We start from the raw sequence: 57,671 nt of genomic DNA, 5'->3' as shown, positions 1-57,671 counted from the left end.
CGGAAGCCCGAATTCTCTTGCACAGTAGGCAAGACTCTTTTCACATACCATGCTGGCACGTTTCTTGGTCAACTCACCTTCCTGATTATTCCGGAATTTTTTGTACAGGAAATCACTGCTGATCAGCTCCAGCACCGCATCTCCAAGAAACTCCAGGCGCTCATTGCATCCAAGCTTTCCAAGGTGTTTTTCGTTGGCATAGGAGCTGTGTGTCATTGCCTGCTCCAATAAAGATTTTGCGGTAAACTGGTATCCGATAGTCTGCTCCAGCTTTTTTAAATTATTTTCCATTTCTTCTTCCCTTCGTTACTCGGCGAAGAGTCTCCACTGCATCGCCGACAGTAACGATCTCCTCGGCTTCCTCCGGGGCGATACGAACATCAAAAGTTTCCTCCAGATCAATAAGAATCTGAAAAAAATCCAGAGAATCCACTCCCAGATCATCCACAAAGGTAGTTTTTTCTGTAATGGCATCCATATTTCTTCCCAGAGTTTTTTCGATGATGGTCTTCAGCATTTCCAGTTCCACGACTGTTCGCCTCCTGTTCTGTCTGTAATATTTCCGGCAATCCCGGTTTTATTTTTTTTCGCTTTTTTCTTCTGCCTGTGCTTTCTGCTCGGCTGCTATAAACTCCTCGATCTTTTCATTGATCTTCTCTTCCTTAAACTGCTCGCACTGAAAGATCGCATGACGGATTTCTACGCTTTTGGCACTTCCGTGGCTTTTGACCACAAGACCTTTCAGACCAAGAAGCGGTGCTCCGCCATATTCACTGGCATCAAATGATTTTAAGGTTTCCTTAAGAGCAGGTTTTACCATCAGAGCTCCCATTTTACTGCGAATGTTTGTCATCATACCTTTTTTGATCATAGATATCAGAGTAGCTCCAACACCTTCATAAAGCTTGAGGATCACATTTCCTACAAAAGCTTCACAGACTACTACATCTGCATAACCTGACGGGATATCTCTCGCCTCAATACTTCCGATGAAATTGATATCCTTACATGCTTTTAACAGAGGGAAGGTAGCCTTTACCAGCGCATTGCCCTTTTCTTCCTCAGCACCGTTATTAACGATAGCAACTCTTGGTTTCTTAATACCCACTACATTTTCCATATAGATGGAACCCATCTGCGCAAACTGTACCAGATGATCTGGTCTCGCATCTACATTGGCACCACAGTCGATCAGAAGGGAAACGCCCTTTGCCGTAGGGATCAGCGGAGCAAGAGGTGGTCTCCGGATCCCTTTGATCCTGCCTACGATCACCTGGCCTCCTACCAGTACCGCACCGGTGCTTCCGGAGGAAACAAAGGCATCGGCCTCCTGTTTTTTTACAAGATTTAATCCCACTACAATAGAGGAATCTTTCTTTTTCTGGATAGCCATGACCGGAGGTTCCGCAGTCTCGATCACCTGAGACGCATGCACCACACGGATCCTGTCCTTAGGATAATCCGGGTATTTCCGAAGCTCTGCTTCGATCACATCCTGTACTCCTGTAAGGATGACCTGGATGTTCTCTTTTTCTTTCACAGCTTCCACTGCGGCTTTTACCGGTTCCTCGGGAGCATTGTCACCACCCATTGCATCTACAACGACTTTTACCATTTCTGACATATGTTGTCCTTTCTCTGTCCGAAATCTTTTCGGAATGCATATGGTACACTGTAGTGAAAATCCTCATACACATCCGTATAAGGATTTTCATTGCAGAGTACCAAAAGTTAAGCGGATATTCGAAATCCGCATTCGCTACCTACTCATAACCGAATAACTGCTTTGCAGTTTATCCGGTTAACGTACCGTTATTTATGATACTAGAGTTTTGCCTGAGAAGTCAATATCTTTTACTCTTTCTGATTTTCAATCTGCTCTGCAAGATCATTTAAATATACCCAGCGATCCATTTTTTCGTCCAGCTTCTGCTGGATTTCCTGCTGCTCGTCGGAAAGCTCCCGGAGTTTTCCCGCATTTGTGGCATTGGCAGCCATCTCTTTGTCAATCTGCTCCAGACGTTCTTCCAATGCTGCGATGTCATCGTCAATAGTGTCAAATTCTTTCTGTTCTTTATAGGTAAATTTCAGTTTCTGTTTCCGGTTCTGTTTCCAGGTATCTGCAGCGGATTTCTTTTTCTCAGGCTCAGCTGTTTCTCCCTGTACTGTACCGCCATTCATATCTGAACGCGTTTCCAGAGACTGTCCCTTTCTTTCCTTTGCTTCCAGATAATCCGTATAACCGCCCTCATACTGGACAAGCCGGCCATCTCCCTCAAATGCCATAATACGGTTCACCACATTATCCAGGAAATAGCGGTCATGGGACACCGTGATCACGATGCCGGAAAAAGAATCCAGATAGTCCTCAAGAATGGTCATGGTGGGAATATCAAGATCATTTCCGGGCTCATCAAGAAGAAGAACATTTGGCGCCTCCATCAGAACCTTCAAAAGATACAGTCTTCGCTTCTCACCTCCGGAAAGCTTCTCCACCGGAGTGTACTGCATGGCCGGATCAAAAAGAAATCTCTCAAGCATCTGGGAAGCTGTGATCCTTCCTTCTTTTGTCGGAACATATTCCGCCACCTCACGGATATAATCGATCACCCGCTGTCTTCCATCCATATCCGGAACGTTTTGGGCAAGATACCCGATACGGATCGTTTCTCCGATCTGAATCTCTCCGGAATCCGGCAAGATCAGTCCATCTGCCATTTTAAGAAGTGTGGACTTACCGCAGCCATTTGGTCCGATGATCCCGAGACGCTGATCACGAAGAACAATATGATCAAAATCATTGATCAAAAGACGACCTTCGATGGTTTTACTTACATGATGAAACTCTATGGTTTTCTTTCCCATACGGGTCTCAATGGAATCCATTTCCACATTCTGCTCTTTCAGCGGGGTTTTTCCCGCCTTCAGTGCTTCCAAACGGTCAAGCCTTGCTCTCTGTTTTGTACTTCTGGCACGACAGCCTCTTGCTGCCCATTCCAGTTCCATCCGAAGTACACTGCGGCGCTTCCGGTCACTGGCAAGCTCCATTTCCTCTCTCTGCGCTTTCAGCTCCAGAAATCTGGAATAATCTCCTGCATAGGAATATAATTTTCCGTGGCTGATCTCCAGAATCCGGTTTGCCACACGATCCAGGAAATAACGGTCATGAGTGACCATGATCACCGTCCCACGAAAATTCCGGAGAAAATCTTCCAGCCATATGACCATTTCTCCGTCCAGATGGTTGGTAGGCTCATCCAGGATCAGAATGTCAGCCGGATTTAAAAGCATCCTTGCCAGCGCCACTCTTTTCTTTTCACCACCGGAAAGATTATCCATATTAATATTCTGATCGGTAATACCAAGTGTATTCAGCATGCGTCTGGCCTCACTTTCGGTACTCCAGTCCTTCTGCCATTTGCCTTCTGCCACATAGTCCAGAATGGTCATATGCTGCGGAAATTCCGGAGTCTGGGGAAGCCAGCTGATCCGGATCCCGTTCTGGGTGATCACCTGCCCTTCGTCCGGTTCTTCCTCTCCAGCGATCACGCGGAGCAAAGTAGTTTTACCGGTTCCGTTTACACCGATGATACCTATTTTTTCTCCCTGATCGATGCCGCAGGAGATATCATCAAATATCACCTTATCTCCAAAAATTTTGTGGATATGTTCTATATTAAGAATGTTCATGCGCATTTTCTCCGTTTTCTTCCAAAGTATATAAAAATCATTTCCATGATAGCGAATTTCCACGATTCCGTCAAGAATCACTGTTATGACAGGGGAAAGGGCTGTACCTCAAATCTGGAAGTACAGCCCTCTTGGGGGATTGTTTTTTATCTGGATCTTGGTCAACAGTTTCTGGTGTCGCCAGCTGCTGCCCTTATTTTTCGTATATCCACCGCCTTTCGTATCTTTTGACGCTATTGTAAAAAAAATATTAGGAAATGACAACAGACCTGTGACAAAATGACAGTTTCCATGAAATATGACATTTTTTATGTTAAATATCTGCTAAAAGCACGTTCATTCCTGATAATTTTCTACACAATACGTCATTTCAGGCAAAAATCCGATATTGGATATACACAAAAGTTATGATATACTATTTTTACTACTCTTTTATAAACCGGAGGTTATATTATTTTGAATATTGCAATTATTGATGACATCTCAACGGATGCAGAAGCCCTGAAGAATATCACTGTTTCCTATTTTGAGAAAAAACAGATCCGGGCAGAAATCTGTCATTTTTTCAGCGCAGAAGAATTTTTCGAAGATTATCAGCCCGGAAAATTTCAGATCCTGTTCCTGGATATTTATATGGACGGAATGACAGGTATGGAAGCTGCGCGCAGGATCCGAAGACAGTCCGATAACTGCATCCTTGTTTTTGTCACTACCAGCAGTGATTTTGCTGTGGAAAGCTATGATGTAGGAGCCTCCTATTATCTTCTGAAACCATTTCAGCCAGAAAAACTCTGTTCCATTCTGGATTCCTTTCAATCCAGGCATTTACTGGCATCCCGTTACATTGAAGTCGTTTCTGACCGGATTCCCATCCGGATCCCTCTGCGCAGTATTTTATATGCAGATACATTCCGAAATGCAGTGTGCCTTCATACCGACGCCGGTCCGGTCCGTTCTTATCTTACCTTTCACAAATTTGAGGAGCAGATCCGCAACTGTCCTAATTTTCTCTCCTGTTATCGTGGCTGTGTCGTTAATATGGATCGTATACAGGAAGCTTCTGAAGAAGGCTTTCTTCTGGACAACGGAGAGGTCGTCCAGATCCGGAAACGTGGCTCTTCTGCTATCCGTAAAGCCTATCTTCAGTATCTCTTTGCGTCAGATGAAGAAATATCTCAGCTTTGAAAATGCCATTTTCAGACTGAAAATCTGCAAACCCTCCATAACGTGCCGCAATTTCCATGATCGACGCAGTTCCGATCCCCTGTCCGGAATGCTTACCTGAAAAAAATCCTGTTTTATTTCTGCGTAAGGGATCTGTGCAGCTGTTCTCTTCTTTTATAAGAAGTTTATTATTTCTGGTACGTATCTGTACACGGACAAATCTGGAACTGCCTTTCGGACAAAGCTGTGCCGCTTCTATGGCATTTTCCAGAAGATTTCCAAAGAGACGACAAAAATCTGTATCCTGGATCCCTGTTTTTTCCGGTGCCTCTACCTGACACTGAAAAACGATCCCGTTTTTTCTGCATAGTTCTTCATAATAATGTAAGATCGCATCGGCAACCTGATTTTTACAGTAAGAATGATAGGTCAAACGTTCCTGGAATTCACGGGTATACCGGCAAAGGTATTTCTGCATTTCTCCATACTGCTCACGTTCCAGTAATGCAGACAGAACACGAAGGTGCTGACGCATATCATGACGGACACGGCTGGTTTCTTCCATCTGTTCTTTTAATCGGTCGTAATGATTTTTCTGGGCAAGGAGACGAAGTTCAGTCTGATGACTATATACCTCATAAGTCAGACGGATCTTATATGCTTCTGACAGGTCTCTCCACAGAACACAGCCAAACGCAGCTGTCAGTATCAGCCCACCTGTCTCCGGGAAACCTCCTCCCAAAATCGGCTCATAAAGATACCCTATCCGATCTGCCACAAGGGAACAGGCATAAATCGTTGTTCCCACCAAAACGATCTTTCCATATCTGCAATCTGTTTCTCCAAAAGTATTGAGCAGCATATAGATCGCTGCCACCCATTTGACTGCCTCACTGATCCAGACAACATCATAAAGAAGCCTGGCTGAAGGAAGTATATCCGCAAAAATCTCCAGAAAGAAAGCTACTACGATCCAGAGATCGATCAAAAGAAACAGATATATGCCCCTTTTTTTTCCTATAATACAATCCTCAAGCCGGATCATGCAGGAAAGGATCAGATAATAGATCATAGTTTCCAGGGCATACCAGGGCCTCGTGGGAAGAAGAAAAAAATTATGTACCAGGGAGCATAACGAATATCCTGCCACACAGAGACAGACCAGATTAAAAATAGCAAATTCTTTTGTCCTGGTTCTGACATGTACCATAAGAGTCCCAAACATGATACAGATACAGAACGCAATGGCACAGCCGCTTCCGAGTACCCGCAGTCCTCTCTGTATGCTTACACGGACCGGAGATCCCAAAACCGGAATAGCCTGGATTCCGGATCTGATATGGCTTTTGTCTGCTACTGCTATGACAATTTCTACAACCCCGGATCCCTGAAACGTAAAAACACGGTTCATGACCCGGTCCATATAGGTTTTTTCGTCAGGATCCCCCACTTCCCCGGCCAGTTCTCCATTGATATAGATTCGGTATGCGGAAAAAACCTCCGCCATAGATATCGCCCAGATTTTTTCCTCTTCGGGCAGGATCAGAAACATCCGGTATGTCCCACATCCATACGTAGAAGCCTCTTTATTCCCCAGTTCCATTTCATTACGTTCTCCGATCGAAATATAACAACTGTAATATCCTGGATCCTTTTTCAGCATCTCAGGTGTAAGCAGCTTTCCCGGAAAATATTGCCATTCCCTGGCAAGATAATGTAGCTTTGCCGCCGCATCTTTATCATCCAGACAAAGGATTCCCTGAATGGGCTGCTCGCCTTTCGCTGTATATTCATTATTTATGAGATACATCATAAAAAAAGCAGTCATAGATAACACCACAGTAAGTCCAAAGATCAGGGTCCATTGCCTACTTTTCTCCTTTATGACTGTCACCTCGCTTTCCGGATCTACTTCGGATTCCTACGATCAGCACTGTTATCATTGTTGCTGTCGTCAGGACTGCCACTGCAAAAGGATTCTCTTCTATATCATCTATTTTCCGACCTCTTACGCAGAAGATTCCTGTCTCGTCCGTGTCAACGATCAGAAGATCCTGCTTTTTATCCAGGAATGTCTTTAGTTTTCTTCCTCGGGAATCCGTAATTTCCATAGTTTCCGGATCTCCGTTGGGAAACATCTCTTTTACCGGTATCATGATCCGGCTCCCCGGAATATCCGTGATCTTCTGAGTGCCTTTATAGATCTTTATTTCATATGAATGATTGGAAACCTTTTGTACCAGTGCCTGTATTGTACCATTCTCTGCTACCTTCCAGCTTTGTGCCACAGAAGCAGGGATACGAAGACTGATTCCTTCTTTTTCAAAATTTATATCTCCCATATATTTCAGGATAAGATCCAGACGTTTTCCACTGATCACAGTCCATTTTTCAGTAACAACTTCTGTTACTTTTCTGGCCGGCTGCTGTACTTCAGGTTCAGCCCGTACAGTCCTCGTGCTATAAATCATACCGACACACAGCGCAATAACTTCAAGTATCAACCAAAAACCATATCGTATTGTTTTTTGCAGATTATACATATCTGGTCATCCCCATTACATATGTTTCATCTATCTGCATCCAGAATACCTCTTTTTCAGCTTTCAGGCAATCAAATCTATACGTAATAAATCGACATCTTTCGAACAAAACAAAGGTGCTGATCACTGCTATTGCACAGAATCAGCACCTTTTCATATATCGTTATTTCTTTTTCTGCATACCTGGAAATCGCCGAAAATAATAGATGACAAACAGTACCGCAGTAATTATCCAGGACACCGGATAACTGAGCATGATACTGTCGATCCCCGGATGAGATCTTACAAAAGCAAACAACCAGATGATACGTAAAAGACAGACTCCTCCACAGGTCAAAATCATAGGAACCAGTACTCTTCCGGCACCACGCAACGCTCCGGAAAGAATTCCGATCACAACATAAATAGCATAGGACGGAATCAGGAAACGGATCATATGCACCCCAATGTCTACAACCACCTGATCTGTTGTAAACAAATGGTAGATCGGATTTGCGAACAGAATAAGTGCTCCGCTTACAATAAACGCCGAAATGTATGCCATCACCATACAGACGCGGACACTTTTTCGCATGCGGTGGTATTTTCCGGCACCATAATTCTGTCCCACAAAGGTGGTAATTGAGATGGCAAAAGCATTGCATACCATCCAGAACACCGCATCAATCTTTCCCATAGTTCCCCAGGCTGCAACTGTGTCAGTCCCCAGTTCATTGACAAAAATCTGAATGGTGAGATTGGCAATATTATACATCACCGATTCCAGTCCTGCCGGAAGTCCAATCCTGAGAACTGCCCCCAAAGACCGGAGATCAAAACGAATCTCATGAAATTCCAGACGATAAATATCCTCTGCGCGCATCAGGAACCAGGTTACAAGGATGGCACTGACTGCCTGGCAGCTGACTGTTGCAAGTGCAACACCGAGGACTCCCATATGGAAGATCACTACAAATACAACATCCAGCAAAATATTCAACAAACAGGTAATGATCAGCACATAGAGCGGTCTTTTGGAATCCCCCACTGCTCTTAAGATACTGGATACCATATTATAGACCAGATTAAAAAATGTTCCCGCAAAATAGATATGCAGGTACAACACAGAATCCGGTATTACTTCTGCCGGTGTTTTCATCAGGTGAAGGATCGGCTCAGCCAGGATAAAACCTGCTGTTCCCACAATAATACTGGCAGCCAGGCAGAAGATCATGGATGTGTGAAGTGCTTTTTTAAGGTTTTTGTGGTCTTTCGCTCCGTAAAACTGAGAAATCACTACAGACGCACCGGAACATAAACCTACAAAAAAACCTACGATGAGATTCACGATCATACTGGATGAGCCTCCTACTGCTGCCAATGCTTCTTTTCCCACAAAGCGGCCTACTACAACTGTATCGGCAGTATTGTAGATCTGCTGGAACAGAGTTCCAAACAAGATCGGAAAAAAGAATATCAGAAGCTGCTTCCAGATCACACCCTCTGTGATCTGGTTCACGGCGGTATTTTTCTGATTTTTGTTCTGTTTCATATTTTTTTATTTCCCCCCAGAGTATAAAAAAAGCCGGTATACTTATCTCAGCATACCAGACTCTTTTCGCATCATATATTGACTGTCTAATTAAAATTAGTCCTCAACTTTGATGATTTCCTTCTTATTGTAGCTTCCGCAAGCTTTGCAAACTCTGTGTGGCATCATAAGTGCTCCACATTTGCTACATTTAACAAGGTTCATAGCGCTCATTTTCCAGTTCGCTCTTCTCTTGTCACGTCTAGCTTTGGAAGATTTGTTCTTAGGACAAATGGACATAGGTTACACCTCCTTAAATTTACTGAATATATCACTGATAGCTGCCATGCGGGGATCCTTAGGCTCCTCCTTGCATCCGCAGGGACCTTCGTTTAGGTTCTTCCCGCAGCGGCTGCAGATACCTTTACAGTCTTCTTTACATAAGACCTTTAAAGGCCAGCATATCAATACCTCAAGATAGACCAACCGGTCCACATCCAGGTTCATACCTGTGAGATAGCTGCTTTCATCCAGATCATTGACACGCTCTTCATCAGAAAGCTTCATATCAAGCTTCTTCTTAAATTCCAGCGGTATCTCGACGGCTACTGTCTCAAGACAGCGGTCACAGGGAATGCCCACTGTAATCTTACCGGTTCCTGTAAGCTCAAGAACCTTATCACCGGTATTGGTGATCGTAAGCTCTACCGGTTCCTTCGCAAGTACCGGAAAACTTCCCATCTGAAAATCAATCTTCTCCAGTTCAGGAATAACTGATTCCTGGATCGTCTTGCCATCACAGGAAGAAATGTCTAATAAATGAATCTGCATAAGTCTCTCCTATCCACACTCAATCCATTATACATATGGTCTTGTGATTTGTCAACGTTATTTTCGGGAAAATATTACATTTTTTTAATTTTTTGTTACTGTTGGCTTAATCAGAAATTCGGGGTAAATTACGGGGGTGGACCTTTAATTGTCCGCCCCCCGAATGTATACTGCTGATCCACAGTAATATATAATTCTGCCTGATTACCGATCATGCCCGAACGGTTCTGTACCGGTACTGAAACAGCTGATTATACCAGTGCTACAGTCTCACGGCAGATTGCAAGCTCCTCGTTTGTCGGGATAACTGCAACCTTAACCTTGGAGTCCGGTGTGGAGATCACGATTTCCTCGCCACGATGTCCGTTAGCATCTTTGTCAAGTGTTACGCCAAGGTATCCGAGATAGCTGACAACCTTCTCACGTACCGGGATCGCATTCTCACCGATACCTGCTGTGAAGACGATCGCGTCAACACCATTCATTGCTGCAACATATCCGCCTACGAATTTAGCGATGCTATAGCAGAGAACGTCGATGGCATTAGCTGCATCCTCGTTTCCGCCTTCAGCTGCCTCGTTGAGGTCACGGAAGTCGCTGGAAAGTCCGCCGGAAAGTCCGAGAAGACCAGATTTCTTGTTGAGTACATTCATAACGCCCTCAATGTCCAGGTTCTCTTTCTTAGCAATGAACTCCATGATAGCCGGATCGATGTTACCGGAACGAGTTCCCATAACAACACCTTCAAGTGGTGTAAGACCCATTGTTGTATCTACACATTTGCCATTTACAACTGCGCTGATGGAAGATCCGTTTCCAAGGTGGCAGACGATAACTTTGGAGTTATCTTTGTCAAGGCCAAGGAAATCAACAGCTCTCTTGGATACGAAGCTGTGGGATGTTCCGTGGAAACCATATCTTCTTACTTTATATTTCTTGTAGAAGTCAAGCGGAAGTCCATAGAGATATGCTTTAGCAGGCATTGTCTGATGGAAAGCGGTATCAAATACGCCTACCTGTGGTACGCCTGGCATAAGCTCTGCACATACACGGATACCAATGAGGTTAGCCGGGTTGTGAAGCGGTGCAAGGTCATTGCACTCTTCTACTGCTTTGATCATCTCGTCTGTGATCACTGCAGAAGAAGCAAATTTCTCGCCTCCGTGTACGACACGATGTCCAATCGCATTAACCTCTTTAAGGCTTCCGATTGCACCTGTTTTATCGTTTGTAAGAGCATCCAGTACCATCTGGATTGCTTCTTTATGTGTTGGCATAGCTGCCTCTGTGATCTCTTTGTCACATCCGGCTTTCTGATATACCAGTCTTCCGTCAATACCGATTCTCTCGCAGAGACCCTTTGCAAGTACATTCTCTGTCTCAGAATCGATTAACTGATATTTTAATGAAGAACTTCCACAGTTGATAACTAATACGTTCATGATTTAACTCTCCTGATCTTTTAATAATTATTTATCCTCTGCCTGGCACTGTACTGCTGTGATTGCTACAACACCTACGATATCATCTGCAGAGCATCCGCGAGACAGGTCGTTTACAGGTTTTGCGATACCCTGTGTAACAGGTCCGTATGCTTCTGCTTTACCAAGACGCTGAGCAAGCTTGTATCCGATGTTACCTGCATCAAGGTCAGGGAATACCAGTACATTAGCTTTACCTGCTACTTCGCTTCCCGGTGCTTTGGATGCGCCTACGCTTGGAACGATAGCTGCATCAAGCTGGAACTCTCCGTCAAGTTTAAGCTCCGGATGCTCCTCTTTGGCAATTCTTGTAGCCTCTACGACTTTATCTACGTCAGGATGCTTTGCACTTCCCTTAGTGGAGTGGGAAAGCATAGCTACGATCGGCTCCTCCTGAACAAGAAGCTTAAAGGACTCAGCAGAAGATGCTGCGATCGCAGAAAGCTCATCCGGAGTCGGGTTCTGGTTCAGGCCGGAATCAGCAAATACGAATGCACCGTTTGCACCATACTCGCAATCCGGAACAACGATCAGGAAGAATGCGGATACAAGCTTGGTTCCCGGTTTTGTCTTCAGGATCTGAAGGCATGGACGAAGTGTATCTGCTGTAGAATGGCATGCACCGGATACCATACCGTCTGCATCCCCCATCTTAACCATCATTACGCCATAGTATGGGTACTGAGTATGAAGGATCTCTTTCGCTTTCTCAGGTGTCATTCCCTTCTTTGCTCTCAGCTCTACAAATTTATCAATATATGCCTGAGTTCTGTCAGATTTCTCCGGATCTACGATCTGTGCACCGGAAATATCAAAGCCGCCCTCTGCAGCTTTCTTGTTGATCTCTTCCTCATTACCGATGAGGATGATCTTTGCAACTCCCTCTTTCAGAATCTTGTCAGTTGCCTCAAGAGTTCTCATATCCTCTGTCTCTGGCAGTACAATTGTTTTTACGCTTTCTTTTGCTCTTTTTTTAAGCAGTTCAACAAATCCCATGATTAAATGGCTCCTTTCTTGATGTAACAAAAACGCTAGTGTCTGTTCGGGCACTACACTATGTTTATTATACCCCCTTACCCTTTTCTTTTCAAGCGTTTCATTGTCAGAAAATGGCTATACTGCGTATTTTTTGAAGTGCAATTGTTACTGTTTACCGACAATGTTCTGCGATGTGTTTTTTGTGGATAAAGATCACAGATGGCCCGAGGATTTCGGCGCATAATTATAAATTTGCGTGATTTCTGTATCTCACAAAGGGTGTTGCTGGGCCCAGAGCGGACAGCAGCATTCGGGTTTATGGCAGCAAAACAGATTTCGAATGCCGCTTAACTTTTTACATTGCTTATGTTAAAATAGCACCATTATTATAATATAAGAACTTATTTCAAGATTTGAATTTTCAGAAACGGCAGGTACTTTTTTATATGAAAGTTGTTGGAATCATTGCAGAATATAACCCATTTCACAAAGGTCACGAATACCAGATCCGCTATGCCCGGGAGATCCTTGGTGCCGATTATATTGTGATCGCCATGAGCGGGGATTTTGTCCAAAGAGGGGCTCCTGCCCTTATGGAAAAACATCTCCGGGCTGAGATGGCTCTTCTCGGAAGCGCCGATCTGATCCTGGAAATGCCGGTACAGACAGCAACGGCCAGTGCGGAAGGATTTGCCGCAGGTGGCGTAAGCCTTCTTGACGGGCTTGGTGTTGTAGATGAGCTATGTTTCGGAAGTGAATGCGGAGATACAGAGACTCTTATGAATATTGCACAGATTCTTATAAAGGAACCGTTTGAATACCGCAAACTCCTTCAGCAGAATCTTCGTACCGGAATGAGTTTTCCTGCTGCAAGAAGCAGTGCTTTGATCCGTTACATGCGAGAAAAAGCCACTTCCGTGCATAACACATTCGGCGTTTCATCAGAACATATTGAACTCATTCTTTCTTCTCCCAATAACATCCTGGGAATCGAATACTGCAAAGCGCTTCTCCGTCTTAACAGCCGTATCCTTCCTCATGCACTTTTAAGAAAGGGATGTGGTTATCATGATACGGATTTTTCTCTTCTTTCCGACGAAGAATTTCCCTCTGCTTCCGGCATCCGGAGCCTTATGAAAAAATCCGAAGGAACTGTGCAGTCTGCTGATCTTTCCCGGTTGATCCCTTCTGCTTCCCTTCCCGGATTCCTGGATTCTCTCAAAAAAGGAGCATGGCTTTCTGACTCAGCACTGGATCTTCCTCTGCATTACAAACTGCTTCTGGAATCCGAAGAAACTTTAAAAATGTATCCGGAGCTTTCGGATGCACTGATCCGGCGTATCCTGAAATCCCGAAATCAATATGAAGGTTTTTCCCAGTTTGCGGATCTTTTGAAAACACGGGATATTACCCGTTCTGCTATCTGCCGCAGCCTTGTGCGGATCTTTCTTGACCAAAAAACAAAAGCACCCGGACACATTCCCTATGCCCGGGTACTTGGCTTTCAAAAAAACAGTGCTCCGCTTCTCAGCCAGATCAAGAAAAACTCCTCGATCCCGCTGATCACCAAAGCCGCCGATGCATCTGCGATCCTCGATGAAACTGCGCTTCGACTTTTTAATGAAACCTGTGCGGCTTCCAATCTTTACGAAATGCTTCTCTGCCACAAAACAGGTCAGCCTTTCATCCACGAGATGAAAAAGCCGCTACGGATCATTTAAGATCCACAGCGGCTTGAACGCTGATGAGTAATCTTTTCATGGCTTGAGATCGGATTTTGAACAACTTTCAGTTATTCAGTTTAATCCGCTTTTTCGGATCGCTTCCACTGCTTCCCGGATCTTCTCCGGCGGAAGTACCAGGGCGAAACGTACGTAGCCCTCTCCGTGGGGACCAAAGCTTGCTCCCGGAGTCACGATGACGCCGGCCTTTTCCATCAGTTCCATACAGAATGCCATGCTGTCGGTGCGGCCACCTGGGATCTTCGCCCAGACAAACATGGTGCCTTTTCCATTTGGAAGTTCCCATCCGATATCACGAAGTCCCTGGCAGAGAGCATCTCTTCTCTCCTGGTACTTCTGACACTGTTCTTTTACGCTGTCCAGCGGTCCCTGAAGTGCTGCAATAGCTGCTTTCTGAAGCGGCAGGAACATGCCGAAGTCGATCTGGCTTCTCAATTTGCGGAGCGCTGCGATCACATCCGGCCGGCCTACCAGAAAGCTAAGTCTTGCGCCTGTAACATTGAAGGATTTAGAAAGACTGAAAAATTCCACTCCAATATCTTTCGCTCCCGGAGTGGCCAAAAAACTTCCTCCAAATGCCCCGTCAAAAATAATATCGCTGTACGCATTATCATGAATGATCAGAATATCATATTTTTTCGCAAATTCCACGATTTCTTCGTAAAGTCCCGGAGTGGCAATGCTTCCTACCGGGTTGGACGGCAGGGATACTACCATATATTTAGCCTTATTCGCTATTTCTTCCGGAATTCCCTTTACATAGGGAAGAAAATCATGTTCTGCAACCAGCGGATAATAGTAAGGAACTGCTCCTGCCATCAGACTTCCTGCTGCAAATACAGGATAGCACGGATCCGGAAGAAGTACTGTATCTCCCTCATCACAAAGCGCCATGCCAAGATGCCCCATTCCTTCCTGGCTTCCATAAACAGTCATTACCATGTCCGGTGTCAGTTCCACATCAAAACGTTTCTTATAATAAATACAGACTGCATCCAGAAGCTCCGGCAGATCACGGAGACTGTATTTCCAGTTGTTGTCATCCATAGCTGCTTCCGCTACAGCTTTCTTGATATATTCCGGAGTCTTGAAATCCGGAGTTCCCACACTCATGTTATAGATCTTCATGCCCTGTGCTTCCAGCTCCATACGCCGGTTGTTCAGAGCAGCAAAAATTTCATCTCCAAATCGGTCCAGTCTTTTTGAAAACTGCATATCATTCGTCCCTCTTCCATAATAAAATCAAACGGATATTCGCAATCCGCTTCGCTACTTGCTCATAAATGAAATCACAAAGTGATTTCATTTATTTTATCACGGTAACGTGACATACTCAAGAATTTTCATAAAAAAAGAACCATCACCTGTGTAAAGCAGCTATTCATTTTCCACTTTACACATGATCGGTAACGGTTCTTCATTATTTATTCCGTTTATTCAGACAAAAGAATACGGTCATTATCCAAAGCCTTGCCCACTCCCGTTTTAAATTTCTCAAGAAGGCCATCCACGGTCATATCCTTCTTCTCTTCCCCTCCGATATCCAGCACGATATTGCCGGAGTCCATCATCAGGATACGGTTACCAAGATCAATTGCTGACTGCATATTGTGTGTGATCATCAGACAGGTCAGCTGATTTTCTTCCACGATCCGTCTAGTGAGATTAAGGACTTTCTCAGCAGTTCCCGGATCAAGGGCTGCAGTATGCTCGTCCAGAAGAAGTAATTTCGGCGGATTCATGGTTGCCATCAAAAGCGTCAGCGCCTGTCTCTGTCCACCGGAAAGAAGACCTACCGGATGGCTCATCCGCTCTTCCAGCCCAATGTCCAGCTTCTTTAATTCCTCACGAAAACGCTCTTTTTCCTGCCGGGTCGTGCGGGAAAGCCACCCACCCTTGCCGGCTGCAAGTGCAAGATTCTCTTCGATCGTCATTCCCGGTGCAGTACCACGCATCGGATCCTGATAAAGACGTCCGATCTCTTTTGCGCGTGCATGCTGCGGCATAAATGTGATATCCCTGCCATCCAGCTCGATCAAACCGGCATCTGTAAGAAAATCACCGCAGATCGCATTAAAAAGTGTTGATTTTCCTGCACCATTGGAACCGATGATCGTAGCAAAGTCGCCTTTTTTCAGTTCCAGGGAAAGATCTGTGATCGCCTTTTTTTCGTTTACGGTTCCCGGATTAAATGTTTTTGAAATATGGCTGATTTTTAACATAGATCATCTTCCCCCTTTTGTATGAGTCATTCTTCTTCGGATCTGCGGCCACTGTTTCTTAAGATACGGACCGGAAATTGCAAGAACAACGATCACAGAGGATACCAGCTTCAGCATAAATGCCGGCATATTGAACCGAAGTGCGATGGTATACACAAGGCGGAAGATAAAGGAACCAAGCACCATTCCCACCGCTCTCACAAAAATTCCTCCATGTCCGAGAAGGGTACCTCCGATCAGCAAGGATGCCAGTGCGATGGTGACCATACCCTGACCGATGTTGATATCTACGGATTTCTGTGACTGAGACAGAAGACATCCGGAAAGTGCGGTAAATGCATTTGCCACGCAAAGGCCGATGACCGTTGTAAAGACCGGATTGATGGAGGAAGATTTTACCATATCAGAATTATTTCCGGTTGCCCGGATCGCAAGACCAAGTCTTGTTTTCAGAAAGAATACCAGAAATACGATCACGAGGATCACTGCGATAGCTGCAATGAGGATATCTTCCCTGCCTTTTAACAGTGTACCTGCAAGCGCATCCTTCATCATGGTAAATACTGTGGTCGTCCGATTCATATTGATCAGGGATGACCCTCCCATGACCGCGATATTTACGGAATATAACGCAGTATTTACAATAATACCTGCAAGCAGGCTGTCTACTCCCAGCTTCGTCTGCAGGATAGCCGTTACAAATCCTGATGTAACACCTGCTGCCATGGCTGCCGCAATGGACAGAAACGGATGTCCGCTTACAGCAACTACGGCTCCTACAGCGGCCCCGAAGGTAAAGCAGCCATCTGTAGAAAGGTCGCAGACATTCAGCATGGAATAACTAAGGAACAAAGCAAGAACTGTCAGAGAACAGATCAGTCCAAGCTTCAGGGCAGTCTCCCCGAGGGAGAGCATAGTTGCAATCGTCACAGTGATTTCCTCCAATTGGATTTATTTCATAACTGCTCACAAAAGTGAGCGGTTAATTTATTTTGATTCTACTTCATCAAAGCTTTCTGCAGTTGTGATCTCATTTACCTGTGTGCAGAGAGGCTCAAATGCCTTCTTTACGGTATCGAAATCAAGTCCAAGTGCCTTGCAGGTTTCTGTATTAACTGTTGCAGTACCATTGTCAAAGGTTTCAACAGCTGTCTTAGACGGATCCGCATTATCTATCAGGATGTCAGCGATCATATCGGCTGTTTTCTGTCCCAGATTTGCATAATCAACACCATATCCTACAAAGGCACCATTTAATGCAAAGGAGTCGGCACCTGTGTAGTGCGGGATTCCTGCGTCGATGAATTTTTCATAAATAGAAAGCTCTGCTGTCATGATGGTGTTGTCCGTAGGTGTAAATACGGCATCCACACCGTCAGCGATCAGTGCATCTGCTGCGAGCTGGACTTCATCGGTAGTGGTTCCGGTACGCTCTACATATTCGATTCCCTCTTTATCCAGATAATCTTTTGCTTCCTGGATCGCTGTTGTGGAGGAATCCTGTCCAACATCATAGAGAAGACCGATCTTCTTTACATCCGGATTCTGTGCCTGGATCAGCTTCATGATAGAAGAAGTATCCAGGTAATCGCTGGTTCCTGTGATATTTGCACCAGGAGCATCCAGAGAATCTACAAGACCGGAGCCAACCGGATCAGATACTGCGGAGAAAACAACCGGTGTATCGCTTCCCTCTGTAGCGGACTGCATACGCATTGCCACCGGTGTAGCCACACCAACCATCAGGTCAACCTTATCCGCCTGAAAATCTGAAATGATCTGTTCCATAACACTGGCATCTGCATTACAGTTATCATAAGACACATCAAATGTGACACCCTTTTCTTTGCCAAGCTCCTCCAGACGGGACTGGATGTTGTCTACGATCTGGTTCAGGGAAGCATCATCTACATAATTGCAGATGCCTACTTTAAAATCCTCCGCCATAACCGGGCTTGTCATCATCATAGTTGTTGCTGCTACTGCTGCTGCGATCACTAACATTCTTTTTTTCATGGTTTTGTTCTCCCTTCTTATTTCCGCTTATGATTACCTTTTGTACACCTTGCGGTCTGCTTTTCCGGAACAACTTTCATGCGACAGAATCGCTTTTCCTGTAACACAAAAACCGTCCCAAGCTTATATCATGCTTGAGACGGTAATAAAAGTTCTTTATTATCGCGGTACCACTCAAATTGACGAATCGTCCACTTTCCGGTGTACTAACATACACTCCTCATTGGTAACGGGTTCGGTTCCCGTCGGCGCCTACTGTACAGATAAATAGTTCGGGCCGCCCTCGAAAGTCCATTCAACATCTGGTCCCCTGCGGATTTCCACCATCACCGCTCTCTGTGAAGCTTCCTGAAATGTTTACTTCTCTTTCTCACTGGTTTGTTTTTTAAGTTGTGTTTACTTTAGCACATCAACGTGAGTCTGTCAAGTCCAAAAATAAAATTAATTCTTAAAGCTGTGGATCGGTGCCGGGATCCTTCCACCTCTCTGTACAAATGCATCACAGGAGAAGGAATTTACTGGCATGATCGGAGCATAGCCAAGAAGACCTCCGAACTCAACCGTTTCGCCCACACCCTTACCGATAACCGGGATGAGACGTACTGCAGTTGTCTTCTGATTTACCATACCGATGGCAGACTCATCTGCGATGATACCTGCCAGTGTAGTCGCCTTGGTATCTCCCGGAACTGCGATCATGTCCAGACCAACAGAGCATACACAGGTCATGGCTTCCAGCTTCTCCAGAGTAAGCGCTCCCTCGTTTACCGCATCGATCATTCCCTGATCCTCGCTGACAGGAATAAAGGCACCACTTAATCCGCCCACAGCAGCTGCTGCCATAACGCCGCCTTTCTTCACCTGGTCGTTGAGAAGTGCAAGCGCTGCAGTTGTTCCAGGTGCACCGGCTCTCTCAAGGCCGATCTCTTCCAGGATCTCAGCTACGGAATCACCGATAGCCGGTGTCGGTGCAAGAGAAAGATCCACAATACCAAACGGCACGTCAAGACGCTTGGATGCCTCACGTGCAACCAGCTGTCCAACTCGTGTAACCTTGAATGCGGTACGTTTGATCATCTCGCAGAGAGTTCCGAAGTCCTCGCCACGAACCTGCTCCAGAGCTTTCTTTACAACTCCGGGGCCACTGACACCTACGTTGATGATGCAGTCCGCCTCTGTGACACCGTGGAACGCGCCTGCCATAAACGGGTTATCATCCGGTGCGTTACAGAATACTACCAGCTTGGCACATCCAAGAGAATCCTGGTCCTTAGTAGCCTCTGCTGTTGCGAGGATGATCTCGCCCATCAGCTTTACGGCATCCATGTTGATACCGGTCTTGGTGGAACCAACGTTTACAGAACTGCAGACGCGCTCTGTTTCTGCCATTGCCTGAGGAATGGAGCGGATAAGAAGCTCCTCTGCCGGAGTCATTCCTTTGCTTACCAGTGCAGAATATCCGCCGATAAAGTTAACGCCAACTTCCTTGGCACATTTATCCAGCGTTCTTGCGATGGTCACAAAATCCTCCGGTTTCTTACATGCAGCCCCGCCAACCAGAGCAATGGGTGTTACGGAAATTCGTTTATTTACAACCGGGATACCGTACTCGGTTGCGATCTCATCACCGGTAGCTACCAGATTTCTGGCCTTTGTGGTGATCTTTTCGTATATTTTCTGATTCAGTGCATCCAGGTCAGGATCGATACAGTCCAGAAGGCTGATTCCCATGGTGATGGTACGTACATCCAGATTCTCCTGCTCGATCATTTTATTTGTCTCGTTTACCTCAAAAATATTGATCATTTTATTTTCTCCCTGATGATTGATGTAAAGTAGATATCATATGCATTGGCAATCCGCATTCGCTGCTTGATCATACTCGATGCATCATGTTAAAAATATCTTCATGCTGGCAGTGGATCACAACACCGATCTCCTTGCCCAGATTCTCAAGCTCTTTTGCAAGTTCACCGCCATCCTTTTCACATTTTGCTGTGTCTGCGATCATCATCATGTTGAAGTAACCCTGAACGATGGTCTGAGAAATATCCAGAATATTAACCTGATTCTCTGCAAGATATGTACAAACCTTTGCAATAATTCCTACTGTGTCATTTCCTACTACTGTGATAATTGTCTTCTTCATCGTTTTTTCCTTTCTACACTGTGATTATTTCTGATATGTGATCCCTCTTCGCTACCTGGATCTTAAAATCCCTGGAACGGTACGGGTTGTCACCAAGTGTCACCTCCGAGCACACAGTCTCGTAGGCAAGTTCTTCATAGTTGTTTTCTCTGCTTAAATGGCCAAGAAAAACCGCCTTCAAATTATCATGGAGGATCCGACAGAGCAGACGTCCTGCATTCTCATTGGAGAGATGCCCACGGTCTCCCAAAATCCTCTGTTTGAGATAATAAGGGTATTTTCCAACCTGAAGCATGCGGATGTCATGATTTGCTTCCAAAAGCACCGCATCCAGATTCTCCAGATTTTTTACAATGTAATCATTATATTTTCCAAGGTCCGTGGCAATGCCCACAGAATGCTCTCCACATTCCAGGCGGTAACCCACCGGCTGTGCAGCATCATGGGGAATGGTAAAAGGATTTACCGTCAGGTCCTTGATCCCAAAAGGCTCATCTTCCCGGATCTCGTGGATCAGTCCCTCCGGCATTTTTCCAAGGGATTTCATACGAAGCATGGCATCTGCTGTTCCACCTGTGGTATAGATGGGAATTCCGTATTTTCTGGAGATCACTCCCAGTCCCTTGATATGGTCGGAATGTTCATGTGTGATCAGGATGCCGTCCACATCTTTCCCGGTAAGATCCAGGGAATTCAGACCTTTTTCGATACTCTTCCCGCTAATCCCCACATCTACCAGAACATGTGCCTCCTCAGATCCCACATAAATACAGTTGCCGCTGCTTCCGCTGGCAATACTACAAAGTCTCATTTCTCTCTATCCCTTCTCTGATCTGTCTCCGGGTACCCTTCAGATCTCCATTGTTCTCGATCACATAATCCGTATGTTCTCTGAAAACCTGGTCAGATACCTGGTTTCGGATAATGCCAAGAGATTTCTCTCTGGAATAGCCACGGCTTTCCATCAGACGACGGATCCGGATTTCCTCCTCTGTATACACATACCAGACTTCATCACAGAATTCCTGATAATTCTCTTCCAGAAAAAGAGCAGCTTCCACAACACAGATCTCTCTTCCGGCTTCCTTCTGTTCTCCAAGAAGATCCAGGATTCTCTGCTTTACAGCCGGATGGATGATCCCGTTTAATTTCAAAAGCATATCCTTATCTGTGAATACTACATCAGAAATCCGTCTCCGGTCAATAGTTTTATCTTTTTTTATGATTTCTTTTCCAAACAATGCGATCACCGCATCGTAACATTCTTCCCCCGGTTCCATCAGAATGTGACCAAGCTGGTCTGCCTGGATCACATATGCCTGGAAATCTTCTTCCAGGATTCCAAGTACTGTACTTTTTCCGGCCCCTACTCCGCCGGTTACTCCGATCACTCTCATTTATTTCGCCTCATACCAGCTGTCACCCTGGTGCATATCTACGTCAAGTTCCACTGCAAGGTCTGCAGCTCCCTTCATCTCTTCTTCCAGAATACGGGAAACTTCCTCGATCTCTTCTTTCTTGGTCTCGATCAGAAGCTCGTCGTGAACCTGCAGCACCAGCCTTGAACGCAGTCCCTCTTTTTTCATTCGTTCATAAACATGATTCATGGCTATTTTGATGATATCTGCTGCAGTACCCTGGATCGGAGAGTTCATGGCTACACGTTCTCCGAAGGAGCGCTGCATGAAATTACTGGATCTCAGCTCCGGCACGGGCCTTCGTCTGCCGAACATAGTTGTCACATAACCGTGTTCCTTGCCATCCTTTACCAGACCGTCCAGAAAGCCCTTGATCTTCGGATAGGTCTCGAAATATTTCTCAATATAGGCAGATGCCTCTTTTCTGGTAATACTCAGATCCTGGCTCAGTCCAAAGGAACTGATCCCATAAACGATTCCGAAATTTACCGCCTTAGCATTTCTTCGCTGAAGAGATGTCACTTCATCCAGCGGCACATGAAACACCTGGGATGCGGTGAGCCGGTGGATATCCTCCGCCTCACGATAAGCCTGGATCAGTTTTTCATCACCGGACATATGTGCCAGCACACGAAGCTCGATCTGGGAATAATCTGCATCCAGAAATACAAATCCCTCCTCCGGCACAAAAACCTTACGGATCAGCCTGCCCAGTTCCATGCGGACCGGTATGTTCTGAAGATTCGGATCTGTGCTGCTGATACGACCGGTTGCTGTGATCGTCTGATTAAAAGTAGAGTGGATCCTTCCATCTTCTCCGATCACATTTCCGAGACCATCTGCATAAGTGGATTTCAGCTTGGTCAGCTGGCGGTACTCCAGGATATCTTTTACGATGGCATGATCCGGCGCCAGCTTATCCAAGATATCCGCCGCTGTGGAATAGCCGGTCTTGGTCTTCTTTCCACCTGGAAGTCCCAGCTTTTCAAAAAGGATCACACCCAGCTGTTTCGGGGAATTGATATTAAACTCCTCCCCTGCTTCCTGCCAGATGGTTTTTTCCAGCTCCTGGATACGGACTTTAAGTTTTTCACCATAGTTCTTAAGCTCTTCACCCTTAACGGAAATCCCCCATTTTTCCATGGAATCCAGGGTAAAGACAAGAGGAAGCTCGATCTCATCATAAACCTTACGCATGCCTGTTTCATCCAGTTTTTCAAGAAGAACCTTTCGAGCCATGCAGGGCACAAACGCCTGATAGCAGGCATAATTTCCAAGGCATTCCTGTTCCTCTTCCCAGGCCTTTTTCAGAGAAGTCTTTCCAAGAAGGTCTTCCTTTGAGGGGAGCATCATACTATCCAGATATTCTCTGGCGATGTCATCATGGGAATAGGAAGATTTCAGCGGGTTCAGAAGATATGCAGCAACCCCCGCATCAAAAACCTTCTTCGGATCATCAAGGGAAACATGTTTGAGAACTGATTTAATATCCATAGCACAGAGCACCGTACTGTCCGCCAGAGTTTTCAGTTTTCCGCAAAGGTAATCCCCTGTGAGAAGTCCTCCTACCGGAATCTGATAGATTTCTTTTTCATCCAGGACCAGTCCCACGGTATACACCTGATCCGGATCTGCAAGAACAGAAATACCCACCTGATCTTTCTGCGCTGCTTTTTCAAACAGTGCCTCCACACCGGAAAGATCATTACAGGTAAAAAATTCCAGTTCCATGGAGGAATCTGCTATCGTAGCCGGATCAAAACGGTTCAGCATGTTCTTAAATTCCAGGCGTTTACACAATTCATATGCCTCCGGAGTATAGGGATTTTCCACTTTCGCTTTTTCGTAGGAAAATTCCAGCGGACTATCTGTGTTGATGGTTGCAAGCTCTTTGGAAAGCTGTGCCAGATCATAATGCTCACGAAGAGATTCTTTCGCCTTATTAGGCTTTACCTCTTCCAGATGCTCATGAGCATTCTCAATGGAACCGAACTGCACGACCATCTTGGTCGCGGTTTTCTCTCCAACGCCCGGGATTCCCGGAATATTATCGGAGCTGTCGCCCATCAGCGCTTTCAGTTCTATGATCTGCGGCGGCGTTACCTGATATTTCTCAAGAACTTCCGCTGTATGGTAGTTTTCAATGGTTGTCTTTCCCCGGACAGTCTTCGGAAGCCGGATCAGCACCTTATCTGTGGCAAGCTGAAGAAGATCACGGTCTCCGGAAAGAATGGTAACATCCATCCCCTTTGCTTCACTTCTTCTGGCGACCGTACCAAGAAGATCATCTGCTTCATAGCCTTCCAGGGACATGATGTTGATTCCCATGGCAGAAAGCATCTCCTTGATCAGCGGAACCTGTTCCCGAAGCTCCTCCGGCATGGGTTTTCGGGTGCCTTTATAGGCTTCATATCTCTTATGCCGGAACGTAGGTGCACTCAGATCAAATGCAACGGTAAGATACTCCGGCTTCTCTTCCTCCATGATCCTGAACATAATGTTCAGAAATCCATATACCGCTCCTGTATGACGTCCTTCTGCATTGGTAAGATCCGGCAGACCATAAAACGCACGGTTCAGGATGCTGTGACCATCGATCAGTAATATTTTTTCACTCAAAATCAAATTCCCTCCTTCAGTTCCAGGATCACAAAAACAAGAAAGACCACCAGTGCCGCGATCAGAACGCAGACTGCCACTGCAGCGATCGCTCTGTGAAATTTCTTTTTTCGGATATACCTTCTGGATTTTCGGATATCCTCTTCCAGAAGCTCCTTAAAATCCAGAACAGTATCTTCCTGTTTCTCATCCAGCTGCTGCATGGCCTTATGTACAATGAAATATGTGGCAAGCTCATCGTAGCAGGAGGAACACTTCTCAATATGCTCCAGAAAATCCTCCAGATCATTCAACGGCAACGTATGATCAATATATTTATTAACCATTCCCTCTGCAATACGACAGTTCATATTTTTCCTCTCTTTCAAAGCAGCGGATTCTCCCATATGATAAGCCTCTTCTGAGATCCCGCTTCACAATTTGCCCCAGACTGGGGAAATATTTCCCAGAATGTTATATCATTATAGCGAATTAAACGTTGAATGACAAGGGCGGTTTCCTGTGGTATACTTGAGATGTCCCGGTCAGAAAACAGAAAAACTGACCAAATATGAAAATCCAGGCAAGGAGGATCACCATTATGAAATCTATAGCAATCGTTACAGACAGTAACTGCGGCATGTCTCCCACTCAGGTAAAAGACCTTGGCATCTACATGCTTCCAATGCCGTTTTTTATAGATGATAAGGAATATCTGGAAGACATTGACATGAACCAATCAGAGTTCTTTCAGCATCTTGAACAAAATCCAGGCTGCAGAGTTTCCACATCCCAGCCTACACCGGAATCCGTCACTACCCTCTGGGACAAGCTGCTCAAAGACTACGACGAGATCGTACATATCCCCATGTCCAGCGGTCTCTCCAGCTCCATGCAGACTGCCCGCATGCTTGCAGAAGACTATGATGGCCGTGTACGTGTCGTAAACAACCAGAGGATCTCCGGGACCTTACGTTACTCTGCCATCGAGGCTATCCAGCAGGCTAAAAACGGTCTCTCTGCCGATGAGATCGGAACCTGGCTGGAAAAAACCCGCTTCGACTCCAGCATCTATATCACTGTAGCTACTCTGAAGTACCTGAAACAGGGCGGCCGCATCACTCCTGCAGCTGCAGCCCTCGGAACCATGCTCCGTCTGAAACCGGTTCTGCAGATCCAGGGCGAAAAGCTGGACGCCTTCTCCAAGGCCCGCACCATGACCCAGGCAAAAAGCACTATGACTAAAGCCATCAAAGATGACATTGCAGACCGCTTTGGAGAAAAGATCAACCTGGATGTCATCCACTCCCACAACCTGGAAGCAGCCGAAGAATTCCGAAAAGAAGTCCTCACCACCTTTCCGAATATCGGTGAAGTCAACATCTTCCCTCTCTCCCTGAGCGTTTCCTGCCACATCGGCCCCGGAAGTCTGGCACTCACCTGTTCCAAGGTACACCCGGAAATATGGTAAAGACTAGTCAGAAGCAATCCACATGGCCAGAGCACAGCCGGAGGGAATACTTCTGTATGGCTCTGTCTCTGGATGAGGGCTGCTAGTCCTTAGGTTCTAAAAATCTGCGTTAAATCTGCGTTATTAAAAAAAGTTCGGCTGTCTGAGCGGCAACAAGCCGCGAGTTCCGAACTTTTTTTAATGGTTTTAGCAGATTTTCAGGGTCTTAGAACTAACGCCCAACGGAAGCCGAAGACCATACAGAAGTATTCCCTTCGGCGTCCCTCCCGCCAACATATTTAATTTTCCTGTGTATTCTCAATCTCCACCGGCGCTTCATTCAAGATCTTCATAAACTCCTCACCGGTGATCGTCTCATGCTCATACAGATACTTGGCAATCTCATGGAGCTTTCCGATATTATCTGTCAGGATCTTCGTAGCCTTTTCATGCTCCCGTCTTACAAGCTCCACAACCTTCTTGTCCAAAAGCGTCTGCGTCTCAAAGGAACAGGTTAGACTTGCATCTCCGCCAAGATACTGATTGCTTACATTTTCCATGGCAACCATGTCAAAATCATCACTCATACCATACCTGCTGATCATCGCTCTGGCAATCTTGGTCGCCTGCTCAATATCATTGGAGGCACCGGTAGTAATGGAATGGAAGATCAGCTCTTCCGCTGCACGGCCGCCTGTAAATGTAGCGATCTTATTCTCCAGTTCTTCCTTAGTCATCAGGAAATGTTCCTGCTCATCTACCTGCATGGTATATCCCAGTGCACCGGAGGTACGTGGAATGATCGTGATCTTATGGACCGGTGCAGAATCTGTCTGCTTGGCAGCAACCAGTGCATGACCAACCTCATGATAGGAAACGATCAGCTTTTCCTTATTGGAAAGTACACGGTTCTTTTTCTGATATCCGGCAATAACAACTTCGATGCTTTCTTCAAAATCCGCCTGTGTGGCAAATTTCCGTCCGTCGCGGACTGCACGGAGAGCTGCCTCGTTGACAATATTGGCAAGCTCCGCACCGGAGGCACCGACTGCCGCCTTGGCAATTTCATCAAACCGGACTGTATCCGCAATTTTGATCTTCTTGGCATGAACCTTCAGGATTTCCTCACGCCCCTGAAGATCCGGAAGCTCAACCGGGATCCTTCTGTCAAAACGTCCCGGACGAAGAAGTGCAGGGTCAAGGGAATCCGGTCGGTTGGTAGCTGCCAGGATCACAACACCCTTGGAACCGTCAAAACCGTCCATCTCTGTCAAAAGCTGGTTCAGTGTCTGCTCACGCTCATCGTTTCCGCCGCCCATTCCGGAGCCGTCACGTTTCTTACCGATCGTATCGATCTCATCAATAAATACGATACATGGTGCCTTCTCATTGGCCTGTTTAAAAAGATCACGGACCTTGGCAGCACCCATACCCACAAACATCTCCACAAATTCCGAACCGGAAATTGAGAAAAACGGAACCTCCGCCTCACCGGCAACTGCCTTGGCAAGAAGAGTTTTACCGGTTCCGGGAGGGCCTACAAGAAGGGCACCCTTCGGCATGGAGGCACCGATCTCTCTGTATTTCTCCGGATTATGAAGGAAATCTACAATTTCCGTCAAAAGCTCCTTGGCTTCATCCTCACCGGCAACATCTGAAAATTTGATTCCCGTAGAGGATTTCACATAAACCTTGGCATTGCTTTTGCCAAAGGACATCATTCCTCCCGGTCCTCCGTTTCCCATGGAACTCATCATCTTCTTGCTGAGCCAGCGTCCCAGGAGAATAAAGATTGCGATCGGGAGTACATATCCCAGGATCAGAGATAAAAGCAGGGACTGTCTCTGCGGTGCAGTACCCTCTATACTTACGCCCGCATCGTAAAGATGGGATACAAGATCCTGATCCTCTACAGATACCGTCTTACAATAGACATCATTTCCATCTACCTTCATCGTATAATAGATATAATCAGAATTAATAGTTGCTTCATATACTTTTCCTCTGTCTACAGCTTTCAGGAAGGTGGTGTAATCGGTCTCTTTTACACTTCTCTCAGAAAGAGCAGGAAGAGCAAAAACATTCAGCAAAACAATAATTACGACCGCAATAATGTAATATACATACAGCGGCCGCTTCTCTGGTTTTTTTGAATTCAGATTCATGCAGTCTCCTCCGTTATCTTATAGTATATTGCTATATCCACAGTGCTATATCAGGTGGTACAGCCTTGTAGTACACTCTACCACTTTTTTCAGTCAATTTCAAGGATGCCTCATCCGATTTCATAAACTTTTTAGAATTAAAAATATTTCCAAATAATACCTTTATTCTGAAAAAATCCTTGCAAGCCACCTGATACTGTGCTATTATAATAAATGGTTATGCCGCTGTGGCGGAATTGGCAGACGCACTTGACTCAAAATCAAGCGGAGCGATCCGTGCCGGTTCGAGTCCGGCCAGCGGCATTCGCATAAAAGACCTGACGGAGAAATCTGTCAGGTCTTTATTATATACTATCAAAAAACACGAAAGGAATAAAAAAATGGAAAAAGACAAAAGCTTTTTAGGAACCGAGTCTGTCGGAAAGCTTCTTCTGCAGCTTGCACTTCCTACCGTTGCCGCACAGCTCATCAATATGCTCTACAATATCGTCGATCGTATCTATATTGGTCATATTCCCGGAGAGGGTGCTCTTGCCCTTACCGGTGTAGGTGTCTGTATGCCGCTTATTATGGTCGTATCTGCCTTTGCTGCTCTTGTCGGAAACGGAGGTGCTCCCAGAGCCAGCATCTTTATGGGTAAAAATGACACTACAAAAGCCGAACAGACTCTCGGAAACTGCTTCACCATGCAGATCATCATCTCCCTGATCCTGACTGTTATCCTGTTTTTCGGAAACCGCAGCCTTCTCCTTGCATTCGGCGCCAGTGCAAACACCATCGACTATGCGGTTGGTTACATGAATATCTATGCAGTAGGAACTATCTTTGTACAGCTGACTCTTGGCATGAATAATTTCATCACAGCCCAGGGATTCGCAAAAACCGGAATGCTCTCCGTACTGATTGGTGCGATCTCCAACATTATTCTGGATCCGGTTTTTATTTTCGGATTCCACATGGGTGTCCGGGGCGCTGCTCTGGCAACAGTGATCTCCCAGGCATTTTCCTGCATCTGGGTCCTCTCCTTCCTCTTTGGAAAAAAGACCTTCCTGAAGCTTCGGAAAAGCACCATGAAACTGAAAGCCGATATCATTCTGCCCTGTATGGCTCTTGGCTCTTCTCTCTTTGTCATGCAGCTCAGTGAAAGCGTTATCTCTGTCTGCTACAACTCCTCACTCTTAAAATACGGCGGGGATGTTGCAGTAGGAGCCATGACTATCCTTACCAGCGTCATGCAGTTTGCCATGCTTCCTCTTCAGGGACTTGGTCAGGGTGCACAGCCTATCATCAGCTACAACTATGGTGCACGTAACGAAAAACGTGTACGTTCTACATTTAAGCTTCTTATAAAAACAAGTGTTTCTTATTCCGTGATCCTGTGGCTGATCATTATGATCTTCCCGCAGATCTTTGCCGGAATGTTTACTTCGGACAGTACATTACTTGCTTTCACAAAAACAGCGCTCCGGATCTATATGGCAGTTGTGTTTATCTTTGGTATCCAGATTGCCTGCCAGATGACCTTTATCTCCCTTGGCAGAGCCAAAGATTCCATCATTGTGGCTATTGTCCGGAAATTTATTCTGGTCATCCCGCTGATCTATATCCTGCCCAATATTTTCCGTGCTGACCGGACAAATGCAGTTTATATGGCCGAGCCGGTTGCGGATATCCTAGCCGTTACATTTACTGCCATCCTGTTTTTCTTTGAGTTTAGAAAAGCCTTGGCAGAAATCTCCGGCAGCCGGAAGCAGTAACCCTGCATTTGACCACCTTCCGCCCTGCTCGCGATCTTATGCCTACCAGATACTTAAATCGAGTAGGAGGCGGTGACTAACCGCCGTCCTCTCACACCACCGTGCATACCGCTCGGTACACGGCGGTTTCAATAGTTGACGTGCATGGACTGATAGGCTGTGGCTAAATCATAAAAGCCCCAGTTTATCAGTCTTTCTTTTGTTAGTGCTCGTTTGACCACTCCTGCATTTGCCATTCTCCAATAAGCTTTTCGGCTGTAGGCTCCTTCACAGGCTGCCCATTCTGGCATTCCCAACCCCATCAGCTTCCGTTTTCGTGTCTTTGGCAGTTTCCACTGTTTCCAGATACACATTCGTATCCTTCGATACAGCCACCTGTTCAGCCTTTCGACGTTGTTTTTCATGTCTGCCATACTGTAATAGTTCAGCCATCCTCGCATATATTCTTTTATACGTTCCATGGTCTTTACTATACTTCCGCACCTGCTCCGGGAAGTGAGCTTTCTCAGCTTCTCCTTGGCTTTCTTCCATGACTTTCCATGGACACGGACATAGATTCCTTTTCCGCTCTTCCCGAAACAGAAGCCAAGGTACTTAAAATTTCTTATTGCAAACACACTGACCGTACGACTTTTCTCTCGGTTCACCTTTAGTTTCAGTGTCCCTTCCAGATATTTCGTACTGCTTTCCAACAACCGTTCGGATGCACGTTCGCTCTTCGCTAGCAATACGATATCATCTGCATAGCGAATGCACGGTACTCCTCTTTTGTTGAACTCCTGGTCAAACTCGTTAAGATATACATTGGCTAACAGTGGGGAGAGATTTCCTCCCTGTGGTGATCCTTCTTCCGTCTTAATGACTACACCGTTTTCCATCACTCCACTTCTAAGATACCTCTTTATCATCTGTATTACACGTTCATCCTTTACATCTCTGCGCAGGATATTTACAAGTAACTCATGGTTCAGTGTATCGAAATACTTTGACAGGTCTAGGACTACTGCTTTTGTATATCCCTGTTCTGCATACTCCTCTATCCTCTGAACTGCGTCTTTCGCACTCCGTCCCGGACGATATCCGAAACTTCCATCCGAAAACTTTGGCTCATAAATCGGTATCAGCTGTTGTGACATTGCCTGTTGGATGATACGGTCTATGACAGTCGGAATACCAAGTTTTCGTACTCCTCCGTCTGATTTGGGAATTTCCACTCGTCTCACAGGCGATGGGGTATAATGCCCCTTTCGAATCTGTTCTGTCAGTTCGTGGTTATGTTCCTTTATCCACTGGAACGCCTCTTCAATGGTCATCCCATCTACTCCCGGCGCTCCCTTGTTTGCCTTCACTCTTTTGTAAGCTCTGTTTAGGTTGTCCTTATTCAGTATCTTACCTAAGATATCCGGCTCTGCACTGTCCCTTTCTTTCCATATCCGGTTGAATGAGCGGTGCGCTCTTACATACCCTTTACGTTCCGCGCTATCTCTCTGCAAGCAGCTTTCCTTGTTTTCTGCATCCATCTGCTCATTTCTCCTTTCCGGGTCATACTTGAGACTCCTATTGATTCAGTCCTTCACCTCTCGGCTACTATGACCTCTGCTGACTTCTGTGCGTTCAGCACTGCTTTTGGCAGTGGTTACCTCTTTCGAGGCATGTCGCGCAGACCTCCCCGGGTATCACACGCTTCTTTCTCTCCATCTATCTGCCACATCTATTCCGCATGATTCCGTGTAGTTATTGGGCTTTGACTTGTTGTGCAGCCTTACCCTCATGCAAAACCTTATATGTGATTTCTGTTCGTCAGACCAGAGATTTGCCCGTGGTTAGTTTATTCCCACATCCGGCTTCCTTCAGATTCCACCTCACGATGGACACCCTTGCCTTCGGCTATATCCCTCCCACTACCAGGCGGATTCGGGACTTGCCCCCGTTAGAAACGTGCGCCGCCGGGCGCACACATAAAACAGCCCTCTATGCATCATTACCAAGATGCATAGAGGGCTGTTTTTATATATTTCCGCTATTTTATTTCAGTTCGTCTTCATCCTGAAGAAGTTTCTCAAAAACAGGGAAGCAGTCAAAGGTTGCAAAATAATCTCTCGGTGTCTCGGCACGACGGATCATCTCAAAGCTGCCGTCCTCATGAAGAAGGATCTCTGCAGATTTCAGTTTACCATTGTAGTTATAACCCATTGCAAAACCATGAGCACCTGTATCATGGATCACAAGAAGATCTCCCTTGTCGATTTTCGGAAGCATACGGTCAATGGCAAATTTATCATTATTCTCACAGAGGGAACCTGTCACATCATATTTATGATCGCACGGCTCGTTCTCCTTACCCATAACCGTAATGTGATGATAAGCACCATACATAGCCGGACGCATCAGATTTACTGCACAGGCATCTACGCCGATATACTCTTTATGTGTATGCTTCTCATGGATTGCTTTTGTGACAAGGCAGCCATACGGTCCCATCATGAAACGGCCAAGCTCTGTATAGATCGCAACATCACCCATTCCTTCCGGAACAAGTACTTCTTCATAAACCTTGCGGACACCCTCACCGATCACACGGATATCATTTGGCTCCTGATCCGGTTTATAAGGAATTCCGATACCACCGGAAAGGTTGATGAATTTAATGTGTGCACCTGTCTCCTTCTGAAGCTTCACGGCAAGCTCAAACATAACCTTTGCAAGCATTGGATAATAATCATTGGTCACTGTGTTGCTTGCAAGGAATGCATGGATTCCAAACTCTTTGGCACCTTTGGATTTCAGGATACGGAATGCGTCAAAGATCTGCTCGGTAGTCATTCCGTATTTTGCATCTCCGGGATTATCCATGATACCGTTACTGATCTTAAATACTCCACCTGGATTGTAACGGCAGCTGATCACTTCCGGGATTTTTCCGAGAGCTTTCTCTACGCTCTCAATATGTGTGATGTCATCAAGGTTGATGATCCCACCAATCTCATCTGCATATCTGAACTCTTTCTCCGGTGTGTCATTGGAAGAAAACATGATATCGCCCTTTTTGCAGCCTACTGCCTTGGCCATCATAAGCTCTGTTTCTGAGGAGCAGTCGCAGCCACAGCCATACTGCTGCAGAATATTGATCAGATATGGATTCGGTGTTGCCTTTACCGCAAAAAATTCCTTGAATCCTTTGTTCCATGCAAAGGCCTCTTTCAGGGCTTTTGCATTCTCACGGATCCCCTTCTCATCATAGAGATGGAAGGGTGTCGGAAACTTTTCAGTAATTTCGTTAAGTTTCTCAAGTGTCACAAATGGTTCTTTTTTCATAATAACTGCATCTCCTGTTTTTCCGACTGCTGTTCCCGAAGAAAACTCAGTCTTATTCTGCCTCGATCACGTGCATCATATTTGTCACTGCACCACGACCGTTTGTCATGTTGGTCGCAGGGTCTCCTGCTGTAAATACAACAAGGTCTCCTTTATGTATCAGATGACGGCTGCGGACAACATTCATAGCCTGAGACATGATATGGTCCGTGGTATCTCTCTGATATCCTTTCAGAGGTGTTACACCCCAGATCAGCTGAAGTTTATGCTGGATGGTTGAGTTTGGTGTGATCGCATAGATCGGAACCTTCGGACGGAAATTGGAGATCAGTCTGGCTGTATTTCCACTCATTGTCGGTGTTACGATAGCGTTCGCCTTCAGGTTCTTTGCAGTACGCACCGTTGCAAGTGCCACTGCACTGGAGATCTTCTCTCTTCCGTCCATGGAACGATGTTCAATAAACACTTTATAATCCAGATGCGGCTCTGTCATCTCTGCGATATCTGCCATCATCTTAAGAGCATCAACCGGATATTTCCCAGCTGCTGTCTCTCCGGAAAGCATGATCGCATCGGTTCCGTCGTAGATCGCATTGGCAACATCAGCTACCTCTGCACGTGTAGGACGCGGATTACGGATCATGGAATCAAGCATCTGTGTTGCTGTAATAACCGGTGTATAATGTTCGTTACACTTACGGATGATCTCCTTCTGAATGTGAGGTACCTGGCTTGCAGGAATCTCCACACCAAGATCTCCTCTGGCAACCATGATACCGTCAGATGCTTCAATGATGGAATCAATATTCTCAACACCCTCTGCATTCTCGATCTTCGCGATAATACCGATATCCTTTCCACCATTATCATTCAGAAGCTTACGGATCTCACGGATCACCTCTGCGGAACGAACAAAAGATGCCGCGATGAAATCAAATTTCTGCTCGATACCAAAGATAATATCCTTTTTATCCTGCTCTGTGATTCCCGGAAGATTTACTTTTACATAGGGAACATTTACACCCTTCTTCTCTCCCAGCTCACCACCGTTTAAGATATCACAAACAATATCGGTTCCCTTGATCGCCTTAACCTCCAACTCGATCAGACCATCATCAATGAGGATTCTGTTTCCCGGTTTTACATCCTTGTAAAGTGTCTCATATGTGATAGCAACCTTTGTGCTGTCGCCTTCAAAATCGCCAATTCCAAGTACAAACTGTTTTCCCGCTTCCAGCTTAACCTTCTGTCCGTCCTTTAAAAGTCTGGTACGGATCTCCGGTCCCTTTGTGTCAAGAAGCATGGCAATAGGCATATCAAGCTCCTCACGAAGCTCCTTGATCATATCTACACGGCCCTTCTGCTCCTCGTGGTCTCCGTGAGAAAAGTTGAATCTGGCAATATCCATTCCATTCTCCATAAGAGCCTTCAGAGTTTCCCTGTTATTGCTGGCAGGTCCAAGTGTACAGATAATCTTAGTTTTTTTCATAATAATGTTCTCCTTCGTTTGTGCGTTTTACTGTACGTGTTTATGTGTAAATAAATGATCCTGACAATATTCATAATTTCCGTTGCACTTTGAGCAGAAACGAAACTCCAGGTTTGGGTCATCCTTTTCGGTACGTCCGCAGATCGCACATTTATGCTTGGCGATCCCATCCGGACCGGACCCTGTTCTGGAAGGAGCCACAGCCTTCTTAAACTGCTGCCTCCTGTGGATCTCCTTCGGATTGTATCGGTTCATATCACGGGTACTGAAATAAAAGATCACAAAGTTTAAAAGTGATGCTACGATCGGTACTACACCTACCCAAAGCCCGACTCGAAGATAAGATACGATATCCCACGCAATGAACAGTCCGTATACAAAGGCCATCCATTTCATCCTGATCGGGATCACAAACATAAGAAGTAGCTGAAGATCCGGATATGTGACTGCATAGGCAAGGAAAATAGAAAGACTGATATAATATGTGGTAAAAATATTTCCGCCAAAAGAATAGGCGATCCCGTTCATAACCACATAACCACCTGTAAATACATGTAAAAGCACTGCTGCGATCACAGTAAACAAAACACCTGAAAAAATATACAATGTGTACCGGAAAGTTCCCCAGGTACGTTCCAGTGAAGTACCGATCGGATAATAGAAAAAAAAGATTGCGAGAAGGAACATCACAAGATTGCCGGTTCCTCCCACACTGGACGGCGGATAGATCACCCATGTCACCAGTCTCCAGATCTGTCCCTTCATGACCATGGACATATCAAGACTCAGCATATTCAAAACTCCCGGAGCAAACATAGCCAGAAAATACCCCAGCACATAACATCCGATGATGTAAACAGTCAGATTCGGAACCCCGAATCTTCCGAATTTACGTTCCAGTTTGTCGATAAATTTCATTAAAATCTCCTTTCAGAAAACTTTTGAAAATCAGAAAAATCGCTTCTTGGAAAGAATGATCGCTGCCACAACACTGATTGCCACAGAAATCAGGATAATGATCAGAAATCCCAATGGACTCCTTGATAAGGGCATACCGGAACCAGCCACATTCATTCCGTAAGCACTGAACACAATAGTCGGAATACTCATGACAATAGTAATGATCGCCAGTACCTTCATAACGATATTCATATTATTGGAGATGATCGATGCAAAAGCATCCATAGTTCCGTTCAGGATACCGCTGTACACATTGGCCATTTCGATCGCCTGCTTATTCTCAGTGATGACATCCTCCAGAAGATCGGTGTCCTCCGGATATTTCTTGATGCTGTCTATCTTCAGAAGCTTCTCCAGCACAACCTCATTGGACCGGAGTGATGTGATAAAATAAGTCAGGGATTTCTGCAGCTCCAGAAGCTCGATCAGCTCTTCATTTCTTGTGGAAAGATGCAGTTTTTCTTCCACCTGCTCACTTTTTTTGTCAATGATACGCAGATAACGCAGGTACATGCTCGCATTTCTGTAAAGGATCTGAAAGATAAAACGGGTCTTCATATAGGTAAAAAAGCTCCGGACTCTTCCCTCCATAAATCTGGTAAGAACCGGTGTGTCCTCCAGACAGATGGTAAAGATCATAGACCCCGTCACAATAATGCCAAGCGGTATTGTCCCATACCAATCCTTGTCATTACGTTCCTCGATCATAGGAACATCAACCAGGATCAGTGTATAATTATCCTCAACTTCGATACGTGACCGTTCTTCCTCATCCAAAGGGGATCGTAAATCGTCAACCTCTATATCAAACTTCTCGGAAAATTCAAAAATCTCTGTTGCCGTCGGATTCGTCAGCGCAATCCAGCAGCCTTCCTCCGGTTCCTGTATCTGGTGGATGGCTCCGTCTATTGTCTTGTAAATCCTTACCACGATTCCCACTTCCCTTCTCTTGCTTTTCTTTTGCCAGGGCAAAATTCTTTTTTATTATAAATAGTCAAAATAGCTTTGTCAATTCATACCTTTTCTTTTTAAAAGAGCTTTTAAATAATTTTACATGATCTTTACATAAAAATTCATTCTGCCTTCCACGTTCTTTACATTTTTTCCGGCTTCCTATATAATGATTCCAGAATTCCAACGAAAGGAAGTTATACAAATGAGTCAGTCATCATTCGGAAAAAAATTCGTGGTTACCACCTGGGGAGAATCTCACGGCAAGGCTATCGGCGCCGTTCTCGACGGCTGTCCCGCAGGTCTTTCTCTCTGCGAAGAAGATATCCAGGTTTTTCTTGACCGGAGAAAGCCCGGTCAGAGCCGTTATACAACTGCCCGTAAGGAAGGAGATCTGGTGGAAATCCTTTCCGGAGTTTTTGAAGGAAAGACTACCGGTACTCCAATTTCTCTTCTGATCCGCAATACAGATCAGCGTTCCAGAGATTACGGAAATATCGCATACTCCTATCGTCCCGGTCACGCAGACTTTACCTTTGACCAGAAATACGGATTCCGTGATTACCGTGGAGGTGGACGCTCCTCCGGAAGAGAAACCGCCGGACGTGTGGCAGCCGGTGCCATTGCCATCAAGCTGTTAAACGAACTTGGCATTACATTTACTACCTACGCAAGATCCATCGGTCCTGTAGAGATCCGGTCCTTCTCAGAAGAAGAGATCCGAAATAATGCACTCTGCATGCCAGATGCCGATGCAGCCGCAAAGGCATCTGCCTATCTCGAACAATGTCTGAACAGTCAGGACAGTGCCGGCGGTGTGATCGAATGCCGCATCAAAAACGTTCCTGCCGGTCTGGGCGATACGGTTTTTGACAAGCTGGATGCTACCCTCGCTCATGCGATCATGTCCATTGGTGCTGTAAAAGCTGTTGAGATCGGTGACGGCATCAACGTGACACGTCTTACCGGTTCCGAAGACAACGACGGTTTTGTACAAAAAGACGGCATTATTTCCAAAACTTCCAACCACGCAGGTGGTATTATGGGCGGTATGAGTGACGGCAGCGATATCATTCTCCGTGCACATATCAAACCTACTCCTTCCATCAGTCAGTCTCAGTCTACTGTGACCAACACCGGAGAAAACCTGGAGCTTGAGATCAAGGGCCGGCATGATCCGGTGATCGTACCGCGTGCAGTAGTCGTTGTGGAAGCTATGGCAGCACTTACCATTACAGATGCACTTTTTAACAATATGAGTGCACGGATGGATCATATCCACGAATTTTATCAGCGGTAATTTCACATTTTGACCTGTCAGATAAAAAAATATAAATGCGCAAAAAAACAGACTCAGGGAAAGTTCCTACTCGTCCCTGAGCCTGTTTTTGTCTGCCTGTGCAAGACTTACTTTGATCAATCCTGTTCTTAATCCAACTGCTCCCATGTATCCGGTACCGGCCAGATATGGATACAGTTCGGTGTCTCGATCTTTCTCGGTTTTTCGTTCATCATGATGATATTCTTTTCATAATCCACAGTGAAAACGGTAATACTGTTGCTGGCATGATTGGCAATAGCAATATGCTTGTTATCCGGGAAGATCATAAGATCCTTCGGGTAATCACCACTGATCGGAAGTGTAAATTTCTTGGTCAGAAGGCCTGTTTCCTGGTCTACTGCATACATAGTCACAGTATTTTCCCCTGCTGTTGTACAGAAAAGATATTTACCGTCCGCAGAAAGAGACATACCGGAAGCTGCGTTATGGAGCGCATCATTGGAATCCTCTTTTCCAAGAGTGGTAATGCTCTGAAGCAGCTGAAACTCCGGGTTCTTACCGCTTCCGTCATAGCTGTATACCTTCACCTCATTGCTGAGCTCAAAAAGAAGATATGCAAATCTTCCGTCATCACTGAAGCGGATGATACGAGGGCCGCTCTCTCTCGGGCAGCGAAGAATGTCAACCAGCTCCAGTTTGTCTTTCTTCTTATTGATACGATAGATCTTAACCTGATCGATACCATTATCTACCGCACAGAGATACTTATTATCCGGTGTCGGACGTACACAATTAACATGCGGACGGAAGTTACGCTCTGCCACGCTTCCAAGTCCCTTGTGGAAAACGCCGTCCATAACACTTCCCAGACGGCCGTCTTTATGTGTATGTACAACCGTTACCTTACCATCATGGTACCCTGCCACATAAAGATATCTTCCGTCCACATCTGTTGCAAGATAGCAGCCTCGCATTCCGTTGATATCCACACTGTTGAGGCGGGTAAGATCACCGTTCTTGTCTCTTTCAAATACAGCTACACCCTCATCCTCAATGGAATACAGATATTTACCGTTTTTTGATACTGCCAGATGAGAAGCATTGCTAACTTCCACTTCGCTTCGTTCTGTGAGTGTTCCTTTTTCTACATCTACATCGTATACCTGAATTCCCTTACTGGTTCCATGGGTATATGTTCCCACGTAAGCCACGTACTTCTTTTTTCCCATAAGTTCTGGCCTCCTGCTTTTTACATTGGTTACGTATTTTTGTGTTTATTTTATCACAAAGCTTCTGCAAGAACAAGTTACCATCCTGTTATCTTTTGTGCAATTTTTTATGCAAAGCTACCGTTCACTATGGCGTTCACACATAATCCACGCAAATGGATCGGCTCCTGCGCATCCATTACGCCTCTTTACAGATCTCCCAAAGCGCCTCTCATTGCTTCCAGAGTTTCATCAATTACTTCATCTGTATGCGCTGTGGAAAGGAACATCGCCTCAAACTGGGAAGGTGCAAGATGAATGCCTCGTTTCAGCATTCCCTTGAAATATTTTGCAAAAAGCTCCAGGTTGGATGTTTTTGCAGAAACATAGTCTTTTACCTCCTGGTCTGTAAAGAAAATACTTGCCAGAGAAGAATCATAGTTTACCTGATATGGAAGACCTTTTTCCTCCACGATCTTCTTCAAGCCGCCGTAAAGCTTCTCACCTTTGGCAGCCAGATCTTTGTAGATTTCCTGATGCTCATAGAGATATTTCAGCTGTGTGAAACCTGCAGCCATGGCAACCGGGTTTCCGCTTAAGGTACCTGCCTGGTATACAGGACCACACGGTGAGATCAGATCCATGATCTCCTTACGTCCGCCATAAGCACCTACCGGCATTCCTGCGCCGATTATTTTCCCGTAAGTGACAAGATCCGGACGGATACCAAAATACTCTGCTGCTCCGCCAAAGGCAAGTCGGAAGCCTGTGATCACTTCATCAAAGATCAGCAGACAATTATGCTCATCGCAAAGCTCACGAAGCCGCTTTAAGAAGCCTGGTTTCGGAGGAACCACACCCATGTTTGCTCCTACTGCCTCCACGATCACGGCTGCCACATTTCCCTCTTCCTGTTTGAGAAGTGCTTCCACACTGGCGGCATCATTGTAGGTAGCCGTCATGGTATCCTGTGTACAGCCCTTCGGAACACCGGCGCTATCCGGAATACCACTTGCCATGACACCGGAACCGGCACTTACCAGAAGGCAGTCACTGTGTCCGTGATAGCAACCTGCAAATTTGATGATCTTGTCTTTTCCGGTAAAACCTCTTGCTGCACGGATGGCACTCATAACAGCTTCTGTTCCTGAGTTTACCATACGGATCATATCTACATGTGGAATATGTTCACAGATAAATTCTGCGATCTCTACTTCGATTCCTGTAGCACAGCCAAAGCTCAGGCCATTTTCGCAGGCCTTGATCACACTCTCGCGGATCTCCGGGAAATTATGTCCCAGGATCATCGGGCCCCAGGAATCAATGTAATCCACATAACGGTTTCCATCTACATCATAGATGTAGCATTTATCTGCTTTTTCAATAAAACGAGGTGCCTCACCGATGGCTCCGTAAGATCTTACCGGGCTGTTTACGCCTCCCGGGATTCTTTTTACCGCACGCTCAAATAACTGTTCTGATCTTGTCATCAGCCGATCCTCCCTTCATCCATAAGTCTTGCCAGAAGCTCCGCATAATAGGTAAGATAGATCTGCGCACCGGAACGGAATGCTCCTGTAGCCATCTCACCCACGATCCTTTCTTCGTCGATCCAGCCGTTTGCAGCTGCTGCTTTTACCATTGCATACTCACCACTGACACTGTATGCGGCAACCGGAACGTTTGTGATCTCCTTTACCTGCCAGATCATGTCCTGGTATGCAAGAGCCGGTTTTACCATGATGATATCTGCACCCTCTTCCACATCTGCAAGTGCCTCTTTCAGCCCTTCTCTGCTGTTGTGAGGATCCATCTGGTAGCTTTTTCTGTCCCCAAAAGACGGAGCAGAATCTGCTGCCTCACGGAACGGGCCATAAAATGCAGAAGCATATTTTACTGCATAGGACATGATCGGTGTTGTATAATGTCCGGCCTTGTCCAGACACTGACGGATCGCTGCAACACGACCATCCATCATATCAGACGGAGCAACCATATCTGCACCTGCCTCCACGTGGGAAAGTGCTGTTTTTGCAAGAAGCTCCAGCGTCTTGTCATTGTCCACATCATGACCGCAGAGAACGCCGCAATGGCCATGGGAAGTGTACTCACACATACATACATCTGTTACATAATAAAGCTCCGGAAATTTCTCTTTTGCAATGCGAAGAGCTCTCTGAACGATCCCCTCCGGATCATAGGCACCGCTGCCCACTTCATCCTTATGGTCAGGAATACCAAAAAACATCACACTGCCTACACCGGCTTTGGAAAGCTGTTCCAGTTTATACGGAAGACGGTCCAGGCTGTAACGGTACTGCCCGGTCATGGACGGAATTTCTTCTTCCTTATTTTCTCCTTCCATTACGAACATAGGATACATAAGAGAAGATTTATCCATTCTTGTCTCACGTACCATCTTACGAAGGTTTTCGCTACCTCTTAATCTTCTTGGTCTTTTTGTCAGTTCCATGATCATTCGCTCCTTTTCATATCCTCCACCAGCTTGACAAGACTGTCAATGGTGGCTTTTTCTGACATATATGCTTTCATTCCAAAGCTCTCAGCAGCCGCCTTCGTCTGTCTGCCGATGCAGGCCGCCTTAACCTTTGAATAATCCAGTCCTTTTGTTCCCTCTACAAATCCCTTCACAGTGGAGGCACTTGTAAACACCGCACAGCTGATCTGTCCTGTTTCAAATTCCTTCTTCTCATCGATGAGCTGGCTCTTTTCGTAAAGAGTCTGATAAGTCGGAACATCCTCGACCACAGCGCCTGCCTGTGCAAGAAATGCGGTGAGCTTTTCATTACCCTTTTCTGCCCGCGGGATAAGTATCTTTTCTCCACCGGAAAGAAGCTCTGAAAGTTCCTTTCCAAGAGTATCCCCGTCATATACCGACGGCACAAAATCTGCCAGCAGACCTCTTTCCTTCAGGGCCTTTTTTGTTCCTTCCCCGATCACGGCCAGACGGGCATTTCCCATGGCACGGATATCTTTTCCATGGCGGATCAGTTCTTCAAAAAATACCTTTACACCTGTAGGGCTGGTAAATACAAGCCACTGATATTCCTCCAGGTGATCCAGCGCTTTATAGAGACGGCTCTGGTCTTCCATGGGGACAGTACGGATCGCCGGAAGCTCCAGAACCTCCGCGCCTTTTTCACGAAGCATGTCCGCAGTTCTGGAAACAAGCTCCTTCGGTCTTGTGACAAGGACCTTCCATCCTGAAAGCGGCAGTTCTTCATACCAGCCAAACTTCTCTGCCAGTGTACATACCTTACCCACCACAATGATCGCCGGTGTCTCGATCCCCTGGCGTTTCACCTCTTCTTCCAGGGTAGAAACTGTTGCTACGATCCGTTTCTGACCTGCTGTAGTTCCCTTCTGCAGGATTGCCGCAGGCATGTCCTTTTCCATTCCTGCACCTATCAGACCCTCGCAGATATCCGGAAGTGCGGACACGCCCATCAGAAATACAAGCGTTCCCTTTGTATCAACAAGTGCCCGGAAGTCTATATCATATTCTTCTCCGGCCCTCTTATGTCCTGTAATGATGTGGACTGAAGAACAGAAATCTCTGTGTGTTACCGGAACCCCGTTATATGCCGGTACTGCAATGGAGGAAGTAACACCCGGAACAACCTCATAAGGGATCCCATTCTCCCGAAGAAGCTCCAGCTCCTCTCCTCCTCTTCCAAAGAGGAATGGATCTCCGCCTTTCAGGCGCACCACACGAAGACCCCGCTGTGCCTCCTCAAGAAGTACCTGATTGATATTTTCCTGACGCATGATATGGTGACTGGCACGTTTGCCTACATTGATCAGCCTGGCATTTTCCGGGATTCTTGACAGAACTCCCTGACCTACCAGACTGTCATAGACGACCACATCTGCCTGTTCCAGCACTTTGAGGCCTTTTAATGTAAAAAGGCCGATATCGCCAGGACCCGCTCCTACCAGCCATACTTTTCCTGTTTTCATCTGTTTTCTCCTTTTTTCCGAAGAGTTTCTGCCAGTTCCCTGCCTAAGCTTTCCGCATCTGCCTTATTGCCACGCAGTGTTCCTGTTACATAGGAACCGTCTTTTTCATTATAATAAAGCCCTCTGAGATAGATCTCATCCCCGAGAATTTCCGCATGGGCAGCCACCGGAGAAGAGCACCCTCCATCCAGGAGCTTTACAAAAGCACGCTCCGCACTTCCCGCGGTCCAGGCATCCTTATCACAGTAGCCCTCCAGGAAATCATAAGCTTCCCCTTTTCTTCCCTGTACAGCAAGGATTCCCTGACCAGCAGCCGGAATGATCTCATCTGCTGTAAAATACCGGTTGATCCTGGATTCCAGTCCAAGTCTCTTAAGGCCGGCAGCAGCCAGGATCAATGCACTGTACTGTCCTTCATCCAGCTTCCGGAGTCTTGTCTGAAGATTTCCGCGGATACTTCTGACATCCATATCCGGATACAGTTTTTTAAGCTGTAAGGTTCTCCTTAAGCTGGAGCATCCAAGGGGCTTGCTTTTATCAAGTTCAGAAGCTCCCTCAGGAAGAACCAGTACGTCTCTCGGATCTTCTCTTTTGGAAAAAGCCAGAAGCGGCAGCTCCTCCGGAACCTCCATAGGCATATCTTTCAGGCTGTGTACAGAAAGAATACTTCTTCCATCTATCAGTGCTTTATCCAGCTCCTTTACAAAAAGCCCTTTTCCGCCAACCTTATCCAGTGTACGGTCCAGAATGATATCCCCGGTAGTTTTCATAGTGAGGATTTCCACTTCCAGATCCGGATTTTTTTCTTTTATGTAGTCACGGACCATTTCGCTCTGCAGCACTGCAAGCTTACTCTCTCTGCTGCCGATCACGATCTTATCTCTCTTCATCTTCATCCTGCTCTCCCAATACTTTTTCCAGCGCATTCTGGATCTCTTCCCTTACACGCTTTGCTTTTTTGTGATCCAGTCCGCTGGCTGTAACTCCAACTACCATTTCATCCCGCATATATACGCCTGGGAAATAAAAATCACAGGCTTCCCGGTCGGAGGCTACATTAACATAAATGCCCTCCTCCTTACAGACACGGTGGATCTCATCATTCAGCTTCCAGTCATTGGTGGCTGCGATCACCATATATGCATTGGCAAAATCAGAACGTTTCACGGGACGGATATACAGAGTCACGGTTCCTGCTTTCCCGAGATCCATAAGCTCCTGGGTCACTTTTGTAGCCACTACCGTGATATTTCTTGTAAATTTCAGAAGAGTTTTTATTCTTCTGGTAGCAATATTACCACCACCTGCCACAACGATATTTTTATCGGACAGGTCTATAAACATGGGGAAATAAGGTTTATTCTTCATAAAGTTTCTCCAGTCCTTCCACACATTCCAGAAAAGCATCCTGGTTCAGACTGTCCCGAAGCCCGAAGATCAGCTTGTTCACAACCTTTCCGGCTGCAGTATCCACTGCTTTTTTCAGGTTTTCTCTGTCTGAATCCTCCATAGGAGTTTTCCGGAAGATTTTTTCGATCCTCAGGTTCAGATCTTCCACAGCATCCGCTTTGATCTCCTGGATGCGCGGGATGATATCACGACCTTCCAGCCACTGGAAAAATTCGTTCATCTGGGCCTTCACAATGGCTCCTGCTGCTTCTAGGTTATCTGCAAGTTCCTTCGGTGTCTCGCCGGTTCGGAAGCTGTCCATATCATAAAGTGTGATGTTATCTTTTTTTCGGATCTCCGGATCAATATCTCTTGGAACTGCCAGATCGATAAGGATCATAGGTCGTTCCACACGTACATCCTCAAACAATTCTTCCGTCAGTGTATAATTGGGGCTTGCTGTTGCGCTGACCACCAGGTCACACTCCGGCAGATAATCCATTCTCTCACCATAATTGATCCTGCTGCATCCAACAGGAATGCTCACAACACCACTTCTGTACTGACGGATCGTAACCGTCACATCCGCTCCTGCTTCACGCAGTGTCTGGGCAGCCATCTTCCCCATCTCACCGTTTCCGATCACCATACAGACTTTATTGCGAACATGATAACCGCCCTCTTCCAGAAAACGGATGGCCTGATGGATCACAGAAGGATTTCCATGGGAAAACGGCACTTCCGTTTTGATCTTCTTGCCTGCAGTTACCGCCATACGGAAAAGCACCTCCAGAACACTGTCTGTGGTAAACTCATCCCTTGACATACTCAACGCATCTTTTACCTGGGTCAGGATCTGATCTTCCCCCAGGATCTGGGATTTCAGTCCGCTGGTAAGATAAAACAGGTGTTCCACCGCCTCTTCGTTTTCTCTGCTGGTAAAATACTTCTGGTATTGTTCTCCCTGCACACCTTTCAACGAGCAGAGCCACTGATACAGGTCCGGCTTCTCCTCATCTGCAGTACTTACCCACAGTTCCAGCCGGTTACAGGTCGACAGAATAATACACCCGCAGATCCCAGCTTCTTCTTTCAGCCTGCGCAACGCCTCTCCGGTATTTTTACGGGTAAAAGCAAACTGCGCTCTGACATCTACAGGTGCCATATTATGATCGATTCCAATCATGAATATACTCATGTCCTACGTTTCTCCTTTGTTTCCACAATCTTTTATAATGATAAACATTTCCGTAAGGAAAGTCAACTACGATTGACAATGTCAGCCCTCCCTTTTATAATATCTTATGGTAGAAATTGCGGATCATCTTTATATTCCAGCGGAGAAATATAAAGAGTTTATCATAATCACCATAATTATCAGGATGGAGGAAATCCCCGTATGAACTCAGCTTCAAAAAAAGCGATCCTAGTAGTAAGTTTCGGCACAAGCTATGAAAACACCCGTAAGCTTACCATCGAGGCCATCGAGCACGATATTGCCGATGCATTCCCGGCCTGTCCCACCTACCGTGCATGGACAAGCAAAATGATCATTGCCAAACTGAAAAAGCGGGACGGTCTTACGATCCACACGGTAAAGGAGGCTCTGGAACAGATGCTTCTGGATGGTATCACCGATGTGATCGTACAGCCGACTCATGTGATCAACGGTATCGAAAATGATCAGATGAAAGCTGATGCGCTTTCTTTTCGTGACCGTTTTTCCAGTATTGTTTTCGGAAATCCTCTTCTCACAACAGAAGAAGATAACCAGGCGATCGTCCGGGTAGTTGCAGATGAATTCCGGGACATGGATCCGGACACTGCACTTGTACTGATGGGACATGGAACAGAACACTACGCAAACACGGTTTATGCTGCTTTGGATTACCGTTTTAAAGATACCGGACATAAAAATATTTTTCTTGGAACTGTAGAAGCCTATCCGGCCCTGGACTCCCTTCTCCGGGCTGCCGACAGCTTTCATCCGAAAAAGATCGTGCTGGCGCCCTTCATGATCGTAGCCGGCGACCATGCACAGAACGATCTGGCCGGTGCAGATCCGGACTCCTGGATGAACCGTCTTTCTTCCGAAGGATATGAAGTCACCCCTGTACTGAAGGGACTTGGAGAATATCCCCAGGTCAGGCAGATCCTTGTGGAACATGTACAGCAGGCCATGAACGTTTCGGTCTGACAGAGATCAGATGATCCATATATATCCCTCATAAAAAAACTGCACCGTGATCCATCCCAGGATCTTCCGGTGCAGTTTTTTATTTTTTATGAAATTACTTGAAGTTCTGAAATTCCTGTTATTTATGCCATCAGTTCATCCAGTTTTGTCTTTACAGCAAGGATAAACTCTTTGCTGTTCAATACCTGTACCTCTTTCAGGGAAGTGATCAGTGCAAGATCCTTGGTCATCTTTCCGCTTTCAATGGTATCCAGTGTTGCTTTTTCCAGTTTTCCTGCAAAATCAGCAAGTGCTTCATTTCCGTCCAGCTCGCCTCTCTTGCGGAGAGCTCCTGTCCATGCAAAGATCGTTGCAACGGAGTTTGTGGATGTTTCTTTTCCCTCAAGATGACGATAATAGTGTCTCTGAACTGTTCCGTGGGCAGCCTCATACTCAAAATATCCCTTCGGGGATACCAGTACAGAGGTCATCATGGCAAGAGAGCCAAATGCGGAAGATACCATGTCGCTCATAACATCTCCGTCATAGTTCTTGCATGCCCAGATAAAACCGCCATCTGCCTTCATAACACGGGCTACGATATCATCGATCAGACTGTAGAAATAGGTCAGGCCGGCTTCCTCAAATTTATCCTTAAACTCTACATCAAAGATCTGCTGGAAAATCTCTTTAAATCTTCCATCGTATGTTTTGGAAATGGTATCCTTGCTTCCGAACCATACATCCTGCTTTGTGTCCAGTGCATAATTAAAGCAGCTTCTCGCAAAGCTCTTTACGGAATCATCAAGATTATGCATGCCACGGAGAACACCTGCTCCATCAAAATGCTGGATCAGCTCCTTACGCTCTTCTCCGTCTTCGCCCTCAAATACAAGATATGCATCGCCCGGCTTGTCAATATAAAATTCTGTATTCTTGTAGATATCTCCATATGCATGACGTGCAAGTGTGATCGGTTTCACCCAATTCTTTACACATGGCTCGATTCCCTTTACAACGATCGGCGCACGGAATACAGTTCCATCAAGAATAGCACGGATCGTTCCGTTTGGACTCTTGTACATTTTTTTCAGGTCATACTCTTCCATTCTGGCTGCGTTTGGCGTGATCGTGGCACATTTTACGGCTACTCCGTATTTCTTGGTTGCTTCTGCTGCATCAATGGTAACCTGATCATCTGTCTCATTTCTGTGCTCAAGACCAAGATCATAATATTCTGTATTCAGTTCCAGATACGGTGTGAGAAGTTCATCCTTGATGATCTGCCACAGGATACGTGTCATCTCGTCTCCGTCCATCTCAACTAAAGGTGTCTGCATTTTGATTTTTTCCATATTATTTTCTCCTTTTGAGGTTTATTCTCCTGTTCGGATTCCAGGTGCTCTTTCCTTTAGAATCTTTCTTCAGCACTTTTACTGTACATTGTACTCATATTTTCCGGTTCCGTCAACGCTTTTGTGCTTTACCACACTATGTTTATAAGAATTGTATAATAATTCAGCCTGCCAACAGTTTTTCACAGTTAAATTTTCCCCATCCCTGCTGATTTCTGGGAAGTCCCATATCTTCTGCATTTTCTCTTAACAACATCTTTACCTCTACATTAGAAAGCCGGGGATCTTTTTCCAGAAGGCAGGCGATCCCTCCTGACACCAGAGGCGTCGACATGGAGGTTCCGCTTTTGAGCCCATATGAGTACGGCAGTCCCGGTGCACAGGCAATGACCTGGCTTCCCGGCGCTACCAGATCCGGTTTGCACACACAGTCAAAAGTAGGGCCTCTTCCGGAAACTGCCTTTCTGCCATTCAGCATATCACTGGAGCCTACGGTAATGATTTTCCGGCTGCTTCCCGGTGCTGTTACCGTGCCGGCCCCCGGTCCCTGATTTCCTGCTGCAGCTACCACCACAAATCCCAGATCCCAAAGTTTTTCCACTCCTTCAAGAAGATCTGTCTGTTCCTTATGATCCCGGGATGTTGTTCCCACTGAAATATTAACGATACGGATATGATAAATGCTTCCAAACTCCATGATCCACCGAAATGCCCGCATCACATCCTCCCTGCTTCCGTTCCCGAAACGATCCAGAACCTTCAGAGCAGCGATACTGCAGCCAGGTGCAGCCCCTTTATATTTTCCACCTGATGCAGTTCCGTCCCCTGCAAGGATCCCGCTGACATGAGTCCCATGTCCGTTATCATCATATGGGCTGCGTCTGACTCCTGTAAAATCACGAAACACGGAAATACGGCTGCCAAAATCTATATGAGGAAAAATACCGGTATCCAGAACCGCCACGCCTATCCCTTTTCCTGTATACATCCTTTTATACCTTTCCAAAGCTCTCCCGCCGGACATCTGACCTTTCTTTAGCTTATTCTGCGGACATCTTTCCCGCTACTCGTTTTATATAAAAAGACCCCGGGATCTTACATCTGAATCCCCGGGATCTTTGCTGTATATTTTATTTAGTTTCCTCTTCCTGTACGGAAATTAACTGTTTTCTGGATCTGATTATCCATTCCGTAGCTGTAGCTTCCATAAACACCGGTATGCCAGCCCTTAGCCTGTCCTTCCGGGTCATAATGAAGTCCGTTTATGATCACCCAGCTATGTCTTGTAAAGCCATCCCCGGCTCCATCTCTGGTTCCCGGAACACGACCGCATACCACATAGGGATCATATCCGATCTCTCTTGCCAGTGCGGCAAATGCACAGGCATAGCCATAACAGTTTCCCTTTCCTGTAGCAAGCGTTCTCCACGCAGTCATTCTCCACCAGTCATTCTGATTTAAATTCGGATAATAGGCAGATGAATAATAGGTATTATTTATCACATAACTCCAGCACGCCTGTAGCTTCTGGCTTTTGGACATTCCACTTCTTGTAATATTTTGGACCACGCCTATACAATGCAGCTTCAGACTGCGCATATCATTTTTTACAGCCTGCCCCTTTCCGTTAAACCGGATTCCCTCCAGAGTACGGTTTTTGTAAAAACGTCCCCAGGAATCCGCATAGTAAAGATTTCTATCCGGAAGGCACAGCCAACCCTTTGAAGGATTTCCATATTTATTTACGTAATAGGAATATTTTCCTACATTTACGATACGTGACGTCTTTCCGTTCAAAAGGCGTCCTGCAGTATCAAACACATAGATCCTGGAACCGATCTTGTTATGGTAAGTTAACGCATAATATTTAGGCCCGAAATAATACCGTTTTCCCTTTACGGTCTTCCATTGGTTTCTGATCTTTCTGCCCTTGGTGTAGTAGTAATATTTTCCTTTTTCTCTGTAGAGACCGGTTTTCTTCTTTACAGTTGCCGTAGTAGTTGCTGCCTGCGTCTCACAGGTTACGGAAACCGTGCAGATCTGCACCGCAAAAAGCATGACCATCGCCATAAAAAACAATTTTAATCTTTTCATACGTATCTTTCCTTATCGTTCATTCTGATCAATACTCTTCGTATCTCACACTTCCGTCAGAATAGGTGATCTCATAGTAGCCATGACCACTTCCGTCACAGTCATCATAGGCCTGACGGCTAACTTCGGTAGGTTCTGATGCTGCTGCCTCTGCTGCTGCCTGTGCCTCTGCCGCTGCCTGTGCGTCTGCCGCTGCTTGTGCGTCTGCCGCTGCCTGTGCGTCCGCTGCTGCCTGCGCGTCTGCCGCTGCCTGCGCGTCTGCTGCTGCCTGTGCCTCTGATGCCGCTTTTGCCTCTGCCACTTTTTTCTCTTCAGCTGCTTTCTGCTCTGCTACCAGCTTGTCGATCTCATCTTTATTGGAAGTGAAGTATGTATGTGCCGCATATCCCTTAACACCATCTCCTTCAACCTTCAGCCATCCAGGGCATACACCGGTTACCTTGAACTCGGTTCCAAGAGATGTTACTTTCAGGGATTTTGATTTTGTATCCGCTTTTTCACGGATATTTACATTGGATTTTGCATAGGTAGTGGCAGCTTCTTCCAGCTCAGTCTCCTTCGCATCTTCCAGCGCTTCCTGAGATTTTCCTTTTTCATCTGTATAGGAAATATAAAGGATCTCATACTCATTATAAAAAACAGGTTCTTTCCAGTCATCCGGTGTCACATTCCGGAAGGTATGCTCTGTACCATCTTTCATGGTGATCACTAGATCCTGACCTGCCGCATCCTTGGAGTCTTTCTTTTTGCTGTCATCCTCTTTTGCATCCTGAAGCTCTGCGGATTTCACCTCAAGTCCGCTCTGATTTTTTACTGTAAGCTCTCCGATCTGAAAATCCTCTGCGGTCTCTTTTTCTTCTGCGGAATCTTTATCGCCAGTTTTCTCTGCGGTTTCCTCCTTTGTCGTTGTCTCGTCTGCAAAAGCAGCTGTCGGTGCCCCCAGACACATCGCTGCGATCAATGCTGCCCCTAAAAGCACCTGTACTGTTTTTTTTCTCATTTCTTATATCCTCCTTTATAGTGTCAGTCCGCCTATTATACGGGCTGAATCTTTGTTGCCTGTAAGAATTTCGATCTGATTTCCGTCTGCTGCAAGAAGTGAACGGTCCAGATATAAGCAAAAACCGCTGCTGTCCGTTTTTCCATCTTCTGTGGAAACATCCATCGGAAATGCTTCATAAATCTTATCATGGTTCAATCTTATATAAATCCTGCTGTCTATATCCAGATATTTTTCTTCAATACAACCTGTGATCTTTTCCAGATTTCCCTGGATCTCGCACTGAACTGCTCCGGCACCGGCAGGAACCGTATCTTCTTCCGTAACGTTCACCTGACACTCCGGTCCTTCCATGATCGGCGGTGACTGTGCCATTTCCGGGAGAAAACGCTCTGCCCGTTCCACGATCACAGTATCTGCATTCTTCTCATCCACTTCACTCATCTGGTAAGGTACTCCTCTGGAAAAATACGCACTGGAATAAGCATCTGCCATAAACGGAAGCAGTGCATTACCAAAAGAATCACGGAACATGACCAGACTTCCTTCCTTCACAGGATTTACCGTTGTGATCTTCGGATCAAAATTACTTACCACTTCTCCCACATAGGCAAATGTTGTCTGTCTGTCATAATAAACTTCCTCTTCCGGTGTCGTTGCAAGAGGATACAGCATCTCATCCAGATCTCCTGTGAAATCTGTTTTTATAGTATAGGGTTCCTCCTTATAGGAAACATGCTCCTTTTTCAGAGAAGACAGCAATGTTTCCGCCGCAACTGCAGCACCCTTGTTGTTCCAGTGTGAATCTCTTTTGTGATAAAGAACTTCTTTCTCTTCTGAAAGAGTCTCATACAGATCTCCGTAAGAAACCTGCTCCTGCCTGAGATATTTCTGAAGATTAACAAGGTTTTTGTCCGATGATACCTTCAGGCTGTCATAGTACGGCATGTTCTCTCCATAGAGTGAGTTTTTATTAGGTGCCACAGTAAAAAGAAACTGCACACCTTTTTCATTCAATGTCTCCTGCATCATGGCCAATGTATGTGCAATATTAAAAAGGCTTCTCTCGGAAAGAAGCTCCTCTCCAAGATAATCCTCCAGCGAATCCTTATAATAAAGCCAGTTATCGGTTCCCTGGATCACACCATCTGCAGTAGATACTCCGAAAATCTTCCCGTTCAAAAGGGCATTTGCCGTTACCAGCTCATTTCGAAACGCAAAATGTTCCTGAAAATATTCGCCTGCTTCCGGCAGCCAACGGGTATTGATCTCGTTTTCTTTTTTCAGTTCAGGAAACTCAGCCAGTCTTCGGTTTTCAGACGATGCTTCCTGCTTTGTCACCGCCATCCCCAGAGATGGCACAAGACAAGCTGCAAAAAATGCAGTAATATAAAGCACCTGCAATTTTTTCATGTTTTCTGCCTCCTCTTAAAATCGAAAATAGATGAACGGATTATAGGTTCCGCCGGCAAGGCTCAATACACAAAGCGCAAAACCAGCCAGACTTAATACATAGGTAAAGCCTTCATACCATTTATACTTTTTCAGCATGCTGTTTACCGGAACTGCTGCGACCAGTGCCGCTGCCAGCGTTACAAGATATACCGGTGTCAGCTGCTGCAGTGTAAGGCTCATTGCGGAAGCCTTCCATCCAAAATCCGTAAACATTTCTCTGATCCAGAAGCATCCCTGCTTCATAGTGTCCGCACGGAAAAACACAAAGCCAACACAAACTATCAGAAGTGCATAGACATGCTGAAAAAAGCTCTTGAGTTTTCCGCCCTTTTTCCCGATAAATGGGATATACTCTTCCAGCATCAGGAAAAAGCCATGATAAATTCCCCAGAACAGAAAATTAAAGGAGGCACCATGCCAGATACCTGTACACACAAAAACGATCATTTTATTGACCACTGTACGGAATTTCCCTCTGCGGTTTCCCCCTAACGGAATATACAGATATTCCTTAAACCATCCTGAAAGAGACATATGCCATCTTCTCCAGAATTCACGGATACTGGCAGAAATATAAGGATAATCAAAATTCTCATGGAAATGAAATCCAAACATCATTCCGAGTCCCAGCGCCATATCACTGTAGCCGCTGAAATCAAAATAGATCTGCAGCATATAGGAAACTGCGCCCAGCCAAGCACCCGGACCGGTGATTCCGGTTGCTGCCGCACCAAAGAGATTATCCGCCACAAGTCCCATTGTATTGGCGATAAGAACCTTTTTGCTCAAACCTGCAATGAAACGCCGGATTCCTTTTCCGATTTCCTCCGGCGTCTGCTTACGATTATTGATCTCCGCCTCCACATCATGATACTTGACGATAGGTCCCGCGATCAGCTGTGGGAAAAATGAGATATACAGAAGCACCTTTCCGAAATTCTTCTGAACCGAAGCATCTCCCCGATAAACATCGATCACGTAGGAAAGTGCCTGAAAAGTAAAAAACGATATTCCGATCGGCATCCGGACCTGCGGAACCGGAATTCCGGCACCGGTAACAGAATTAAATGTATCCACCAGAAATCCGGAATATTTAAAGATCACAAGAAGACCGAGATTTATCACCACAGCCAATGTCATTGTGAGCTTACGGATCTTCGGACATTCCCCTGTCAGGCGCGCTAAAATATAGTTGCCCGCCGATGAAGCAACCAGTAATATTACATAAATCGGTTCTCCGTATGCATAAAAGACCAGACTTGCCACTACAAGCAAAAAATTTTTGGCCCGCATCCCAGGTAAAAGGAGATGCAGACAAAAAGCAGCCGGAAGAAATACACACAGAAATACCATTGAACTGAAAACCATAATTATATTTATTTATCGGTCTGGCGAATCTTATTTGCTGATCACGTCCAGTACGATTTCCTTCCCTTTTTTGTCTTTGTATGTATTGACCCAGAATCTTGTGTATTCCAACAGATATTCCTGTCCGTCACCATAACAGCCATCTGTCTTTCTGGTACGAAGAGGTCTACCAAGGGCTTTACGCAGTGCTGCAGAACTCTTTTCTCTTACAAATGCTTTCCTTAATCTTGAAGATGTTCTGGCATCGTATACACCGGTTTTTGTATTAAAAGCATAAAATCCGGCTCTGGACTGTCCATATGCAGAATAATAAACGCCTTTTACCATCTGTGCATACCGGTTAAATCCATAGTATTTCCCGCCGATCTTTTTTACAAGGAGATAGTTCTCCCCGAAGAATGTTCCACCTTTATAAGCCTTTCCGGTGTTGGAAAAATAGTATCTGTATGTCATTTTTTTGCCGGTAGTCTTATTAGCGACAGTCACGGTTTTCCATGTATTCTTTACTTTTTTTCCCTTCACATAATAGTAGTATTGTCCGCCCTCTTTTTTGAGACCGGTTTTTACCTTGGCTACCTTGGCTGTAGATGCTGCCTGTACAGTCTGAACCGCAATAAGCGGTTCAGCTACCGGCATCTGGAGCATCATCAGACAAAGTACTGCTGCCAGGATCTTCTTTGTCCACTTTTTCATGATCTGCTCCTGTTCTTTAGAGAACGATATCTTCTCTTCCTTCAGTTTTATAGTATTTTTTCATGGATGAAGATTTCTGCATATAATATTTAACATCTTTTCTGGATTTGTTTCCTGCTGCATTTGCATCAAATGTATACCAGGTATTTCCAATCTTGATCTCTGTCCATCCATGTGGCTGCCATTTATTTTTATTAAATACATTACTTTTTCCCCAGCATACACGGACCGGAAGTCCTGTTGCACGTTTAGCCTGTACTGCAAAGGCTGATGCAACACCGTAGCAGTTTCCTTTTTCCATTCCCATGGTCAGATATGCAAACATCTGGCTTTTACCTTTTGTAAACTGCAAAGGTTTTCCGTCAAAGCCCTTCATTCTCATATATCCGTATTTTTTGGAATAGTTAAACAATTTCTGAAGAGCCGTTTTTTTCTGCGCAGTTGTAGTCAGACTTGCAGAAATCTTCTGGCTGCGAAGCACTGAATCTGTCATCTTGATCAGTTCTGCATTTGCTTTTTTGGATTTCCCAGTGTATTTTCCGTTGGAAGCAAACTGCATGGTTTTGTAGGTATTTCCGGATTTTACTGTATACCATCCGGTCTTTCTTGCACCATTCGAGCCTAAATAATATATCGCACCATTGATCTTTTTTAATTTGTTGGTAACTTTTTTACCTTTGATGTAGTAATAATACTGACCGCCCTCTTTTTTCCAGCCATTTTTAACAGCTGCTTTTACGGTTGTTGTGGTTGCTGTTGTTGCCGCCTGCGCACACACTGTGCCAAATGTCAGGCAAAACAGCATTGTGATCATGAGAACAAGCTGTGCGAATCTTCTCTTTTTCATGGTTTCTTTTCCTCCTGTTTTAAAAATCTTCATACCCGGTGATAATTATAGCATTGCTCTGATTTTCTTGCAATATAATGTATAAAATACATTATCTCCTCCAATACTTAACATATCTGAAAAATAAAGGAGGTTTTTCTATGCTTCTCTTTTTTCTTGTATTCTTCGGACTCCAGATCTTTGTTCTTTTCTGCTGTGCCGCTGCAGGAAATGACGCCGCTTCCCAGGAACTATCTGACCAGGAACAGCTTCAGTTTATCGCAGAATGGAAAAAACAACATCAAAAAAAGGACGTCTGCTGAAGAACGTCCTTTTTGCTTTGCAATTCTATTCTCCATTCATATGATGATACACACCAGTCCGCCTTTGCTGTCATTTACGATCTTCTTCATAGTATCCTGAAGCTTCACCTGACTTTCTTCGCTAATCATGGCCAGCTTGTTCCGGATTCCGTCTTCCACCAGCTGCTGGATGGATTTTCCGAAAATATTGGTCTCCCAGATACTTTCCCCTCGCTCCGGGCTTTCTCTGATATACTTTATCAGATCCTCCGCCTGCTGTTCTGTACCAACGATCGGAGCGATCTCCGTTTCGATCCCCGCCCGGATCATATGAATGGACGGACTTTTTGACCGGATCTTTACTCCGAATTTATTTCCCTGACGGATCACCTCAGGTTCCTCAATAGTGATCTCGGAAAGCTCAGGCACCACAACCCCATACCCTGTTCCTTTTACCGCTTCCAGGGCAGCCTGGACTTTTACAAATTGTTCCTTCATACCGGCAAGCTCTTTTATGGTCTGGATCAGTTCATATTCGCTTTCCATGGATATCCCGCTCATTTCACTGAGCATCTGATAATAATAAATGTCTTTTACTGCGATCCGGATACGGACTTTTCCATCGGAAAGACTGACCTGCTCAAGCAATGTATCTTCCACATATGGACTTTCCAGATATACTGATTCTCTGCTTACATCACGCACATGAGTAAGTCTGGTCATCTTTTCCCGAATCTCATTTAACAGAGCCGCCTTTACCTCATGTTCCGGAGAAAGCATCTCCACCCATCTGGGAACAAAAAGCTCTATCTCACTGACCGGGAATTCATAAAGAATCTTCTCCAGGATCCTGGTCACATCCTCTTTTCGAAGCTGTTCACAGTTGACTGCCAGAACGGATACTCCAAATTTCTCTTCCAGATGTTTTACAGTTTTTCCGGTTTCCTCGCTGTAGGGAGTCTGGGAGTTTACCAGGATCAGAAAGGGTTTTCCCTGGACTTTCAGCTCTTTTATGGTCTGTTCCTCTGCCGGGATAAAATTTTCTCTGGGAATCTCCCCGAAACTTCCGTCTGTTGTGACTACAATTCCGATGGTGGAATGCTGGCTGATCACTTTTTCCGTCCCGATCCGGGCCGCATCATGAAACGGGATCGCTTTTTCCTGCCATGGTGTTTTGACCATCCGTTCCCTGCCTTCTTCCACATTTCCGGATGCATCCTTTACCAGAAAGCCCACACAGTCAATAAGCTTCACCCGGATCTTCTGGTTTTCCCCTATGGATACCTCCACCGCTTCTTTTGGAATGAATTTTGGTTCTACGGTTGTGATCATTTTCCCGGCACCACTGAGCGGCAGTTCATCCTGAAGCTCTGCTCTTTTCCCCTCACTAAGCGCAGGCAGTGCCACCAGCTCCATAAATCTCCGGATAAATGTGGATTTTCCTGTACGGACCGGGCCCACAACCCCTATGTAGATATCCCCGCCCGTCCGTGCCTGGATATCACGGTAAACCTGAAAGTTTTCCATATAAAAAAGCCTCCCTGCATATACTGGCCTGTAAGCTCCGGAAACCATCTGCAAAAGATAATTCCCGCATACCACAGTATATGCCCGGAAGGCTTCTTATATGCTGCTGTTCATCAGGAACAGCAGCCCTTTGTATTCCTCACATCAGTCTTTAATATAAAACTCATTATGAAGCAGATGATGCTCCTTGCCCTTGAGAAGTCCCTCATAAAGCTCCAGAACCAGTGGGTTCTCATCGGATTTCTTGATGATCATGGTATTGTCTGCATTGTACAAACCTCTTGCTCTGGCTGCCTTGGTTCTGTCACCGGATCTGGTCGGCTGACCTCCACCCATAATACATCCACGGCGGCATGCCATAACCTCGATCAGATGATAGTTTGCCTCACCGTTCTTCACACGTTCCATAACGGTTCTTGCATTTGCAAGGCCGCTGGCAACACATACATTGATATCCATTCCCTTGTACGGTACGGTAAATTCCTTGATTCCCTCTTCACCACGAACACCGCACTCTGCAATCTCATGCATGGCTTCCTTGCTGTGATCCGGGCTCAGTCTTCGAAGAACTGCCTCGGTAACACCA

General features: G+C 45.6%; 51 protein-coding genes, 1 tRNA gene and 1 other annotated feature (2 of these 53 running past the window's edge). Of the genes, 8 read left to right on the top strand and 44 right to left on the bottom strand.

The window, feature by feature from the left end; genetic code table 11:
- From rnc to NQ489_RS07530, 4 genes are all read right to left on the bottom strand, one after another.
- Positions 1 to 291, bottom strand: partial view of a ribonuclease III gene (gene rnc / locus NQ489_RS07545; RefSeq protein ID WP_021652555.1) — the beginning only. It extends 390 nt beyond the left edge of the window; the window shows 291 of its 681 coding nt (coding positions 1-291); the start codon lies at positions 289 to 291; its stop codon lies off the left edge, out of view.
- Positions 281 to 529 carry an acyl carrier protein gene (locus NQ489_RS07540; RefSeq protein ID WP_021652554.1) on the bottom strand — a complete coding sequence of 83 codons (249 nt, stop codon included), beginning with the start codon at positions 527 to 529 and terminating at the stop codon, positions 281 to 283. Before NQ489_RS07540 ends, rnc begins: the two co-directional genes overlap by 11 nt.
- A 48-nt stretch (positions 530 to 577) precedes the next feature.
- Entirely contained in the window at positions 578 to 1,624 is a 1,047-nt protein-coding gene (plsX, locus tag NQ489_RS07535; protein WP_021652553.1) for a phosphate acyltransferase PlsX, read from the bottom strand.
- A 230-nt stretch (positions 1,625 to 1,854) separates the two neighbouring features.
- Positions 1,855 to 3,690, bottom strand: coding sequence for an ABC-F family ATP-binding cassette domain-containing protein (locus NQ489_RS07530; protein WP_022427037.1), 1,836 nt, complete (start codon positions 3,688 to 3,690; stop codon positions 1,855 to 1,857).
- A 456-nt stretch (positions 3,691 to 4,146) separates the two neighbouring features.
- Between NQ489_RS07530 and NQ489_RS07525 the strand changes: the two genes are divergently transcribed.
- On the top strand, positions 4,147 to 4,875 hold the full coding sequence (locus NQ489_RS07525) for a LytR/AlgR family response regulator transcription factor (protein ID WP_021652549.1): 729 nt from the start codon (positions 4,147 to 4,149) through the stop codon (positions 4,873 to 4,875).
- Here the strand turns inward: NQ489_RS07525 and NQ489_RS07520 are convergent.
- The 7 genes from NQ489_RS07520 to pta all read right to left on the bottom strand — a co-directional run bounded on the left by NQ489_RS07520 (position 4,814) and on the right by pta (position 12,215).
- Positions 4,814 to 6,682 carry a GHKL domain-containing protein gene (locus NQ489_RS07520; protein WP_044962136.1) on the bottom strand — a complete coding sequence of 623 codons (1,869 nt, stop codon included), beginning with the start codon at positions 6,680 to 6,682 and terminating at the stop codon, positions 4,814 to 4,816. The genes NQ489_RS07525 and NQ489_RS07520 overlap by 62 nt on opposite strands.
- Positions 6,683 to 6,722: 40 nt before the next feature.
- Positions 6,723 to 7,397 carry a hypothetical protein gene (locus NQ489_RS07515; RefSeq protein WP_021652547.1) on the bottom strand — a complete coding sequence of 225 codons (675 nt, stop codon included), beginning with the start codon at positions 7,395 to 7,397 and terminating at the stop codon, positions 6,723 to 6,725.
- A 163-nt stretch (positions 7,398 to 7,560) separates the two neighbouring features.
- On the bottom strand, positions 7,561 to 8,928 hold the full coding sequence (locus NQ489_RS07510; RefSeq protein ID WP_021652545.1) for an MATE family efflux transporter: 1,368 nt from the start codon (positions 8,926 to 8,928) through the stop codon (positions 7,561 to 7,563).
- Between the two features lie 96 nt (positions 8,929 to 9,024).
- Positions 9,025 to 9,207 (bottom strand): 50S ribosomal protein L32, encoded by a 183-nt coding sequence (gene rpmF, locus NQ489_RS07505; protein ID WP_015525241.1) that lies wholly within the window; start codon positions 9,205 to 9,207, stop codon positions 9,025 to 9,027.
- A gap of 3 nt (positions 9,208 to 9,210) precedes the next feature.
- A complete protein-coding gene (locus tag NQ489_RS07500; RefSeq protein ID WP_021652543.1) occupies positions 9,211 to 9,738 on the bottom strand; it encodes a YceD family protein in 528 nt (175 codons plus the stop codon).
- Positions 9,739 to 9,989: 251 nt separating this feature from the next.
- Positions 9,990 to 11,180: an acetate/propionate family kinase gene (locus NQ489_RS07495; protein ID WP_021652542.1), complete on the bottom strand. Its 1,191-nt coding sequence runs from the start codon at positions 11,178 to 11,180 to the stop codon at positions 9,990 to 9,992.
- Positions 11,181 to 11,207: 27 nt separating this feature from the next.
- On the bottom strand, positions 11,208 to 12,215 hold the full coding sequence (pta, locus tag NQ489_RS07490) for a phosphate acetyltransferase (protein ID WP_015525244.1): 1,008 nt from the start codon (positions 12,213 to 12,215) through the stop codon (positions 11,208 to 11,210).
- A gap of 428 nt (positions 12,216 to 12,643) precedes the next feature.
- On the opposite strand from pta, the gene NQ489_RS07485 reads away from it, so the two are divergent.
- Positions 12,644 to 13,918: a tRNA(Met) cytidine acetate ligase gene (locus NQ489_RS07485; protein WP_021652540.1), complete on the top strand. Its 1,275-nt coding sequence runs from the start codon at positions 12,644 to 12,646 to the stop codon at positions 13,916 to 13,918.
- Between the two features lie 75 nt (positions 13,919 to 13,993).
- Here the strand turns inward: NQ489_RS07485 and NQ489_RS07480 are convergent, their stop codons facing one another.
- The 10 genes from NQ489_RS07480 to NQ489_RS07435 form a co-directional block, all read right to left on the bottom strand.
- Positions 13,994 to 15,154: a pyridoxal phosphate-dependent aminotransferase gene (locus tag NQ489_RS07480; protein WP_015525246.1), complete on the bottom strand. Its 1,161-nt coding sequence runs from the start codon at positions 15,152 to 15,154 to the stop codon at positions 13,994 to 13,996.
- A 218-nt stretch (positions 15,155 to 15,372) separates the two neighbouring features.
- Entirely contained in the window at positions 15,373 to 16,161 is a 789-nt protein-coding gene (locus NQ489_RS07475) for an ABC transporter ATP-binding protein (RefSeq protein ID WP_021652539.1), read from the bottom strand.
- 3 nt (positions 16,162 to 16,164) lie between these two features.
- Positions 16,165 to 17,076 carry an ABC transporter permease gene (locus NQ489_RS07470; RefSeq protein WP_021652538.1) on the bottom strand — a complete coding sequence of 304 codons (912 nt, stop codon included), beginning with the start codon at positions 17,074 to 17,076 and terminating at the stop codon, positions 16,165 to 16,167.
- A gap of 72 nt (positions 17,077 to 17,148) precedes the next feature.
- Entirely contained in the window at positions 17,149 to 18,177 is a 1,029-nt protein-coding gene (locus tag NQ489_RS07465; protein ID WP_021652537.1) for an ABC transporter substrate-binding protein, read from the bottom strand.
- A gap of 132 nt (positions 18,178 to 18,309) precedes the next feature.
- Positions 18,310 to 18,560: a binding site (T-box leader), on the bottom strand.
- 58 nt (positions 18,561 to 18,618) lie between these two features.
- The gene (locus tag NQ489_RS07460) at positions 18,619 to 19,983 is read right to left on the bottom strand and encodes a PFL family protein (protein ID WP_015525248.1); all 1,365 of its coding nucleotides are present in this window, start codon (positions 19,981 to 19,983) and stop codon (positions 18,619 to 18,621) included.
- A gap of 70 nt (positions 19,984 to 20,053) precedes the next feature.
- A complete protein-coding gene (locus NQ489_RS07455; protein ID WP_015525249.1) occupies positions 20,054 to 20,326 on the bottom strand; it encodes an ACT domain-containing protein in 273 nt (90 codons plus the stop codon).
- Positions 20,327 to 20,339: 13 nt separating this feature from the next.
- Positions 20,340 to 21,137 carry an MBL fold metallo-hydrolase gene (locus tag NQ489_RS07450; RefSeq protein ID WP_015525250.1) on the bottom strand — a complete coding sequence of 266 codons (798 nt, stop codon included), beginning with the start codon at positions 21,135 to 21,137 and terminating at the stop codon, positions 20,340 to 20,342.
- Positions 21,124 to 21,723: a dephospho-CoA kinase gene (coaE, locus tag NQ489_RS07445; protein WP_015525251.1), complete on the bottom strand. Its 600-nt coding sequence runs from the start codon at positions 21,721 to 21,723 to the stop codon at positions 21,124 to 21,126. Before coaE ends, NQ489_RS07450 begins: the two co-directional genes overlap by 14 nt.
- Positions 21,724 to 24,363, bottom strand: coding sequence for a DNA polymerase I (gene polA / locus NQ489_RS07440; protein WP_044962135.1), 2,640 nt, complete (start codon positions 24,361 to 24,363; stop codon positions 21,724 to 21,726).
- 2 nt (positions 24,364 to 24,365) lie between these two features.
- On the bottom strand, positions 24,366 to 24,731 hold the full coding sequence (locus tag NQ489_RS07435; protein WP_259852890.1) for an anti-sigma factor family protein: 366 nt from the start codon (positions 24,729 to 24,731) through the stop codon (positions 24,366 to 24,368).
- 212 nt (positions 24,732 to 24,943) lie between these two features.
- Between NQ489_RS07435 and NQ489_RS07430 the strand changes: the two genes are divergently transcribed.
- Complete coding sequence (locus NQ489_RS07430) at positions 24,944 to 25,813, top strand: DegV family protein (RefSeq protein ID WP_044962134.1); 870 nt, start codon at positions 24,944 to 24,946, stop codon at positions 25,811 to 25,813.
- A gap of 278 nt (positions 25,814 to 26,091) precedes the next feature.
- Here the strand turns inward: NQ489_RS07430 and ftsH are convergent, their stop codons facing one another.
- Positions 26,092 to 27,957, bottom strand: a complete 1,866-nt coding sequence (ftsH, locus tag NQ489_RS07425; RefSeq protein ID WP_015525255.1) for an ATP-dependent zinc metalloprotease FtsH — start codon at positions 27,955 to 27,957, stop codon at positions 26,092 to 26,094.
- A gap of 221 nt (positions 27,958 to 28,178) precedes the next feature.
- Between ftsH and NQ489_RS07420 the strand changes: the two genes are divergently transcribed.
- Together NQ489_RS07420 and NQ489_RS07415 are read left to right on the top strand one after the other, a co-directional pair.
- A tRNA-Leu gene (locus tag NQ489_RS07420) sits at positions 28,179 to 28,260 on the top strand.
- A 77-nt stretch (positions 28,261 to 28,337) separates the two neighbouring features.
- Complete coding sequence (locus tag NQ489_RS07415) at positions 28,338 to 29,714, top strand: MATE family efflux transporter (protein WP_044962142.1); 1,377 nt, start codon at positions 28,338 to 28,340, stop codon at positions 29,712 to 29,714.
- Between the two features lie 128 nt (positions 29,715 to 29,842).
- Here NQ489_RS07415 and ltrA read toward each other — a convergent pair whose 3' ends face one another.
- The 5 genes from ltrA to NQ489_RS07390 form a co-directional block, all read right to left on the bottom strand.
- Complete coding sequence (ltrA, locus tag NQ489_RS07410; RefSeq protein ID WP_021650934.1) at positions 29,843 to 31,234, bottom strand: group II intron reverse transcriptase/maturase; 1,392 nt, start codon at positions 31,232 to 31,234, stop codon at positions 29,843 to 29,845.
- A gap of 505 nt (positions 31,235 to 31,739) precedes the next feature.
- Positions 31,740 to 33,029 carry a diaminopimelate decarboxylase gene (locus NQ489_RS07405; protein WP_021653036.1) on the bottom strand — a complete coding sequence of 430 codons (1,290 nt, stop codon included), beginning with the start codon at positions 33,027 to 33,029 and terminating at the stop codon, positions 31,740 to 31,742.
- Between the two features lie 52 nt (positions 33,030 to 33,081).
- Positions 33,082 to 34,518: a pyruvate kinase gene (pyk, locus tag NQ489_RS07400; protein WP_021653035.1), complete on the bottom strand. Its 1,437-nt coding sequence runs from the start codon at positions 34,516 to 34,518 to the stop codon at positions 33,082 to 33,084.
- Between the two features lie 27 nt (positions 34,519 to 34,545).
- The gene (locus NQ489_RS07395; protein WP_021653034.1) at positions 34,546 to 35,436 is read right to left on the bottom strand and encodes a hypothetical protein; all 891 of its coding nucleotides are present in this window, start codon (positions 35,434 to 35,436) and stop codon (positions 34,546 to 34,548) included.
- 30 nt (positions 35,437 to 35,466) lie between these two features.
- Positions 35,467 to 36,408 (bottom strand): magnesium transporter CorA family protein, encoded by a 942-nt coding sequence (locus tag NQ489_RS07390; protein ID WP_022426904.1) that lies wholly within the window; start codon positions 36,406 to 36,408, stop codon positions 35,467 to 35,469.
- A 226-nt stretch (positions 36,409 to 36,634) separates the two neighbouring features.
- Between NQ489_RS07390 and aroC the strand changes: the two genes are divergently transcribed.
- Positions 36,635 to 37,729 carry a chorismate synthase gene (gene aroC / locus NQ489_RS07385; RefSeq protein WP_044962434.1) on the top strand — a complete coding sequence of 365 codons (1,095 nt, stop codon included), beginning with the start codon at positions 36,635 to 36,637 and terminating at the stop codon, positions 37,727 to 37,729.
- A 128-nt stretch (positions 37,730 to 37,857) separates the two neighbouring features.
- On the opposite strand, the gene NQ489_RS07380 is transcribed toward aroC, so the two are convergent.
- The 7 genes from NQ489_RS07380 to hemA all read right to left on the bottom strand — a co-directional run bounded on the left by NQ489_RS07380 (position 37,858) and on the right by hemA (position 45,487).
- A complete protein-coding gene (locus NQ489_RS07380; RefSeq protein ID WP_015525261.1) occupies positions 37,858 to 38,940 on the bottom strand; it encodes a lactonase family protein in 1,083 nt (360 codons plus the stop codon).
- A 188-nt stretch (positions 38,941 to 39,128) separates the two neighbouring features.
- Positions 39,129 to 40,409 carry a glutamate-1-semialdehyde 2,1-aminomutase gene (hemL, locus tag NQ489_RS07375; RefSeq protein WP_015525262.1) on the bottom strand — a complete coding sequence of 427 codons (1,281 nt, stop codon included), beginning with the start codon at positions 40,407 to 40,409 and terminating at the stop codon, positions 39,129 to 39,131.
- On the bottom strand, positions 40,409 to 41,392 hold the full coding sequence (gene hemB, locus NQ489_RS07370; protein WP_022426908.1) for a porphobilinogen synthase: 984 nt from the start codon (positions 41,390 to 41,392) through the stop codon (positions 40,409 to 40,411). The genes hemL and hemB overlap by 1 nt, the downstream gene beginning before the upstream one ends.
- Positions 41,393 to 41,394: 2 nt before the next feature.
- Positions 41,395 to 42,900 carry a uroporphyrinogen-III C-methyltransferase gene (gene cobA, locus NQ489_RS07365; protein WP_021653029.1) on the bottom strand — a complete coding sequence of 502 codons (1,506 nt, stop codon included), beginning with the start codon at positions 42,898 to 42,900 and terminating at the stop codon, positions 41,395 to 41,397.
- A complete protein-coding gene (gene hemC, locus NQ489_RS07360) occupies positions 42,897 to 43,790 on the bottom strand; it encodes a hydroxymethylbilane synthase (RefSeq protein ID WP_022426910.1) in 894 nt (297 codons plus the stop codon). The genes cobA and hemC overlap by 4 nt, the downstream gene beginning before the upstream one ends.
- A complete protein-coding gene (locus NQ489_RS07355) occupies positions 43,777 to 44,268 on the bottom strand; it encodes a precorrin-2 dehydrogenase/sirohydrochlorin ferrochelatase family protein (RefSeq protein WP_015525267.1) in 492 nt (163 codons plus the stop codon). The genes hemC and NQ489_RS07355 overlap by 14 nt, the downstream gene beginning before the upstream one ends.
- Complete coding sequence (hemA, locus tag NQ489_RS07350; RefSeq protein ID WP_021653027.1) at positions 44,258 to 45,487, bottom strand: glutamyl-tRNA reductase; 1,230 nt, start codon at positions 45,485 to 45,487, stop codon at positions 44,258 to 44,260. Before hemA ends, NQ489_RS07355 begins: the two co-directional genes overlap by 11 nt.
- A 201-nt stretch (positions 45,488 to 45,688) precedes the next feature.
- On the opposite strand from hemA, the gene NQ489_RS07345 reads away from it, so the two are divergent.
- Complete coding sequence (locus NQ489_RS07345) at positions 45,689 to 46,486, top strand: sirohydrochlorin cobaltochelatase (RefSeq protein WP_021653025.1); 798 nt, start codon at positions 45,689 to 45,691, stop codon at positions 46,484 to 46,486.
- A gap of 122 nt (positions 46,487 to 46,608) precedes the next feature.
- On the opposite strand, the gene NQ489_RS07340 is transcribed toward NQ489_RS07345, so the two are convergent.
- The 8 genes from NQ489_RS07340 to NQ489_RS07305 all read right to left on the bottom strand — a co-directional run bounded on the left by NQ489_RS07340 (position 46,609) and on the right by NQ489_RS07305 (position 55,277).
- Positions 46,609 to 47,820: an NADP-dependent isocitrate dehydrogenase gene (locus NQ489_RS07340; RefSeq protein WP_021653024.1), complete on the bottom strand. Its 1,212-nt coding sequence runs from the start codon at positions 47,818 to 47,820 to the stop codon at positions 46,609 to 46,611.
- A gap of 163 nt (positions 47,821 to 47,983) precedes the next feature.
- Positions 47,984 to 48,808, bottom strand: a complete 825-nt coding sequence (locus NQ489_RS07335; RefSeq protein ID WP_015525272.1) for a S8 family peptidase — start codon at positions 48,806 to 48,808, stop codon at positions 47,984 to 47,986.
- 146 nt (positions 48,809 to 48,954) lie between these two features.
- The gene (locus NQ489_RS07330) at positions 48,955 to 49,914 is read right to left on the bottom strand and encodes a transglutaminase-like domain-containing protein (protein ID WP_021653022.1); all 960 of its coding nucleotides are present in this window, start codon (positions 49,912 to 49,914) and stop codon (positions 48,955 to 48,957) included.
- A 28-nt stretch (positions 49,915 to 49,942) separates the two neighbouring features.
- Entirely contained in the window at positions 49,943 to 50,914 is a 972-nt protein-coding gene (locus tag NQ489_RS07325) for an SH3 domain-containing protein (RefSeq protein ID WP_021653021.1), read from the bottom strand.
- Between the two features lie 15 nt (positions 50,915 to 50,929).
- Positions 50,930 to 52,327 carry an alginate O-acetyltransferase AlgX-related protein gene (locus NQ489_RS07320; protein ID WP_021653020.1) on the bottom strand — a complete coding sequence of 466 codons (1,398 nt, stop codon included), beginning with the start codon at positions 52,325 to 52,327 and terminating at the stop codon, positions 50,930 to 50,932.
- 15 nt (positions 52,328 to 52,342) lie between these two features.
- Positions 52,343 to 53,635, bottom strand: coding sequence for an MBOAT family O-acyltransferase (locus tag NQ489_RS07315; RefSeq protein WP_326929031.1), 1,293 nt, complete (start codon positions 53,633 to 53,635; stop codon positions 52,343 to 52,345).
- A gap of 132 nt (positions 53,636 to 53,767) precedes the next feature.
- Complete coding sequence (locus NQ489_RS07310; protein ID WP_021653018.1) at positions 53,768 to 54,430, bottom strand: hypothetical protein; 663 nt, start codon at positions 54,428 to 54,430, stop codon at positions 53,768 to 53,770.
- 16 nt (positions 54,431 to 54,446) lie between these two features.
- Positions 54,447 to 55,277, bottom strand: a complete 831-nt coding sequence (locus NQ489_RS07305) for a transglutaminase domain-containing protein (RefSeq protein WP_044962429.1) — start codon at positions 55,275 to 55,277, stop codon at positions 54,447 to 54,449.
- A 140-nt stretch (positions 55,278 to 55,417) separates the two neighbouring features.
- On the opposite strand from NQ489_RS07305, the gene NQ489_RS07300 reads away from it, so the two are divergent.
- Complete coding sequence (locus tag NQ489_RS07300) at positions 55,418 to 55,579, top strand: hypothetical protein (protein ID WP_015525281.1); 162 nt, start codon at positions 55,418 to 55,420, stop codon at positions 55,577 to 55,579.
- A 36-nt stretch (positions 55,580 to 55,615) separates the two neighbouring features.
- On the opposite strand, the gene spoIVA is transcribed toward NQ489_RS07300, so the two are convergent.
- Positions 55,616 to 57,085: a stage IV sporulation protein A gene (spoIVA, locus tag NQ489_RS07295; RefSeq protein WP_044962426.1), complete on the bottom strand. Its 1,470-nt coding sequence runs from the start codon at positions 57,083 to 57,085 to the stop codon at positions 55,616 to 55,618.
- 144 nt (positions 57,086 to 57,229) lie between these two features.
- Positions 57,230 to 57,671 carry the 3' portion of a [FeFe] hydrogenase, group A gene (locus tag NQ489_RS07290; protein WP_015525283.1) on the bottom strand. 1,256 nt of this gene lie beyond the right edge of the window, so only the last 442 of its 1,698 coding nucleotides appear in the window; the start codon falls outside the window, past its right edge; its stop codon occupies positions 57,230 to 57,232.

Origin of the sequence: Blautia sp. KLE_1732_HM_1032 (assembly GCF_025147905.1) — a bacterium.
Lineage (GTDB): Bacteria > Bacillota > Clostridia > Lachnospirales > Lachnospiraceae > Blautia_A > Blautia_A fusiformis.
This window is presented reverse-complemented; position numbering and strand designations above follow the sequence as displayed.

Excerpts from the sequence above, each read along its gene's own strand:
- plsX (WP_021652553.1), bottom strand. The coding sequence starts at position 1,624 with ATGTCAGAAATGGTAAAAGTCGTTGTAGATGCAATGGGTGGTGACAAT.
- NQ489_RS07530 (WP_022427037.1), bottom strand. The coding sequence starts at position 3,690 with ATGAACATTCTTAATATAGAACATATCCACAAAATTTTTGGAGATAAG.
- NQ489_RS07520 (WP_044962136.1), bottom strand. The coding sequence starts at position 6,682 with ATGACTGCTTTTTTTATGATGTATCTCATAAATAATGAATATACAGCG.
- NQ489_RS07515 (WP_021652547.1), bottom strand. The coding sequence starts at position 7,397 with ATGTATAATCTGCAAAAAACAATACGATATGGTTTTTGGTTGATACTT.
- NQ489_RS07510 (WP_021652545.1), bottom strand. The coding sequence starts at position 8,928 with ATGAAACAGAACAAAAATCAGAAAAATACCGCCGTGAACCAGATCACA.
- rpmF (WP_015525241.1), bottom strand. The coding sequence starts at position 9,207 with ATGTCCATTTGTCCTAAGAACAAATCTTCCAAAGCTAGACGTGACAAG.
- NQ489_RS07500 (WP_021652543.1), bottom strand. The coding sequence starts at position 9,738 with ATGCAGATTCATTTATTAGACATTTCTTCCTGTGATGGCAAGACGATC.
- NQ489_RS07495 (WP_021652542.1), bottom strand. The coding sequence starts at position 11,180 with ATGAACGTATTAGTTATCAACTGTGGAAGTTCTTCATTAAAATATCAG.
- pta (WP_015525244.1), bottom strand. The coding sequence starts at position 12,215 with ATGGGATTTGTTGAACTGCTTAAAAAAAGAGCAAAAGAAAGCGTAAAA.
- NQ489_RS07485 (WP_021652540.1), top strand. The coding sequence starts at position 12,644 with ATGAAAGTTGTTGGAATCATTGCAGAATATAACCCATTTCACAAAGGT.
- NQ489_RS07480 (WP_015525246.1), bottom strand. The coding sequence starts at position 15,154 with ATGCAGTTTTCAAAAAGACTGGACCGATTTGGAGATGAAATTTTTGCT.
- NQ489_RS07475 (WP_021652539.1), bottom strand. The coding sequence starts at position 16,161 with ATGTTAAAAATCAGCCATATTTCAAAAACATTTAATCCGGGAACCGTA.
- NQ489_RS07470 (WP_021652538.1), bottom strand. The coding sequence starts at position 17,076 with ATGCTCTCCCTCGGGGAGACTGCCCTGAAGCTTGGACTGATCTGTTCT.
- NQ489_RS07465 (WP_021652537.1), bottom strand. The coding sequence starts at position 18,177 with ATGAAAAAAAGAATGTTAGTGATCGCAGCAGCAGTAGCAGCAACAACT.
- NQ489_RS07460 (WP_015525248.1), bottom strand. The coding sequence starts at position 19,983 with ATGATCAATATTTTTGAGGTAAACGAGACAAATAAAATGATCGAGCAG.
- NQ489_RS07455 (WP_015525249.1), bottom strand. The coding sequence starts at position 20,326 with ATGAAGAAGACAATTATCACAGTAGTAGGAAATGACACAGTAGGAATT.
- NQ489_RS07450 (WP_015525250.1), bottom strand. The coding sequence starts at position 21,137 with ATGAGACTTTGTAGTATTGCCAGCGGAAGCAGCGGCAACTGTATTTAT.
- coaE (WP_015525251.1), bottom strand. The coding sequence starts at position 21,723 with ATGAGAGTGATCGGAGTAACCGGCGGAGTAGGGGCCGGAAAAAGTACA.
- NQ489_RS07430 (WP_044962134.1), top strand. The coding sequence starts at position 24,944 with ATGAAATCTATAGCAATCGTTACAGACAGTAACTGCGGCATGTCTCCC.
- ftsH (WP_015525255.1), bottom strand. The coding sequence starts at position 27,957 with ATGAATCTGAATTCAAAAAAACCAGAGAAGCGGCCGCTGTATGTATAT.
- NQ489_RS07415 (WP_044962142.1), top strand. The coding sequence starts at position 28,338 with ATGGAAAAAGACAAAAGCTTTTTAGGAACCGAGTCTGTCGGAAAGCTT.
- ltrA (WP_021650934.1), bottom strand. The coding sequence starts at position 31,234 with ATGGATGCAGAAAACAAGGAAAGCTGCTTGCAGAGAGATAGCGCGGAA.
- NQ489_RS07405 (WP_021653036.1), bottom strand. The coding sequence starts at position 33,029 with ATGAAAAAAGAACCATTTGTGACACTTGAGAAACTTAACGAAATTACT.
- pyk (WP_021653035.1), bottom strand. The coding sequence starts at position 34,518 with ATGAAAAAAACTAAGATTATCTGTACACTTGGACCTGCCAGCAATAAC.
- NQ489_RS07395 (WP_021653034.1), bottom strand. The coding sequence starts at position 35,436 with ATGAAATTTATCGACAAACTGGAACGTAAATTCGGAAGATTCGGGGTT.
- aroC (WP_044962434.1), top strand. The coding sequence starts at position 36,635 with ATGAGTCAGTCATCATTCGGAAAAAAATTCGTGGTTACCACCTGGGGA.
- NQ489_RS07380 (WP_015525261.1), bottom strand. The coding sequence starts at position 38,940 with ATGGGAAAAAAGAAGTACGTGGCTTACGTGGGAACATATACCCATGGA.
- hemL (WP_015525262.1), bottom strand. The coding sequence starts at position 40,409 with ATGACAAGATCAGAACAGTTATTTGAGCGTGCGGTAAAAAGAATCCCG.
- hemB (WP_022426908.1), bottom strand. The coding sequence starts at position 41,392 with ATGGAACTGACAAAAAGACCAAGAAGATTAAGAGGTAGCGAAAACCTT.
- cobA (WP_021653029.1), bottom strand. The coding sequence starts at position 42,900 with ATGAAAACAGGAAAAGTATGGCTGGTAGGAGCGGGTCCTGGCGATATC.
- hemC (WP_022426910.1), bottom strand. The coding sequence starts at position 43,790 with ATGAAGAGAGATAAGATCGTGATCGGCAGCAGAGAGAGTAAGCTTGCA.
- NQ489_RS07355 (WP_015525267.1), bottom strand. The coding sequence starts at position 44,268 with ATGAAGAATAAACCTTATTTCCCCATGTTTATAGACCTGTCCGATAAA.
- hemA (WP_021653027.1), bottom strand. The coding sequence starts at position 45,487 with ATGAGTATATTCATGATTGGAATCGATCATAATATGGCACCTGTAGAT.
- NQ489_RS07345 (WP_021653025.1), top strand. The coding sequence starts at position 45,689 with ATGAACTCAGCTTCAAAAAAAGCGATCCTAGTAGTAAGTTTCGGCACA.
- NQ489_RS07340 (WP_021653024.1), bottom strand. The coding sequence starts at position 47,820 with ATGGAAAAAATCAAAATGCAGACACCTTTAGTTGAGATGGACGGAGAC.
- NQ489_RS07335 (WP_015525272.1), bottom strand. The coding sequence starts at position 48,808 with ATGTATACAGGAAAAGGGATAGGCGTGGCGGTTCTGGATACCGGTATT.
- NQ489_RS07330 (WP_021653022.1), bottom strand. The coding sequence starts at position 49,914 with ATGAAAAGATTAAAATTGTTTTTTATGGCGATGGTCATGCTTTTTGCG.
- NQ489_RS07325 (WP_021653021.1), bottom strand. The coding sequence starts at position 50,914 with ATGAGAAAAAAAACAGTACAGGTGCTTTTAGGGGCAGCATTGATCGCA.
- NQ489_RS07320 (WP_021653020.1), bottom strand. The coding sequence starts at position 52,327 with ATGAAAAAATTGCAGGTGCTTTATATTACTGCATTTTTTGCAGCTTGT.
- NQ489_RS07310 (WP_021653018.1), bottom strand. The coding sequence starts at position 54,430 with ATGAAAAAGTGGACAAAGAAGATCCTGGCAGCAGTACTTTGTCTGATG.
- NQ489_RS07305 (WP_044962429.1), bottom strand. The coding sequence starts at position 55,277 with ATGAAAAAGAGAAGATTCGCACAGCTTGTTCTCATGATCACAATGCTG.
- NQ489_RS07300 (WP_015525281.1), top strand. The coding sequence starts at position 55,418 with ATGCTTCTCTTTTTTCTTGTATTCTTCGGACTCCAGATCTTTGTTCTT.
- spoIVA (WP_044962426.1), bottom strand. The coding sequence starts at position 57,085 with ATGGAAAACTTTCAGGTTTACCGTGATATCCAGGCACGGACGGGCGGG.